This is a genomic window from Pseudomonas sp. 44 R 15 (genome assembly GCF_900004965.1).
GTDB classification, from domain to species: domain Bacteria; phylum Pseudomonadota; class Gammaproteobacteria; order Pseudomonadales; family Pseudomonadaceae; genus Aquipseudomonas; species Aquipseudomonas orientalis_A.
Map to the genome: position 1 here is coordinate 6,287 of NZ_CVTU01000097.1, position 42,465 is coordinate 48,751.

36 protein-coding genes are annotated in these 42,465 nt (G+C 61.6%); 9 read left to right on the forward strand and 27 right to left on the reverse strand.

The genetic code is table 11. The annotated features are described in order from the left end of the window. Positions 1–271 precede the first annotated feature (271 nt). The 23 genes from fliJ to BFP93_RS15600 form a co-directional block, all read right to left on the reverse strand. Entirely contained in the window at positions 272–721 is a 450-nt protein-coding gene (fliJ, locus tag BFP93_RS15490; protein ID WP_065884550.1) for a flagellar export protein FliJ, read from the reverse strand. A gap of 3 nt (positions 722–724) precedes the next feature. Further along, the gene (fliI, locus tag BFP93_RS15495; RefSeq protein ID WP_065884549.1) at positions 725–2,083 is read right to left on the reverse strand and encodes a flagellar protein export ATPase FliI; all 1,359 of its coding nucleotides are present in this window, start codon (positions 2,081–2,083) and stop codon (positions 725–727) included. Beyond that, positions 2,073–2,837: a flagellar assembly protein FliH gene (gene fliH / locus BFP93_RS15500; protein WP_065893764.1), complete on the reverse strand. Its 765-nt coding sequence runs from the start codon at positions 2,835–2,837 to the stop codon at positions 2,073–2,075. The genes fliI and fliH overlap by 11 nt, the downstream gene beginning before the upstream one ends. A 10-nt stretch (positions 2,838–2,847) precedes the next feature. Then, positions 2,848–3,864 carry a flagellar motor switch protein FliG gene (fliG, locus tag BFP93_RS15505; RefSeq protein WP_057721344.1) on the reverse strand — a complete coding sequence of 339 codons (1,017 nt, stop codon included), beginning with the start codon at positions 3,862–3,864 and terminating at the stop codon, positions 2,848–2,850. After that, positions 3,857–5,629 (reverse strand): flagellar basal-body MS-ring/collar protein FliF, encoded by a 1,773-nt coding sequence (gene fliF / locus BFP93_RS15510; RefSeq protein WP_065893765.1) that lies wholly within the window; start codon positions 5,627–5,629, stop codon positions 3,857–3,859. The genes fliG and fliF overlap by 8 nt, the downstream gene beginning before the upstream one ends. Before the next feature lie 16 nt (positions 5,630–5,645). Beyond that, positions 5,646–5,975: a flagellar hook-basal body complex protein FliE gene (gene fliE / locus BFP93_RS15515; protein ID WP_065884546.1), complete on the reverse strand. Its 330-nt coding sequence runs from the start codon at positions 5,973–5,975 to the stop codon at positions 5,646–5,648. Between the two features lie 275 nt (positions 5,976–6,250). Next, complete coding sequence (locus BFP93_RS15520) at positions 6,251–7,627, reverse strand: sigma-54-dependent transcriptional regulator (RefSeq protein WP_065893766.1); 1,377 nt, start codon at positions 7,625–7,627, stop codon at positions 6,251–6,253. Between the two features lie 7 nt (positions 7,628–7,634). Continuing rightward, entirely contained in the window at positions 7,635–8,846 is a 1,212-nt protein-coding gene (locus BFP93_RS15525) for a sensor histidine kinase (protein ID WP_065893767.1), read from the reverse strand. 110 nt (positions 8,847–8,956) lie between these two features. Then, the gene (locus tag BFP93_RS15530; RefSeq protein WP_065884543.1) at positions 8,957–10,432 is read right to left on the reverse strand and encodes a sigma-54 dependent transcriptional regulator; all 1,476 of its coding nucleotides are present in this window, start codon (positions 10,430–10,432) and stop codon (positions 8,957–8,959) included. Between the two features lie 170 nt (positions 10,433–10,602). Further along, positions 10,603–10,899, reverse strand: coding sequence for a flagellar protein FliT (locus tag BFP93_RS15535; protein ID WP_065884542.1), 297 nt, complete (start codon positions 10,897–10,899; stop codon positions 10,603–10,605). A 26-nt stretch (positions 10,900–10,925) separates the two neighbouring features. Further along, positions 10,926–11,330, reverse strand: a complete 405-nt coding sequence (gene fliS / locus BFP93_RS15540; RefSeq protein ID WP_065884541.1) for a flagellar export chaperone FliS — start codon at positions 11,328–11,330, stop codon at positions 10,926–10,928. 138 nt (positions 11,331–11,468) lie between these two features. Next, on the reverse strand, positions 11,469–12,863 hold the full coding sequence (gene fliD, locus BFP93_RS15545) for a flagellar filament capping protein FliD (protein ID WP_065893768.1): 1,395 nt from the start codon (positions 12,861–12,863) through the stop codon (positions 11,469–11,471). Between the two features lie 81 nt (positions 12,864–12,944). Beyond that, positions 12,945–13,304, reverse strand: a complete 360-nt coding sequence (locus BFP93_RS15550) for a flagellar protein FlaG (protein WP_065893769.1) — start codon at positions 13,302–13,304, stop codon at positions 12,945–12,947. A gap of 77 nt (positions 13,305–13,381) precedes the next feature. After that, a complete protein-coding gene (locus tag BFP93_RS15555) occupies positions 13,382–14,803 on the reverse strand; it encodes a flagellin N-terminal helical domain-containing protein (RefSeq protein WP_065893770.1) in 1,422 nt (473 codons plus the stop codon). A gap of 265 nt (positions 14,804–15,068) precedes the next feature. Further along, on the reverse strand, positions 15,069–15,998 hold the full coding sequence (locus tag BFP93_RS15560) for a ketoacyl-ACP synthase III (protein WP_065884537.1): 930 nt from the start codon (positions 15,996–15,998) through the stop codon (positions 15,069–15,071). Between the two features lie 276 nt (positions 15,999–16,274). Then, positions 16,275–17,879 carry a flagellar hook-associated protein 3 gene (locus BFP93_RS15565; RefSeq protein WP_065893771.1) on the reverse strand — a complete coding sequence of 535 codons (1,605 nt, stop codon included), beginning with the start codon at positions 17,877–17,879 and terminating at the stop codon, positions 16,275–16,277. Positions 17,880–17,893: 14 nt separating this feature from the next. Next, entirely contained in the window at positions 17,894–19,939 is a 2,046-nt protein-coding gene (gene flgK / locus BFP93_RS15570; protein WP_065893772.1) for a flagellar hook-associated protein FlgK, read from the reverse strand. A gap of 10 nt (positions 19,940–19,949) precedes the next feature. Then, positions 19,950–21,215: a flagellar assembly peptidoglycan hydrolase FlgJ gene (gene flgJ, locus BFP93_RS15575; protein ID WP_065884534.1), complete on the reverse strand. Its 1,266-nt coding sequence runs from the start codon at positions 21,213–21,215 to the stop codon at positions 19,950–19,952. A 4-nt stretch (positions 21,216–21,219) separates the two neighbouring features. Then, positions 21,220–22,308 (reverse strand): flagellar basal body P-ring protein FlgI, encoded by a 1,089-nt coding sequence (locus BFP93_RS15580; protein WP_163001578.1) that lies wholly within the window; start codon positions 22,306–22,308, stop codon positions 21,220–21,222. A 27-nt stretch (positions 22,309–22,335) separates the two neighbouring features. Continuing rightward, the gene (gene flgH / locus BFP93_RS15585) at positions 22,336–23,031 is read right to left on the reverse strand and encodes a flagellar basal body L-ring protein FlgH (RefSeq protein WP_065884533.1); all 696 of its coding nucleotides are present in this window, start codon (positions 23,029–23,031) and stop codon (positions 22,336–22,338) included. A gap of 51 nt (positions 23,032–23,082) precedes the next feature. After that, positions 23,083–23,868, reverse strand: a complete 786-nt coding sequence (gene flgG / locus BFP93_RS15590) for a flagellar basal-body rod protein FlgG (protein ID WP_065884532.1) — start codon at positions 23,866–23,868, stop codon at positions 23,083–23,085. Positions 23,869–23,938: 70 nt separating this feature from the next. Next, complete coding sequence (locus BFP93_RS15595) at positions 23,939–24,679, reverse strand: flagellar basal body rod protein FlgF (protein WP_065884531.1); 741 nt, start codon at positions 24,677–24,679, stop codon at positions 23,939–23,941. Positions 24,680–24,985: 306 nt separating this feature from the next. Continuing rightward, positions 24,986–26,548 (reverse strand): sigma-54-dependent transcriptional regulator, encoded by a 1,563-nt coding sequence (locus tag BFP93_RS15600; RefSeq protein ID WP_065893773.1) that lies wholly within the window; start codon positions 26,546–26,548, stop codon positions 24,986–24,988. Positions 26,549–26,805: 257 nt separating this feature from the next. Between BFP93_RS15600 and phhA the strand changes: the two genes are divergently transcribed. The 3 genes from phhA (at position 26,806) to BFP93_RS15615 (ending at position 29,244) form a co-directional block, all read left to right on the forward strand. After that, positions 26,806–27,597, forward strand: coding sequence for a phenylalanine 4-monooxygenase (gene phhA, locus BFP93_RS15605; RefSeq protein ID WP_065893774.1), 792 nt, complete (start codon positions 26,806–26,808; stop codon positions 27,595–27,597). 97 nt (positions 27,598–27,694) lie between these two features. Beyond that, positions 27,695–28,051, forward strand: a complete 357-nt coding sequence (locus tag BFP93_RS15610; RefSeq protein WP_065884528.1) for a 4a-hydroxytetrahydrobiopterin dehydratase — start codon at positions 27,695–27,697, stop codon at positions 28,049–28,051. Further along, complete coding sequence (locus BFP93_RS15615; RefSeq protein ID WP_065893775.1) at positions 28,051–29,244, forward strand: amino acid aminotransferase; 1,194 nt, start codon at positions 28,051–28,053, stop codon at positions 29,242–29,244. The genes BFP93_RS15610 and BFP93_RS15615 overlap by 1 nt, the downstream gene beginning before the upstream one ends. 185 nt (positions 29,245–29,429) lie before the next feature. On the opposite strand, the gene BFP93_RS15620 is transcribed toward BFP93_RS15615, so the two are convergent. Then, on the reverse strand, positions 29,430–30,239 hold the full coding sequence (locus BFP93_RS15620) for a UDP-2,3-diacylglucosamine diphosphatase (RefSeq protein WP_065884526.1): 810 nt from the start codon (positions 30,237–30,239) through the stop codon (positions 29,430–29,432). 137 nt (positions 30,240–30,376) lie between these two features. Between BFP93_RS15620 and BFP93_RS15625 the strand changes: the two genes are divergently transcribed. Together BFP93_RS15625 and BFP93_RS15630 are read left to right on the forward strand one after the other, a co-directional pair. Continuing rightward, positions 30,377–31,126 (forward strand): AraC family transcriptional regulator, encoded by a 750-nt coding sequence (locus tag BFP93_RS15625; protein WP_065893776.1) that lies wholly within the window; start codon positions 30,377–30,379, stop codon positions 31,124–31,126. Positions 31,127–31,220: 94 nt separating this feature from the next. After that, positions 31,221–32,102, forward strand: a complete 882-nt coding sequence (locus BFP93_RS15630) for a DMT family transporter (RefSeq protein WP_065893777.1) — start codon at positions 31,221–31,223, stop codon at positions 32,100–32,102. A gap of 2 nt (positions 32,103–32,104) precedes the next feature. On the opposite strand, the gene BFP93_RS15635 is transcribed toward BFP93_RS15630, so the two are convergent. Next, positions 32,105–32,392 carry a SelT/SelW/SelH family protein gene (locus BFP93_RS15635; protein WP_065893778.1) on the reverse strand — a complete coding sequence of 96 codons (288 nt, stop codon included), beginning with the start codon at positions 32,390–32,392 and terminating at the stop codon, positions 32,105–32,107. A gap of 83 nt (positions 32,393–32,475) precedes the next feature. On the opposite strand from BFP93_RS15635, the gene BFP93_RS15640 reads away from it, so the two are divergent. After that, the gene (locus tag BFP93_RS15640; protein WP_065893779.1) at positions 32,476–34,665 is read left to right on the forward strand and encodes a patatin-like phospholipase family protein; all 2,190 of its coding nucleotides are present in this window, start codon (positions 32,476–32,478) and stop codon (positions 34,663–34,665) included. A gap of 106 nt (positions 34,666–34,771) precedes the next feature. Here the strand turns inward: BFP93_RS15640 and BFP93_RS15645 are convergent, their stop codons facing one another. Together BFP93_RS15645 and recQ are read right to left on the reverse strand one after the other, a co-directional pair. Further along, on the reverse strand, positions 34,772–35,206 hold the full coding sequence (locus BFP93_RS15645; RefSeq protein WP_065884521.1) for a MarR family transcriptional regulator: 435 nt from the start codon (positions 35,204–35,206) through the stop codon (positions 34,772–34,774). Positions 35,207–35,327: 121 nt separating this feature from the next. Further along, positions 35,328–37,454, reverse strand: coding sequence for a DNA helicase RecQ (gene recQ, locus BFP93_RS15650; RefSeq protein WP_065893782.1), 2,127 nt, complete (start codon positions 37,452–37,454; stop codon positions 35,328–35,330). A gap of 277 nt (positions 37,455–37,731) precedes the next feature. On the opposite strand from recQ, the gene BFP93_RS15655 reads away from it, so the two are divergent. The 3 genes from BFP93_RS15655 (at position 37,732) to BFP93_RS15665 (ending at position 42,308) form a co-directional block, all read left to right on the forward strand. Beyond that, entirely contained in the window at positions 37,732–38,319 is a 588-nt protein-coding gene (locus BFP93_RS15655) for a UPF0149 family protein (RefSeq protein WP_057721316.1), read from the forward strand. Positions 38,320–38,339: 20 nt separating this feature from the next. Continuing rightward, the gene (locus BFP93_RS15660; protein WP_065893780.1) at positions 38,340–38,723 is read left to right on the forward strand and encodes a YbaN family protein; all 384 of its coding nucleotides are present in this window, start codon (positions 38,340–38,342) and stop codon (positions 38,721–38,723) included. Positions 38,724–38,837: 114 nt separating this feature from the next. Next, positions 38,838–42,308 (forward strand): hybrid sensor histidine kinase/response regulator, encoded by a 3,471-nt coding sequence (locus BFP93_RS15665; protein ID WP_065893781.1) that lies wholly within the window; start codon positions 38,838–38,840, stop codon positions 42,306–42,308. Positions 42,309–42,465: the final 157 nt, after the last annotated feature.

The following is a 42,465-nucleotide window of genomic DNA, read 5'->3' on the forward strand; positions in this document are numbered from 1 at the left end:
ATGGCCCAGTGCGGCTAACCCGGCGTCCTGCCGGGTTGCCCACGGATTCAAGCCTGCGTTCGGCCAGCGTGGTTTAACGGGGCGCCTAGGATCACAAGCAGATCAAAATCAAGATCAAGAGCGACTCGCTTCGCATCGTGGTTACGGTTGGGCGCTGCTGAGTTGTGTAGATACCTATGTCCCGATTGCCGAGTGTCAGTCACTGCATCTTTTGACTGACACACCACCATCGAGGGCAAGCCCCCTCCCACATTTTTTCCTGCTGCGTTGGTTAGAACGGTTCCTGGCGCGGAAGGCGCTGGGACAGTTCATCGAGCAACTTCTGCTCGCGCTTGTCTTCAATCGCCCGCGCTTCATCGATATAGCGCTGCACCAGCTTGCGCAACCCCTCGACGCGGGCAAACGCCTGTTGCCAGCTCTCGCGGGCCTTGTCGAGGTTGTTCTGGTGCCAGGCCAGGCTCTGGCGCTGTTGGCCGACGGCGGTTTCCAGCTGATTGAGAAAGCCCTGATACCCCATCAGCCACTGGCCCGACACGCCCTTGCTGCCGCGTTCGATCCACTGTTGCTGATATTCGAGGCGAAAGCGCTCCAGGTCGCCCAGTTTGCTCTCCGCCAGGCGCACCTGGCCCTGGAAATACCCCAGGCGCTGCACGGCGGTTTTTTCGGCCTTTTCGGCCATTTCCACCACCGGGGCCAGGCGCGCGGCGCGGCTGTTGGCCATGGGTTAGCCGCCCGGCGCGGGGGCGAAGATGGACTGCAGATGCGCTTCGCTTTCGCCCATGCTGATCTTGTCGTTAAGCCCCTGGCGCAGGTAAGTCACCAATTGCGGCTGCAGGGCAATGGCCAGGTCGGTCTCGCGATCGCCACCGGCCACGTAGGCGCCGACGCTGATCAGGTCGCGGCTCTGCTGGTAACGCGACCACAGTTGCTTGAAGTATTGTGCGCGGGCCATGTGTTCCGGCGTGACCACCGCCGGCATCACCCGGCTGATGGACGCTTCGATATCGATGGCCGGGTAGTGCCCCTCTTCCGCCAGGCGTCGCGACAGCACGATGTGCCCATCGAGCACGCCCCGCGCCGAGTCGGCAATCGGGTCCTGCTGGTCATCGCCTTCGGACAATACCGTGTAGAACGCGGTGATCGAGCCCCCGCCGGCCTCGGCATTACCGGCACGCTCCACCAGCTTGGGCAGTTTGGCGAACACCGACGGCGGATAGCCCTTGGTCGCGGGTGGCTCGCCGATGGCCAGGGCGATCTCGCGCTGGGCCTGGGCGAAACGGGTGAGCGAGTCCATCAGCAACAGGACATTCTTGCCCTTGTCGCGAAAATATTCGGCGATGCGCGTGCAGTACATGGCGGCGCGCAGGCGCATCAACGGTGCGTCATCCGCCGGAGAGGCGACGACGACGGAACGCTTGAGGCCTTCTTCACCCAGGCTGTGCTCGATGAATTCCTTGACCTCACGGCCACGCTCGCCGATCAGCCCGACCACGATGATGTCGGCCTCGGTAAAGCGCGTCATCATGCCCAGCAACACCGACTTACCCACACCGGTACCGGCGAACAGGCCCAGGCGCTGGCCGCGACCGACCGTCAATAAACCGTTGATGCTGCGAATGCCCACGTCCAGCGGCACGCTGATGGGGTTGCGGTTGAGCGGGTTGATGGTGGGGCCGTCCATCGGCACCCAGTCCTCGGCCTTCATGCCGCCCTTGCCATCCAGCGCACGCCCGGCGCCATCGAGTACACGGCCGAGCATGCTCATGCCCATCGGCAAGCGCCCGGTGTCGGCCAGGGGCACCACACGGGCACCCGGAGCGATACCGGCGAGGCTGCCCACCGGCATCAGGAAAATCTTGTTACCGGAAAAGCCCATCACTTCGGCTTCGACCTGCACCGGATGGTAACTGTCGTCGTTGATCACCATGCAGCGGCTGCCCATGGCGGCGCGCAAGCCCTCGGCCTCAAGCGTCAGGCCGACCATGCGCAACAGGCGCCCTTCGAGGACTGGCTGGCCGGGCAACTGCGTGGCCTCGGCGTAGCTGTCCAGGCGCTTGGCGAAGCTGGTGCGATCAAGGCGCATCGGTGGCGTCCAGGTCAACGCTCAGGTCAGGCTCGGCCGGGTGCAGCGCCTGTTCATGCAACTGGTCGAACAGCTTGGCCATGATCTGGCTGATGCGGGTTTCCACCGTGGCATCGATGCGGCTGTGCTCGGTCTCGACGCGGCAACCGCCAGGCAGCAGCGCGGCGTCCTCGACGATGCGCCAGGTTTCTTCATGGCGCTCGCGCAAGGCTTTGACCTGCTCGAAATCCTGCGGGTTGATGTACAGCCGCACATTGCCCACGCCCAGGGGCAGCAGCTTGAGGGCTTCGCGCATCACGCTTTCGATCTGGCTGGAATCGAGCACCAGTTCACGCTGGATCACCTGGCGGGTGATGTGCTGCAGCAGACCGACCATGGATTTTTCCAGCTGCGAGTCTTGTTCGGCGATGGGGTCGAACAGGTTGCCCATCAAGCGCTCCAGGCTGCCCAGCTTGACGCTGAGGGCGTCTTGAGCCTCCTGACGGACCTTGAGGGTGGTGCTGCGAAAACCATCTTTTTCACCCGCCGCGAAGCCTTCGTTGTAAGCCTCCTGGCGGATGGCTTCCAATTCTTCAAGGGTCAGCGGCTGGACTTCTTCCAGCGGCACTTCTTCCATCTGCGCCGGCGCTTCCTGCACCGGTTCAGGCTCTGGCTGCGGCACGTGGGGGTCGAAGCTGGGCAACGACCAGATGTCGAACCCGCCGACATCCCGCGCGCGAATCAGATCGCTGGGCGTCTCATCTTTGTTCGACATGCGGGGCGCCTTAGATCATTTCTTCGCCGCCCTTCCCGCCGAGAACGATTTCTCCGGCTTCGGCCATACGGCGGGCAATGGTGAGGATTTCTTTCTGCGCGGTTTCCACGTCGCTGACGCGTACCGGGCCCTTGGCTTCGAGGTCGTCGCGCAGCAGTTCGGAGGCACGCTTGGACATGTTCTTGAAGATCTTTTCCTTGACGCCCTCGTCCGAGCCCTTGAGCGCCAGCACCAGCACGTCGGACGACACTTCGCGCAGCAACGCCTGGATGCCACGGTCGTCGACATCGGCCAGGTTGTTGAACACGAACATCAGGTCTTCGATCTGGCCGGACAGGGTATCGTCGATCTCGCGGATCGAGTCCATCAGTTGGCCTTCGACCGAGCTGTCGAGGAAGTTCATGATGTCGGCCGCCCGCTTGATGCCACCCAGGGTGGTGCGCGAGGCATTCGAGTTGCCCGAGAACTGTTTCTCGAGAATCGTGTTGAGTTCCTTGAGCGCCGCCGGCTGCACGGTGTTCAGCGACGACACGCGCAGGATGATGTCCAGGCGCACTTTATGGTCGAAGTGGCCGAGCACTTCACCGGCCTGGTCCGGGTCCAGGTAGGCGACGACAATGGCCTGGATCTGCGGGTGCTCGTAGCGGATCACGTCGGCGACGGCGCGCGGCTCCATCCATTTGAGGCTGTCCAGACCGCTGGTGTTGCCGCCCAGCAGGATGCGGTCGATCAGGCCGTTGGCCTTGTCTTCGCCCAGGGCCGAGGTGAGCATTTTGCGGATGTAGCTGTCGGAGCCGACGCCCAGGCTGGTCTGGTCGCCGACGATCTCGACGAACTCGCTCATCACCTGCTCGACTTGCTCGCGGTGCACATTGCGCATCTGCGCCATGGCCACGCCCACGCGCTGGACCTCTTTGGGGCCCATGTGGCGCAGCACTTGGGCAGCGTCGGTTTCGCCCAGCGACAGCAGCAGCACGGCGGCTTTGTCGACCCGGGAAAGCTTGGCCACAGCGACTCGATCATTCATCAGCGTTAATCCACTCTTTCACGACCTGGGCCACACGGCCCGGGTCTTCTGCCACCAGACTCTTGATTGCGTTCAACTGAGCGTCATAGCCTTCGCTCGGGCTTGGCAACAGGATGCTTTGCGGGCCGCCCAGGCTGACGCGGTCGTTGGCCAACTCGCCGTCCAGGCCGCCCATGCCGCCCAACTCGACGTCGCCACCGGCCAGGGCGAGCTGTTTCTTGCTGCCACCGGTGATGTTGTTGAGCACCGGGCGCAGCACGCCGAACACCAGCACCAGGATGAACAACACCCCCAGCACTTGCTTGACGATGTCCCAGAACCACGGCTGGGTGTAGAACGCCGGGTCGGCGATCACTTCGCCGCGCTCGACGGAGAATGGCATGTTGATCACGCTGACGCTGTCGCCACGGCTGGCGTCGAAACCGACGGCGTCCTGCACCAGGCGGGTAAAGCGCGCCAATTCATCGGCGCTCCATGGCGCGCGGGTGATGGCACCGTCAGCGGCGTTGACCTTGACCTGGTCATCGACCACCACCGACACCGACAGGCGATTGATCTTGCCCTGCTGCTGCTTGGTGTGGCTGATGGAACGGTCGAGCTCGAAGTTCTTGGTGGACTGGTTACGCTTGTCCGCCGGGTAAGGCGCGAGCATCGGCTGGCCGGTGGCCGGGTCCATGATCTGCTGGCCGTTGGCGTCCAGCAGCGGTTGACCCGCCGCAATCGCGCCAGCGGTGGCAGCGGCGCCACCGGTGGTTTGCGGGGCCGACGCCGGGGACGGCGGCTGGTTGCTCAGGGCACCCGGCACGCCTTGCGGACCATTGCTGGCGGTGCGTTGTTCGCTGGTGGACTGCTCGCTGCGCAGGGCGGGCTGGTCCGGGTTGAATTGCTCGGATGTCGACTCTACGGCGCTGAAATCCACGTCGGCGGACACTTCAGCCTTGTAGCGGTCGTTGCCCAATACCGGTTGCAGGATGTTGTGCACGCGCTGGGTCAGCATGCTTTCCATGCGGCGGCTGTAATCGAACTGCTTGCCGGCCTGGGTCAGCGCGGAGTTTTCGGCCATGTCGGAGAGCAGGTTGCCCTTCTGGTCGACCACCGTGATCTGCGACTTGCTCAGTTCGGGAACGCTGGTGGCCACCAGGTTGATAATTGCCAGCACCTGGCCGGGCTCCAGGGAACGACCGGAAAACAGCTCGACCAGCACCGAAGCGCTGGGCTTGCGCTCGTCACGCACGAACACCGAGCTTTTCGGAATCGCCAGGTGCACACGGGCACCCTTGACGTTATTCAGGCTGGAGATGGTACGCGCCAGTTCGCCTTCCAGGCCGCGACGGTAGCGGGTGGCTTCCATGAACTGGCTGGTGCCCAGGCCCTGGTCCTTGTCGAGGATTTCAAAACCGATATTGCTGTCGGACGGCGTCACGCCGGCGGCGGCCAGTTTCATCCGCGCACGTGCCACGTCATCGGCCTTGACCAGCAGGGCGCCGGAGTTGGGCTCCACGGTGTAGGCGATGTCGGCGGCGGCGAGGGTTTCCATGATCTGCTTGGAATCCATGCCCGCCAGGCTGCCGTACAGCGGCCGGTAATCAGGTTGCTGCGACCACAACACCACGGCAAAACCAATCGCCACGCTGGCAGCCAGGCCGACCAACAGGCCCACCTGACGCAACATGGTCATTTCGGAGAGATTTTCCAGGAACGACAGGCCAAACAGCGGCGGTTTGCCGTCTGTCTTGGCGGGTACGTTGTCGATTGCTTCTGCCATGAGTTAAATCTCGCCCTTAAACCGGCATCTGCATGATGTCTTGATAAGCCTGGACCAGCTTGTTACGCACTTGGGTCAAGGCCTGGAAGGACACACTGGCCTTTTGCGAGGCGACCATCACATCGGTGAGGTCCACGCCGCTTTTACCGATCTCGAACGCCGTCGACAACTGGCTGGACGCCTGCTGGGTATCACTGACTTTATTGATTGCCTGACCGAGCATGTCGGCAAAACTGCTTTGGCCCAATTCCGGCGCTGGCGCGACGGATTTCGGTTGAGCCATGGCATCCATTTGCATGGAGCGCATATCCAACATCAACCGATTGAACTCAATACCCTGGCTCATGAACTTCTCTCTCCGACGACCCGCAATTTTTTGACACTACGCAGCGGTTATCAGGGGAGGTGCAACAAGGGTGCCAGCTTCGTTGCGACTCGTAAGAAAAGGCGACAAAGCTTGTCGACCTTGTTACTGCACGTTTTTTTTGTAGGAGCGAGGGGGACGCCTGGTTCTTGCTCGCGAAGCACTCATGGACGCCGCGTACATCCAGGAAGCACGCGTTATCGTTGACGTTTTTCGCGAGCAAGCTCGCTCCTACAAAAAACGGCATTGGCGCGAAGTCAGGTGGCGAACAGGTATGCTTCCACGTCCATCCCGGCGTCGCGCATCTGCGCCAGCTTGTAGCGCAGGGTGCGCGGGCTGATGCCGAGGCGCTCGGCGGCTTCCTTGCGGCGGCCGCGCTCGGCGCGCAGGGTGTCGATGATCATCTGGAATTCGCGGCGGCGCAGGTCATCGCCCAGGGCGCCGGCCGATTCGGTTTCGGCGACGAGCGGTGCCGGCGCAAGGCTCGGCAACGGCGCCACGCCACTGCCCATGGCCAGGCAGAAGTCCTGGGGCTGGATCAAGCCCCCCTGCTGGAGGATCAGCGCACGCTGGATCGCGTTGTCCAGCTCACGCACATTACCCGGCCATGGATAAGCAACCAGGCAAGCCTCAGCCTCAGCTGACAGCCGCGCCTGGGCGTGCTTCATTTTTTTGACGTGGTTGTTCAGCAGGCGCTCGGCCAGAGGAATGATATCGGCCGGGCGTTCGCGCAACGGCCGCCAGGCCAGCGGGAACACCGACAGACGGTAAAACAGGTCTTCGCGAAAGCGCCCCGCCGCCACTTCGCCCGCCAGGTCGCGGTTGGTGGTGGCGACCACGCGGATATCCAACTGGATCGGCTTGCGCGCGCCCACCCGCTCCACTTCGCGCTCCTGCAACACGCGCAGCAACTTGGCTTGCAGGCCCAGGGGCATTTCCGAGATTTCGTCGAGCAAAATGGTGCCGCCGTCGGCCTGTTCGAACTTGCCGGCCTGGGCCGCGATGGCGCCGGTGAACGAGCCCTTTTCGTGGCCGAACAGGGTGGCTTCGAGCATGTTGTCCGGAATCGCCGCACAGTTGATCGCAATGAAGGGCTGCCCGGCCCGACTGGATTGCTGGTGGATATAGCGCGCCAACACTTCCTTGCCGGTGCCGGACTCCCCCGAGATCAATACGGTGGACTCGCTGCGCGCCACCCGGGCCGCCAGTTCCAGCAACTGCGCGCTGGCCGGCTCGAAGGCAATCGGGCCATCGCCCTCCACCGTCGACATGACGCCAAGCGCATGCCGCGCCACCAGTTCGATCAACGCCTTGGGTTCGAACGGCTTGACCAGATAATCCGCCGCGCCCTGGCGCATGGCGTCCACGGCCCGCTCGACGGCGCCATGGGCGGTCATCAGCAGCACCGGCAATTGCGGCTGACGCGCGCGCAGCAGGCCGAGCAACTGATGGCCGTCCATGCCGGGCATGTTCACATCGCTGACCACCAGGCTGAAAGTTTCTCGCTCCACGGCCTCCAAGGCTTCCTCGGCAGAGCCGACCGCACGGTAGTCATGGCCCGCCAACAACAGCGTGTCAGCCAATGCTTCACGCAGGGCGCGATCGTCTTCAACCAGTAAAACCTTGATAGTCATGATCCTTTTACTCCGCGCTTGCCGCGCTGGAAAACAGCGGCAAGGTCATCAATGCACAGGTGCCGCGCCCCAACCGGGAACGCAGCTGCAATTCTCCCTGATGCGCACGTGCCACTGCCTTGACCACGGTCAGGCCCAGGCCGGTGCCGTTGGTCTTGGTGGTGAAAAAGGGCTCGCCCAGGCGCTGCAGCACGGCCGGCGCAATACCACTGCCGCTGTCGCTGATGCACAGGCGCAGGCTTTGCTCGCGGCGGTACAGGTGCACCTTGAGGCGCGCCCCCGGGCCGCTGGCCTGGGTGGCGTTTTCGATCAGGTTGAGCAGCGCGCCGACCAGGGTGTCGCGATTGCACAGCAACTCACCCTGGTGGCTGTCGCATTGCCAGCGCAGGCTGGCGCCCTCGGTATGCGTGGCGGCCGCCGCTTGCAGGGCTTGCATCAACGCGGCCGGGGTCAAGCGGTCGGTCAGCGGCAGTTCACCACGGGCAAACACCAGCATGTCGCGCACCTGATGCTCCAGCTCGTGCAGGCGCTCCTTGAGGCGTCCGGCAAAACGCTGGTGGGTGGCTGCGGGCAGTTGCTCATCAGTCAAATGACTGGCGTAGATCAATGCCGCCGACAGCGGCGTACGGATCTGATGCGCCAGGGAAGCGACCATCCGCCCCAACGACGACAAGCGCTCATGGCGCGCCAGTTGATCCTGCAGGTGACGGGTTTCCGTCAGGTCGTTGAGCAGCACCAATTGGCCCGGCTCGGCATCCAGTGAACGGGTGGCGATGGACAGGCGCCGCCCATCCTTGAGGGACACTTCGTGGCCGTCATCGTCACGTGGCGCAAAGCAACGGGTGATGACGTGGCGCCACAGCTCGCCCTCCAGCGGCAGGCCGAGCAGGTCGCAGGCGGCCGGATTGGCTTCGCGCACACGGCCCTGGTCGTCGATGACGATCACGCCACCGGGCAACAGCGAGAGCAGGTTCTGCAGGCGGTTGGCCAGGCGTTCTTTCTCGGCCAATTCCTGCATGCGCTGGGCACTGACCACCGCCAGTTCGCCTTTGAGCTCGGACACTCGGGCTTCAAGCAGACTGTAGGAATCGGTCAGCTGGCTCGACATCTGGTTGAACTGCGAGAACGCCTGCTCCAGACCCTGGCGGATCGGCGGTTCTACAGGCGAAACCAGCCCCGGAATGGCAGGGGCTGCAGATAGTTGGGCGGCGTGGGGCATGGTGCTCTCTCGCTTGGCTGACCGTCAGTTAAACGGAACGTTGCGAGGGCTGTAGCAATACCCGTGCCGAAAAAAAACTACTTATAAATCAAGACGCTGAAAAACACGCGTCAATCATCCGCCTGTTCATCACCTTCTTTGCGGCTCATACCGTACTTGCGCATCTTCTCCACCAGGGTGGTGCGGCGAATGCGCAGGCGCTCGGCGGCACGGGCGACGATGCCATTGGCGTCGTCCAGGGCCTGTTGGATCAGGCCTTGCTCCAGGTTGCCGAGGTAGTCTTTCAGGTCGAGGCCTTCGGGCGGCAGCATGGCCGTGGCACCGAAGTCCGGCGTATGGCCGTTGATCGCCACGCGCTCTTCCATGTCGCTGCGCAGGCTGTCGACCATCTGCTCGTCTTCATCGTCGACGTAGCGGAATTTCTTCGGCAACTCGACCACGCCGATCACACCGTAGGGGTGCATGATCGCCATGCGCTCCACCAGGTTGGCCAGCTCACGAACGTTGCCCGGCCAACCATGACGGCACAGCGACATGATGGCGGCGGAGTTGAAACGGATGGAGCCGCGTTTTTCGTGCTCCATGCGTGAAATCAATTCGTTCATCAGCAACGGGATGTCTTCCACGCGCTCACGCAGCGGCGCCATCTCGATCGGGAAGACGTTGAGGCGGTAGTACAGGTCTTCGCGGAAGCTGCCGACCTCGATCATGCTTTCGAGGTTCTTGTGGGTGGCGGCGATGATGCGCACGTCCACGCTCTGGGTCTTGTTGCTGCCCACGCGCTCGAAGGTGCGCTCCTGCAACACGCGCAGCAACTTGACTTGCATCGGCAGCGGCATGTCGCCGATCTCGTCGAGAAACAGCGTGCCGCCGTTGGCCAGCTCGAAACGCCCGGCACGGCTGGTGATCGCCCCGGTAAAGGCGCCCTTCTCGTGACCGAACAATTCGCTTTCCAGCAGCTCTGCCGGGATCGCCCCGCAGTTGACCGGCACGAACGGCCCGTCGCGGCGCTTGGAGTGATAGTGCAGGTTGCGCGCGACCACTTCCTTGCCGGTGCCCGACTCGCCGAGGATCAACACACTGGCGTCGGTGTCGGCCACTTGCTGCATCATCTGGCGTACGTGCTGGATCGCCCGGCTGGTGCCGACCAGGCTGCGGAACAGGTTGGGTTCACGGTGACGGCCGCGCTCGCGGGCCTGGTCATACATCTCGCGATAGACCTGGGCGCGGTGAAGGGAGTCGAGCAATTTGCTGTAGCTGGGCGGCATTTCCAGGGTGGAAAGCACGCGGCGGCGCTGGTCTTCCGGCAGGTCCACGGAAGAAATATCGCCCATCAGCAACACGGGAAGGAACTCATCCCAGGTTGACAGTGTCTTTAACAAGCCCAAAACAGCGCCAGGAGCGTTTACCGTCCCGATCAGCACACAAATGACTTCGCGGCTCGATGACAATGAGCTGACAGCCTGCTGCCAATCGTGGCTACCGCAGGGCAAATTTTCTTCACCAAGAAAATTCAAAATCACCGCCAAATCGCGGCGGCGGACGCTATCGTCATCGATCAGCAGAATTTTGGTTTCACGCCACATGCAATAGCAACTTCCCTAGTAAAACTTCCTGCCCCGGAATCAGGGCAATCAAGACGCCTGTAAGACTTATTACTTACTAGACGTCTGAAATCTGAAAACAACACTAGTTAAGTCAAAAATGCTGGCACAGTCAAATATATGACGCACCGTTCGGACCAACTGAGCTTCTATCAGCCGAACAGATGGTAAACCTTTGACGCATTTTTAGCTTGGTTGATCTGCGACATCTCTTCGAAAATCGCCTGGCGCTCGCCGGTCGTCACCTCAAGCAACTGCTGGTAAACCGCCAACAGGCTCTCCAGCTTTTCGCGCAGCGCATCCTCGTCCACCGGTGCCTGGCTGAGCACGTCATCAATCACGTTGCGACAGCCCAGGTCCAGTTCGCCGATGGCGTCCCAGTTGCGCGCAGCGAGGGCGTCAACCAGGGCTTCACGGGTTTCATCGATGCGTTGCAGTGCGTGGCTCATGACGTATTCCTCAAGGCCCAGTGGCCTTACTGTGCGGCGCCCTGGGGTGCGGCGATGGCATCCCAGCCTTCTTTGACGGTGATCAGCAGACGAGCGACTTCGTCGATCATGTCGGCATCGTTGTGCAGATTGGCCTCCATCAAACGGTTGGTCATGTAGGCGTACAGACTTTCCAATTGCTGGACGTAAGCCGGATCTTCACTCTTCTGCGCATCCAGACCATCACGCAGGCCGATGATGATGTCGATGGCCTTACCGAGCATCAGGCCTTTTTGAGCGATGTCCCCACGAGCCAATGCGCCCTTGGCCTGTGCCATGCGGTCGAGGCCGCCCTCCATGAGCATCTGCACCAGACGATGCGGGCTGGCTTCGGAGATCTGGGCATGGGAATTGACCTTCTGGTATTGGCGAAGGGCTCTCATGGGATTCATGGTTCTACCTCGTAACAGGCGACAGCGAAAAGGATTTCAGTAACCAATATGTCGACGGGATCGCAGAAAACTTTAACCCCGATGGTCCCCAAAAAAACGAAGCCCGGCAGGCAGCCCGGGCTTTTTCATGCATCAACATCAATTATTTTTCTGGTTGTTCAGCGCGTTGAGCGTGCCCATGATGTTGTTACTTTGCTGGCGTAACTGGGCGACCAGCGAATCCATCGCCGCGTATTTACGTATCAGGCTGGCCTGCAGATCCGCCACATGCGCGTCAAGTTCCGCCTGGTCCTTGCTCAAGGTCTTGAGGTTATCGGAGAGCGCGGTCGTGCGCGTCGCGAAGATACCGGTGGTCGCCTTGGCATAACCTTCAGTGGCATTGGTCATGCGTGCCAGCAACCCGGTCTTGCCGCTGAACATACTGCTGATATCTGCGGAGTTGGTGAGCGCTACCTTGTCGAAGGTTTTGTCGTCCATGGTCAACAGACCGGTACCGGAGTCGGTACCGATACCAAATTGTGCCAGGGACTTGATGGTGCCGGTCCCGGACAACGCGTTGAACTCGGCGCGCAAGGCGCTTTGCAGCGAGCGCATGTTGGCGTCACCGGTCAAGGTCGCCGATACCGAGTTACCCGCCGCGTCCTTGGTCACCTTGGTTTCGGCATTCATCGCCTTGAGCAACGCGTTATAGCTGTCGACAAAGCCTTTGACCCCGGACTTGAGGGCGGCGGTGCTGGTAGTCACCGAAATCGTCGTGGTGACCTTCGGCCCGTTCGGGTCCTTGGTATCCACGGGCGGTGAAACCGACAGCAGCTTGATGCTGACCCCACTCACCGCGTCCGAGATGTTGTTGGTCTTGGACGTATACGCCACGTTATCGATGGTGTACTCGGCGTTCTGCGGCGTATCGATCACGTTGTAGCCGGTATCGATACCCGAGTTGCCCGACAATGTCAGGTCCGAGCCGACGCCGCCCGTGGTGGATGTCAACACCATGCGCGAACCGGTGGAGTCGGTGACGATGTTGGCACTGAGCCCGACGGTGCCGAACTGGGTGTTGATCGAGTCACGTACCTGTTGCAGGGTTGCGCCCGGCGGCACGCTCAGGTCGAACTTCTTGCCCGACTGGGAGATGGTCAGGGTGGTGGCGGCAGTGCCCTTGTTGACCACTGTCGAAGCGCCGCCGGCCAGGGTGGCCGTGGACAGTTTGGAAGGCTGGGCGAGTTTATTGACCACCAGGTTGAAACTGCCGTTGGCAGCGCCCTGAGCGGTGGTCATGGTCGCGACCTTTTCATTTGACGAAGTGCCGGTCAGACCACTGAAGCTATTGTCGTCGGTCATGCTCTTGATGGCGCCACGGAAGGCGCTCAATGCCGACTGGATCTTGCCGATCGACGACAACTGGGTAGTCGCTTTCTGTGACTGGGTGTTGATCTGGGTCTGCTTCGGCGCCCGATCGGCGTCGACCAGGGCTTTGACGATGCCCTGGATGTCGATACCCGAACCCACACCGTTTACCGTTGTACTCGCCATCGTCTTTCTCCTAATACGGCTGTTGGCGTTTTCTTGACGAACCGCACTTCAAGAAAGCAACGCAACAAGTTTCATGCCAGTTCAGACCTTTTCATCGAACAGCACATGACTGGCGGTAGCCAGGCTCTGTGCAAGCTTCAAGGCCGTTTCCGACGGAATCTGGCGGATCACCTCGCCACTTTCAGTGGCGATGACCTTGACCACGACCCGATGGGTGGAATCATCAATGGAAAAATCCAGTTTGCGCTGGGCCGCTTGTACGAATTCTCGAATATCGGTGACTGCCTTTTCCAGGTCAGCCCGTTTCGGCTCACCGGCGACCGGCGCGGCCGGCGCGATTGCCTCGACCTTGGCGTTGTCTTTGTCCGCAACCACCGCAGGGGCCGAGCCTTGAGGGGCTACCGGTGGATAAGACGAGGCCAGCTTTACACTCATGTCCATGTCCAATCTCCTCTACAAACCGAAAAAGACGAAAGGGCACGTAAACGCGCCCTTCCGTCAATTACCAAGCGACGCTATTACTGAAGCAGCTTCAGTACAGCGGATGGCAGTTGGTTGGCCTGCGACAGAATCGCGGTAGCAGCCGACTGCAGGGTTTGTTGCTTGGTCAACTGAGCTGTTTCAGCAGCGAAGTCGGTGTCTTGAACGGTAGAACGTGCAGCGGTGGAGTTTTTCTGAATGTTGGTCAGGTTGTCCACAGTAGTCGTCAGACGGTTCTGAACAGCACCCAGGCCCGAACGTGTGCTGTCGATGCCGCCGATAGCCTTGTCCAGTACCGCGATGGCCGCTTGTGCGTTGAAAGCGCTGCTGACGTCGGTCTGTGCAACCGTGGTCTTGGTGGAAGCTGCGGCAGTACCTGTTGCGGCGAACAGACCGGTTACACCGGCACCGTTCATCGCGTAGCCTTTGGACGAGTCCAGGTTCACTGCACCGGTAGCGATCAGGCCGTCGGCCAGCGCGACGGCGGTACCGTAGGCACCAGCACCGTCTTTGGTGGCAACAGTGATCGAACCGGCGGCAGTGGAGGCACTGAAGTTCAGGTTCTCACCGGAATCGGACTTGACCGACAGGGTGCCCTTGGATTGGTCGTAGTTGACGCTGATGCCCAGCTTGGCGGAGTTGGATTTCAGTTGGTCAGCCAGGCTGGCGGTATCGGTTACACCGGTGAAGGTGGTGGCTTGGCCGCCAACAGTCATGGTGAAGGTAGCAGGCGTGGTCTTGGCGGCAGCACCGACGGTGAATTGAGCTTCAGTGCTGGCCGTAGCGCTCAGGCCACCTACAGCGCCGTTCAGTTGGCTGGCGATGGTTTTGGCCGATGCGCCTTGAAGAACAGTGACACTGGCGGTCTGGCCATTACCGGTCAGGCCGATCACGCCACCGGCAACACCTGAGGTGCTAGGTGCAACGCCGACGCTCTTGATCTGCTGCGAACCGATGTTGTTGGCAGCAACGTTGTCCAGGGACAGGTTGATGGTTTCGTTGGCGTTGGCGCCTACCTGGATGGCTTTGGTGCCGTACGAACCGTCGAGCAGCTTCTGGCCACCGAAAGTGGTGGTTTCCGAGATACGGGTCAGTTCCGAAGTCAGCGCCTGGTATTCTTCCTGGTTGGAAGTACGGTCAGCGTCGCTCAGGGAGCCGGTAGCCGAGGACAGCGCCAGGGTACGCATTTTTTGCAGAATGTCGGTCGAAGCCTGCATTGCGCCTTCAGCGGTCTGCGCGATGGAGATACCATCGTTGGCGTTCTTTACAGCTTGGCCCAGGCCGTTGATTTGGCTGGTCAGGCGGTTGGAAATCTGCAGGCCCGAGGCGTTGTCTTTAGCGCTGTTGATGCTCAGGCCAGTGGACAGACGCTGCATGGAGGTTTGCAGCGAGCTGGCAGCTTTAGCAAGGCCGTTCTGGGTAGTGATGGAAGCAATGTTGGTGTTTACTGTTAAAGCCATGACGAAATCCTCGATGGATGGATACTGCGGCTTCCGGCCCTGGCAACCGCCTGGTGTGGCCTGAGAACCTACGTAATAGTTATCGTCGTGGTAGCCGGTTGCTTGAGGTTTTTTTTGATTTTTTTTACTAGCCCTGTGCCAGCCCTTGCAATTCAAGCAGTTACTGCTATTGAAAACCCCGGTTTTGTTGGCTTTTCTGGCGCCAAATAAAAAACGCCGATGATCTTTCGATCATCGACGTTTTTTTTACGCGCCCCTCACAGGGTCATGGGCGATACAGAATCGCCGAGCCCCAGGACAGGCCTACACCAAAACCGCTGATTGCCACACGCTGCCAGGCGGCATTCATCACATGTTTTTCCAGCAGCAAGGGAATGCTCGACGATACGGTATTGCCGGTCTCGACCATGTCCTTGATGAACTTGTCCACCGGCGCATCTTCAAAACGGCGCGCCACCGCGTCAACAATGGCGGCACTGCCCTGGTGAATGCAGAACGCATCGATGTCATCGGCCTTGAGGTCTGACTCATCGAGCAACTCGTGCAAATGCGCCGGCACCTTGAGCAAGGCGAAGTTGAACACCTGGCGGCCATTCATGAAGAACACGCCGTCACTGACCTTCAGGTGCGGCGCGCCGGAACCGTCGGTGCCGAACTTGGATTTGCCGAGCAACCACTGCGGGTCTTCGCCCATCCAGGTGGCGGTGGCGGCGTCGCCGAACAGCATGGTGGTGTTGCGGTCCTCCGGGTCGACGATTTTCGAATACGGGTCGGCAGTGATCAGCAGGCCGTTTTTCAGGCCGGTGGCTTCCATGAAGCCCTTCATCGCATAGATGCCGTAGACATAGCCGGAGCAGCCCAGGGAGATATCGAACGCGGCCACGTGGGTCGGCAGGCCCAGTTTGTCCTGGACGATGGCTGCGGTGTGGGGCAGCCCTTCTTCATCGCCGTTCTGGGTGACGACAATCACCGCGTCGATGGACTCGCGCTTCAAGTCCGGGTTGCCGGCAAACAACGCGTTGACCGCTTCGACACACAGATCGGAGGTTTCCTGCGCGGCATCCTTGCGCGGCAGGAACGCCGAGCCGATCTTGCCAATGATGAATTCCTCATCCTTGGCGAATTTGGCACCCTGGGCGTAGTTATCGATACCGTCCGCCGGCACGTAACTGGCGATGCTTTTAATGCCAATCATTGTGGCTTCCCAATACAAAATAGCTGGAGAACACCCCAGGGCCTGCGCCCGAAGTGCTGACAATAAAAGGGGATAACCCCAAAAAAATTCGCTGAAAGCCGCCTCGCAAGGACCCTGTGACGACTTATCCTTTTCACACGATACAGTGAAGATGCGCTTTATGACTCACAGGTCACTCAATTTTGTGCGCTTTGTGCAAAACTTCCAAACAATTAAGCCCCAAAAACGACAACGGCCCGCCCTGTTTCCAGAGCGGGCCGCTTGACGCAGCGCCACTTACATCTTGCTGAAGAGACTCAACTGCGAGATTTTCACGAAAGCCAGCTGGGAGGCTTGCAGCATGGTTTGCTGCAAGGTCAGGTTGATTGCGGCTTGAGCCGTATCGATATTGCCCAGATCACTCATGGTGCTGGTGTTAGCCAGGCCGATGCTGGTGTTCTCGCTGGTCTGAATGTCCAGTGCGTTCTGCCGCGCACCAATCGATCCGCGTACGTTATCGACCTGTGTACGGGTATTGCCAAAGTTGGCGATGGAAGCGTCCAGTACATCCTTGAGCTTGACCGTCGCCGCTGGATTACCGTCGGCCGGTTGCTCCAGGGCATGGCGCAGCTGGCTGAGGCTATCCAACGCATTCTGAGTCTTCTGTGTCGTTGCAGCGACTGCGAACTGATCTCCGCTTTGGGGCGTACCGCTGACACCAAAGGTCACCCCGGCAGCCGTGACCGTGGTGCCGCCGCCCGTGTCACCTGTGGCAATGGCTTTACTGTCAACCGTGTAGGGCTGGGCATACACCTCGTACGCGGTACCGGAGGTGAATTTGACCACCGCACCGCTGTTCGCCGGGAATGTGCTGGCATACGCCGCCTGATTGGACACCGAGGCATTGGTCAACTGCGCAGTGGACGGGTTGCTTGGGGTACGGGACACACTGAAGGTGTCCGGCTTGGCGGCCAGACTGAAAGAACGATCCTTGACCAGAGCATCCGCGTTCGGGCCCGGCGCGATATCCTTGAGGTCCAGGGTGATATCGAACTTCACGCCGCGCAGGTTCACGCTGGAACCGCCTTCCTTGGTGGAGTCGAAAGTACCGTTACCCGGAATTTGCGACGTGATGTCGTTACCGCTCTTGTCGGAGATCTTGTATTGGGTGCTGCTGGTAAAGGTCAACGTGTAAGGCTGGCCGTCGGCAAATTGCTTGGTGTAGTCAGTGCCCGATGTCACCAGGCCTGCCGACAACGCGACTTTATTGTCGTTCGGCACCGGCGCCGTCGCAGGCGGAACGATCGCAGGTGCTATCCAGGTAGACTGGGTGCGTCCCGAATTCGCCGCTCCCCCCATGATGCTCTTGCCGGTATCGCCCGCCTGGATCTTCAGCGTGTCCGACACCTGCAGGCTGAGCGGGGTCTCGTCGCCCTGGTAACTATAGGAACCATCGCTGTTGCGGCTATACGGTGGGGTCGCCGTCTTGGACCCGGAAAACAGATAGCTGCCCGCTGCGTCCTTGCTGTTGAGCAAGCCCAGCACCTGATCCTCTATCGCGCCGATTTCCCCGGCAATCGACTTGCGATCGGCATCGCTCAGCGAGCCGCCCGCACGCAACGCCAGCTCACTGGCTTTCTGCAGCGCGTCGGTGATCGAGCCCAGCACGCTTTCTTCGTTGGTCAGCGAGTTCTTCAAGCTGGTGATGTTGCCGTTGAACTGGCCCAACATGTCTTTCTGCTGCTGCAGCATCAGCAAACGCGCCGCAGCGACCGGGTCATCGGAAGCGGTCTGCACGCGCACGCCGGTGGACGCCTGATCCTGAGCCTTCACCACACTGGAATAATTATCCGAATACTTGGCCGAGCTGGTTTCGAAATATTGAGCAGTGGAAATACGCATCGTCCCAGACTCCCTTAAAGACTATTGATCAGCGTGCTGAAGGTTTCTTGCGCAGCCTTGATGATCTGCGACGACGCGGTGTAGTACTGCTGGAACTTGATCATATCGCCCGCCTCTTCATCCAGGTTGACCTGGGACACCGAGTTGCGCGCATCCTGGTTGGCCTTGAGCAAGGCACCGGTGGCGGTGGTGTCAGTGATGGCGGAGGCGGCCTTGGCGCCGACACTGGAGACCAGGCGGCTGTTGGCCGCCACCAGGCTCACGCCGCCGCCACTGCCATCGGACAAGCCGAGCGTCGGCTTGGTTTGCAGGTCGAGCAGCGCCTGGGCGTTGCGGTTATCGGACTTGCCCGAGGCGTTGAAGGAAAACGTGGTGCTGTCGCCGGCGGCGGGCAAACCGCCAACGGTGGTATCGAACTTGAAGCTCTTGGCCGGCACCAGCAGTGCACCGTTGGCATCGCGCATCGGTACGTCGACGGTGATCTTGTTGCTTTGGCCGGGCACGATGGTGCCAGTGCCGATCGGATTGCCCTGGGCATTGCTGAGCGTGTAGCTCTGAGTGCCGTCCGCCGCAGGCTTGCCGAACACCATCTTCACCGGCATCGAATGTTCGATGCCGGTACGCAGTTGCGCCGTGTCGGCGCCACCGTGAATATCGATCGGCAGGGTCAGGGTCGGCGGAGTAAAGCTGCCGGTGCCTTGATTGGTCTTGCTGCCCTCGCCCAGCAACGGCCCGGCGAACGCGATTTTGTTGGCGTCGGTCAGCGCGGTGCCGATGTTTGCCGCGCCACTGGCGGTGGGGCTGACCTTGAAACTGTCCCCCGCCGCTATCGGCCCCTTGCCATCCAGGGCCAGCGTGAAACCGTCGATCACCGGAGGCGGCGCGGTGTTGGTGTCGAACGCGCCCATGGCCTTGCCGTCGGAACGCACGACGTTGTAGTTGTTGCCGCTGGTAAAGGTCACTTTGTAGTCGTAGGTCGACAGCTTGCTGGTGTCGCTGATGCTCACGTTCAAGTTGCCGGAGCCGCTGCTGTTGCCCATCGCGCCCTGACTGCGCTGGGCGACGGCGGCCGCGCTGTTGATGTCCTTGAACAGCGACGAACCGAAGTCGCCGTTCAGGTCCAGGCCCTGGCCCAGCTGGCTGTTGACGGTATCGGCAGTCGCCAGGGCGATGCGCCCCAGGTCATTGATGGCCGGCATCAATGCGTCGGTGCGATAGCGCAGCAGGCCGCCGATGCTGCCGCCGCTGAGCACGTTGCCCAGGTCGATCGCCGTGCCGCCGCCGGCATTGAGCGCGATGGTGTACTGGCTTGGATCGCTGCTGCCGGGTACCGCCGAAATCGTATTGGCCTGATCGCCCAGCACCAGGGATTGGCCGGTGCCGGTGCTGACGCTGAACACGCCATTTTTTTCACTGGTGGTCACGCCCACCAGTTCATTGAGCGAACGTACCGCTTCGTTGCGTGCATCGAGCAGGTTGGCCGGGGCGCTGCTGCTGGAGCCCTGGGCCAGGGTGATCTGCTTGTTCAGCGAAGCAATCGAGGAGGTCAACTGGTTGACCTGGCCGCTCAGCGTGCCCAACTGGCCGTTGATCGACTGTTTCTGCTCGTTCAACTGGCTGGAAATCGAATTGAAACGGTTGCTCAGGGTCTGGGCGCTGCTCAACAGCACTTGCCGGGCGGACACATCGCTGGGGGTGGCCGCCGACGTCTGCACAGCGGCGAAGAACGCACTGAGTACCGAGGACATGCCGGTGGTCTTGTCCGACAAGGTCTTATCGATGGCGCTGGCCTGGCCGGCATACGCCTTGGCGTCGTTGCTCAGCGCCGTGCTGTTCTGGTAGGCCGCATCGAGGAACTCGTTATACACCCGGCGCACATCCGACAGGGTGGTGCCGCTGCCGATGTACACACCGCCGTAGGGGTTATTGGCATTGGCATTCTGCGTGGTCTGCTGACGCGAATAACCCGAGGTATTGGCGTTGGCGATGTTATTACTCAAGACCGACAGCGATCCTTGAGCGGCATTGAGCCCTGACATCCCGATACTGAGCAAACTCATGGTTCAGACCTTATAAATGTGTGGTTGCGCCAGCGGCAGCGTAGTTCTGGTAACTGTTCATGTTTTTGGCGATCTGCGAAATCTTGCTGGCGTAGGCCGGATCGGTTGCATAACCGGCTTTTTGCAACTCGCGTACAAACTGTTCCGGGTTGTCGGCTGATTTCACAACTTCTTTATACCGATCATTGCTTTGCAGCAGCGTCACGAGGTCATGGAAGCTGTCCTGATAGGAGCTGTAGGAGCGGAACTGCGCCGTCTCCTTAACCATCGCGCCGTCGCGAAACTCGCTGGTGATCGCCCGGGCCTGGCCGCCCTGCCAGCTCTGGCCGGCCTTGATGCCGAACAGGTTGTGACTGCTGCTGCCGTCTTCGGCGCGCATCACCGATTTACCCCAACCGGTTTCCAGGGCGGCCTGGGCCACCAGGTACTTCGGATCGATACCGATACGCGCGGCGGCGGCCTTGGCCATCGGCAGCATGGTGGCGACGAATTCATCCTGCGAGCTGAAGGCCTTCTTCGCCGGTGCCAGCGGTGGCTGGGCAATGGCGCGGCCGTAGACCTGCATCTTCCCGCTTGGTACGGCAACGCTGCGCGCGCTGCTGTTGATCACGTTGTCATCGGCGGCACTGTTGCGCAGTGGCGCGACCTTGGCCTCGACCTGGGTACTCGGCACGATGCCCGCCAGCAGGCGGTCGGTCAGTTTGCTTGGCAAGGCGATACGGCGCTGGTTCATCAGTTCCATGTCGTTGCTGTGGGACGCAACGGCACCGGCCTTGGGCTCGGCGACGCGGTAAGCCCACAACGGACGCTGTCCATTGGAGCGACCCAACGGCCCCTCAGCCTGGGTGCCGGCGGCAATTTCAGTCGGAACATCGACCTTCTTCACTGTTTCAGCCGTGGCGGGGCCCTGCAAGGTGGCCGCCTGGGCGTCCACCGGCTTGTTCTTCTGCATCTGGCGCATCAGTACGTCCGCCAGGCCAATACCTCCGCCTTCGCGGGACATCGACACCGCCAATTGCTGGTCATACATTTCCTGGTACTGCTTGGCCGCCGACGTGTTCAGCGGGTTGTCCTCGCCCACGGCGTCGGTGGCCGAACGCATGGATTTGAGCATTTCGTTCAAAAACAGCGACTCGAACTCCTGCGCAACCTTGCGCATGTTGCCTTCGCTGTTTTTGCCGTCGCCGACCTTGAGCTGGTTCAGCCGGTTCAGGTCGGAGTAAGCCCCCGAGTCTGCCGAACTGATAAGACCGCTCTTACGCATATCCATGACCATGGCCTCAGATCACAATCAGGTCGGCTTGCAGGGCGCCGGCCTGTTTCAGGGCTTCGAGGATCGCCATCAAGTCGCCGGGGGCGGCGCCGACCTGGTTCACCGCGCGGACAATCTCATCCAGGGTGGTACCGGGGCCGAACTTGAACATTGGCTTGGCTTCCTGCTGTGCATTGACCCGCGAACGCGGGACCACGGCGGTCTGGCCGTTGGACAAGGGCCCAGGCTGGCTGACGATCGGGTCTTCGGTAATGGTCACGGTCAGGCTGCCGTGGGTCACTGCCGCCGGCGAGACCTTGACGTTCTGCCCGATCACGATGGTGCCGGTGCGCGAGTTGATGATGACTTTGGCGATGGCCTGGCCTGGATCGACCTCAAGGTTTTCCAGGATCGACAAGTAGTCGACGCGCTGGCTTGGGTCCAGCGGCGCAGTGACGCGGATCGAGCCGCCGTCGATGGCCTGGGCCACGCCAGGGCCAAGCATGTCGTTGATCTTGTCGACCACACGCTTGGCGGTGGTGAAGTCGGAACGGTTGAGGTTCAGGGTCAGGCTGTTGCCCTGATTGAAGCCGCTCGGCACGGTGCGTTCAACACTGGCACCCCCGGGAATGCGACCGGCCGACGGCACGTTGACGGTGATCTTCGAACCGTCGCGGCCTTCGGCGTCGAACCCGCCCACCACCAGGTTGCCCTGGGCAATGGCGTAGACGTTGCCGTCGATCCCTTTGAGCGGGGTCATCAGCAAGGTGCCGCCCCGCAGGCTTTTGGAGTTACCGATGGACGCAACGGTGATGTCCACCACCTGGCCCGGCTTGGCGAACGCCGGCAAATCGGCACTGATCGACACCGCCGCGACGTTTTTCAGCTGCACGTTGCCCGAACCCGCAGGCACCTTGATACCGAACTGCGACAGCATGTTGTTGAAGGTTTGCAGGGTGAACGGGGTCTGGGTGGTCTGGTCACCCGTGCCGCTGAGGCCGACCACCAACCCGTAGCCGATCAACTGGTTGGAGCGCACGCCGGAAATGCTGGCGATGTCTTTCAGGCGTTCGGCCTGGGCGACGGCGCTCAGGGACAGCAACACTACCGCCGCCATCAGTTGCTTGACGTTCAAAATGGCCACCTAGAAAGGGAACAACGGGCTAAGGAAGAAACGGTCGAACCAGCCCGGCTGGCTTGCATCGGCAAACGAACCCGTACCCGAGTAGGTAATGCGCGCATCGGCAATCCGCGTCGACGGCACGGTGTTGTCGGTGGCAATGTCATCGGCGCGGACCATGCCGGCAATGCGCACCAGTTCGTCGCCGGTGTTGAGGGTCATCCATTTTTCACCGCGTATGGCAATGATGCCGTTGGGCAGCACGTCGGCCACGGTCACGGTGATCGAACCGGTCAGGGTGTTGCCCTGGGCCGCCGCACTCTTGCCGTTGGTAGCACGGTCGCCGCTGTAACCGGCGTCGAGGCTCAGGTCGCCACTGCCCAACGGGTTATTGGTGTTGGGCACGCCGCCGAACAACGATGTCAGGCCCAGCTTGGCTTTGCTGGTCTTGCCTATCTGCGAGTTGGCATTCTTGCTGGCCTGGGTGCGCTCGTTCAGGGTGATAGTGATGATGTCCCCGACCCGGAACGCCTTGCGGTCGCTGTACAGGTTCTGCTCGAAACCGGCCTGGTAGATCGAGCCATTGTTGGCCGCCGCCGGCAACGGCGTGCGCGGCAACACCGGCGCGTAGTACGGGTCATTGGGTTTCGGCGACGGGGCGACACAGCCCGCAAGCACGGCGATCCCACTCAATGCCAGAACAGAAACAAAGCGATTCATGACCCTAACCTCACGGTGTTACAGGCGCTTTAAGGGCGCCCCATAGACTGATTACAAATTCTGCGTGACGAACGAAAGCATCTTGTCGGCGGTGGAGATCACCTTGGAGTTCATCTCGTAGGCACGCTGGGTGGTGATCATGTTGACCATTTCCTCAACCGTGCTGACGTTGGACGTTTCCAGGGTGCTCTGCAGCGTGGTGCCGAAACCGTTCAGGCCCGGGGTGCCGATTTGCGGCGCGCCGCTGGAGGCGGTTTCCAGGAACAGGTTGTTGCCCATGGCCTGCAGGCCGGCCGGGTTGATGAAGTCGGCGGTTTGCAGGTTGCCGATCACTTGCGACGCGGGGTTACCGGCCACGGTGATGGACACGGTGCCGTCGTTGCCGACGGTGAAGGTCTTGGCGTCCGCCGGAACCACAACGGCAGGCTGTAGGGCGAAACCGTTGGATGTCACGATCTGGCCGTTGGAGTCCAGGTGGAAGGTGCCGTCACGGGTGTAGGACGTGGTCCCATCCGGTTGCAGGATCTGGAAGAAACCACGGCCGTTGATCGCCATGTCCAGCGGCTGGCCAGTCTGCTGCAGGTTACCGGCGCTGAAATTCTTCTGGGTGCCGACGATCTGCACACCGGTACCCAGTTGCAGGCCCGATGGCAGTTGGCTGTCCTGGGTCGACTGGGCGCCTGGCTGTTTCTTGATCTGATAGAGCAAGTCCTGGAACTCGGCACGGTCGCGTTTGAAGCCCGTGGTCGACACGTTGGCCAAGTTGTTGGAAATGGTGGTCAGGTTGGTGTCCTGGGCGGACAGACCTGTTTTGGCAACCCATAGAGCCGGAAGCATGCTGTTCTCCTCTGTGCGCCTGTTTGTTGGCGCGGTGCTGCGTTGTTTGTTTAAAAGCCGACCAGGGCGCTTAGCTCATCTGCATGACGCGCGTCATGGCCTGGTCGCCTTCTTTAGCGCTGTTCATCATCTTGATGTGCAGCTCGAATTGCTTGGAGAGCGCCAGCACCGCGGTCATTTCCTCAACGGCATTGACGTTGCTCGCCTGGAGGAAGCCCGAGGTCAGCTTGACGTTCGCATCAGCCTGGGCCGGCCTGCCATCCATGGTGTGGATGGTGCCGTCCAAGCCCTTGGTCATGTTCTTGAGGTCGGGCTGGACCATCTTGATGCGGTCCACCTCCGCCATTACCCGTGGGCCTTCGCCCATGGAGCGGATGCTGATGGTGCCGTCCGAACCCACTTCGATTTTCTGCTGGGGCGGCACGGCAATCGGGCCGCCGTTGCCCATGATCGGCATGCCGTTGCCGGCGCGCAGTACGCCCAGCGCATCCACGTTCATGCTGGCGCTGCGCACGTAGGCTTCGCCGCCATCGGGCGTTTGCACGGCCATCCAGCCGTCGCCGTTGACGGCCACATCCAGGTCACGCCCGGTTTCGATCATCGCGCCGGGGGTGAAGTCCGTGGCCGGCCGCTCGGTCAGGGCAAAGGCCCGCGCCGGAAAGCTGTCACCGAACACCGGCATCGACCGCGCCTGCTCCAGGTCGCGCTGAAAACCATTGGTGGAAATGTTCGCCAGATTGTTGGCATGGGCCTTCTGCGCCAGAGCATTCTGGCTGGCGCCGGTCATTGCCACATAAAGGTACTTGTCCACGCTCTATCCTCTTTCTGACGGACGCTTGCCGCCCACCGATGTACTGAGGAGACTTAAGCAATTTGCGAACCAACTTTTGAAAACAGGTCGGAGCCCAGCAACGGCGGGGGTTTGCGCGAAGGTGTCTGAAAATAGCGAGGGAGGGATAGTCGAAAAAACGGCGGACTACTGCCGCTTTCGGCAACGGCATAGATTAAATGTGGGAGGGGGCTTGCCCCCGATAGCGGTGTGTCAGCCAATAGCAATCTGACTGACAAACTGCCATCGGGGGCAAGTCGAATCGTCGCACCGCCCCTCCCACATTGGTTATTTATCGGTCTTGAGGATTTCATAGTCGCGCAGTTTGTTGGCGACTGTGGTGTGGGAAACCCCCAGGCGCTTGCCCAGTTGCCGGCTGCTCGGATGCTCGGCATACAGCGCTTCGAGCACGGCCTTTTCAAACCGCCCGACGATGTCTTCCAACCCGCCCTCCAGCGAAAAATCGCCAAGCGGCTGGCGCACGCCATAATCGGGCAGGCGAATATGCTCAACCTTGACCGTCCCGCCTTCGCACAACGAAACGGCCTGGAACAGCACGTTTTCCAACTGGCGCACATTGCCTGGCCAGTGGTAGTGGCTGAGCTTGTCCATCGCGGCAGGCGCCAATTTGGGCAGCGGGCAACCGATCTGCCGGCTGGCCTGGTCAAGAAAGTGCTCGACCAATGGCGCCAGCCCATCAAGGCATTCGCGCAACGGCGGGATATGCAGCGAAAGCACGTTCAAGCGGTGATAAAGGTCCTGGCGGAATTCGCCACGGGCGCACAGTTCGGACAAATCGACCTGGGTCGCACAGATCACCCGAACGTCGAGGTACACCTCTTCATCGCTGCCCACGCGACGAAAGCAACCGTCCTGCAAAAAGCGCAGCAGCTTCACCTGCAGGCGTGCGCTCATTTCTCCCACGCCGTCGAGAAACAACGTACCGCCCGCCGTCAGCTCCAGCAGCCCAAGCTTGCCTTCGGCCCGCGCGCCTTCGAACGCGCCGGGGCCGTAGCCAAACAGCTCGGTCTCGGCCATCGACTCCGGCAAGCCCGCGCAGTTGAGCGCCATCAAAGGCGATTGCCCACGCGGGCTCGCCAGGTGGCAGGCCCGCGCCAGCAACTCTTTGCCGGTGCCGGTTTCGCCTTCTATTAATAGAGGCGCATCCAACGGCGCCATGCGCCGCGCCTCACGCACCACCGCCGCCATGACTTTGGAGCTTTGAAAAATGCTGTCGAAGCCGCGCAGTTCCTGCTTGCGTACATTGTAGATACGCTCGCCTACGCGGTCGGCGCGGTGCAGGGTCAATACCGCGCCGGCCATGGCTTCGCTGTCGTCGTGTTCAGAGGATTGCAGCGGTGCGATATCGGCCAGGAACACATCGCCCTTGACCTTGACCCGCAGGCCATTGATGCGCGATTTGCTCGCGCGCACCAGCTCCGGCAAGTCGAAGTCTTCGGCGTAGCGCGACAGCGGAATGCCCGGCACTTCGTCCACACGAACCCCCAGCAACTGCGCCGCCGCACGGTTAGCGGCGACGATCGAGCCGCCCATGTCGATGGACAGCACCGGAAACTCGAGGGCCCCCAGCAGCGCATTGAGCTCCATATGCCGACGCTCGCTGGGCATCAGCCCTACCCTTTTAACGCCGAACACCCCGGCTATCGCCTCGAACTGCGGGCGCAACGCCTGGAACTGCATGTTCACCAGGTTCGGGCAGAACAGGTAGATGGCGTTGCCATGCTCGCCGCCGACCTCACCCTTGGCCACGTTGACGCCGTACTCCACCAGCAGGTTGAGGATGTCCCGCAGGATGCCGATGCGGTTCTGGCAATGCACTTTGATACGCATGAAAAGGCCCGAAAGTGAGTAAGGCGCCGCGCCTTTTTGTCGCTGGGCGCAGAAAGTCGTCAAGATTATGTGACAGTACGCAGGTTTTTCCCAGCCCATGGCTGCGGCGAGCCCTTGATACGTAACGAATAGTTTACGAAATGCGGTAACTTTTCCTACGCAAAGGCTTTTAAACCCGGTGGAAACCCGTCGCGCCCGGGTTATCAATAGAGACACAGCAGGACATAACAAGAACGAATGCCTAGCAGGAGAGCCGTATGAAGCAGACGCACTACGTGGCCCGCGAGCCCGATGCGCAAGGTTTTATCCACTACCCGCCGGAAGAACACGCGGTGTGGAATACCCTGATCACGCGCCAGCTGAAAGTGATTGAGGGCCGTGCCTGCCAGGAATACCTGGACGGCATCGACAAACTCGGCCTGCCCCTGGATCGCATCCCGCAACTGGGCGAAATAAACAAAGTGTTGGCCGACACTACCGGCTGGCAAGTCGCCCGCGTGCCGGCGCTGATCCCCTTCCAGACCTTCTTCGAATTGCTCGCCAGCAAGCAGTTTCCGGTGGCGACCTTTATTCGTACCCGCGAAGAACTGGACTACCTGCAAGAGCCGGATATTTTCCACGAGATCTTCGGCCACTGCCCGCTGCTGACCAACCCCTGGTTCGCCGAATTCACCCACACCTACGGCAAGCTCGGCCTGGCAGCCACCAAGGAGCAACGGGTGTACCTGGCGCGCCTGTACTGGATGACCATCGAGTTCGGCCTGGTGAACACACCCGACGGCCTGCGCATCTACGGTGGCGGCATTCTGTCTTCGCCCAAGGAAAGTGTGTATTGCCTGTCGGATGAGCCTGAGCGCCAGGCGTTCGATCCGCTGGAAGCGATGCGCACGCCCTATCGCATCGACATTCTGCAACCGCTGTACTTCGTATTGCCCGAGCTCAAGCGCCTGTTCGACGTGGCGCAGGAAGACATCATGGGCATGGTCGAGCGTGGTATGCAGTTGGGCCTGCACGCACCGAAATTTCCGCCAAAGCCCAAGGCTGCTTGAGCCGTGCCTTTTTAGGCCAAGTGAGTCTGTTCCCCGGCCCCGCGTTGCTTTAGGGTAGCGCCACTGACCTTCAATCATTCGAATTCAGGACACCTTCATGACCACCTTGAACCAAGCCCATTGCGAAGCCTGCCGCGCCGACGCCCCGCAAGTCAGCGATGAAGAACTGCCGGTGCTGATCAAGCAGATCCCCGACTGGAACATCGAAGTGCGCGACGGCGTGATGCAATTGGAAAAGGTTTTCCTGTTCAAGAACTTCAAGTTCGCCCTGGCCTTCACCAATGCCGTGGGTGACATCGCCGAAGCCGAAGGCCATCATCCGGGCCTGCTCACCGAATGGGGCAAAGTCACCGTGACCTGGTGGAGCCACTCCATCAAGGGCCTGCACCGCAACGACTTCATCATGGCCGCGCGCACCGATGAAGTGGCCAAGAGCGCCGAGGGCCGCAAGTAATGCACTTCGATGCGATTGGCCGCGTGCCCGGCGACCCTATTCTCGGACTGATGGACCTGTTCGCCCAGGACACCAACCCGGACAAATTCGACCTGGGCGTGGGCGTCTACAAGGACGACCAGGGCCTGACGCCGATCCCGGACTCGGTAAAACGTGCCGAGCAGCGCCTGGTCGATACCCAGGCCACCAAGACTTACATTGGCGGGCACGGCAATGCCGCCTTCGGCGCACTGATCAGCGAACTGGTGCTGGGCGCCGATTCGGCGTTGATCGCCGAACGCCGTGCCGGCGCCACCCAGACGCCAGGGGGCACCGGCGCCCTGCGCCTGAGCGCCGACTTTATCGCCCAGAGCCTGCCTGGCCGTGGCGTGTGGCTGAGCAATCCGACCTGGCCGATCCACGAATCCATTTTCGCCAAGGCCGGGCTCAAGGTCAGCCATTACCCGTACGTGGGCAGCGACAATCGCCTGGACGTAGCGGCGATGCTGGCCACCCTGAACACTGTGCCCAAGGGCGATGTGGTGCTGCTGCACGCCTGCTGCCACAACCCGACCGGGTTCGACCTGTCCCGGGATGACTGGCGCCAGGTGCTGCAGATTGTGCGCGAGCGCCAATTGCTGCCGCTGATCGACTTTGCCTACCAAGGCTTTGGCGACGGCCTGGAGCAGGACGCCTGGGCGGTGCGCCTGTTTGCCGCCGAGCTGCCGGAAGTATTGATCACCAGTTCGTGCTCGAAGAACTTCGGTTTGTATTGCGACCGCGTGGGTGCATTGATCGTGTGTGCGGCGGATGCCGAGAAGCTCACGGACGTGCGCAGCCAGCTCGCCAATACGGCGCGCAACCTGTGGTCGACGCCGCCGGATCATGGTGCAGCTGTGGTTGCGACCATCCTTGGCGACGCCGAGCTCAAGCAGCAGTGGAGCGACGAAGTCGAAGCCATGCGTTCACGCATCGCGCAACTGCGCGCCGGACTGGTGGAAGCGCTGGCGCCCCACGGCCTGGCCGAGCAGTTTGCCCATATCGGCACCCAGCGCGGGATGTTCTCCTACACCGGCTTGAGTGCCGAGCAGGTCAGGCAACTGCGGGAGAAGCACAGTGTGTACATGGTCAGTTCGGGCCGGGCCAATGTGGCCGGGGTTGATGCCACACGGCTAACGCTACTGGCCCTAGCCATCGCCGACGTCTCCAGCTGACGAAACCGAGGCCAAATGTGGGAGGGCCTTGCCCTAACATGTGTAGGAGCGAGCTTGCTCGCGAAAAACTCACAGGCAACGCGTTCATTCAGGAAGCACGCGTTATCGTTGACGCTTTTCGCGAGCAAGCTCGCTCCTACAGGCGTCAGGGCTTGCCCCCTCCCACATTTGACCCAGTCAAGACTTCAGGTTGTGACCATCTCAGCCTTGAGCAGCGCCTCTTTGGCCTGCGCATCCGCCAACCGATACAACTCGATGTGCCCATCCCAGTGCTCGATCAACGCCGTGCACGATTCCACCCAATCCCCGCAGTTCAGGTAATCCACCTCGCCCACCTTGCGGATCTCGGCATGATGGATATGCCCGCACACCACCCCATGCAACTCACGCTTGGTTACCTCGTGGGCGATGGCCTCTTCGAAATCGCTGATAAAACTCACCGCGGTTTTCACCTTGTGCTTCAAGTACGCCGACAGCGACCAATAACCGTAGCCATAGCGCGCCCGCCAATGATTGAGCCAGCGGTTCAGGGTCAGGGTGAATTCGTAGGCCGAGTCCCCCAGGAAGGCGAGCCAGCGGTGGTAACGGGTGATCACGTCAAACTGATCGCCGTGAATCACCAGCAGATGACGACCGTCCGCCGTGACATGCACCGCCTCGTCCACCAGTTGGATATTGCCCAGGATCAGCTTGGAATAGCGCCTGAGAAATTCGTCATGGTTACCGGTGACATAGATCACCTCGGTGCCGCGCTTGGCCATGGTCAGCAGGCGGCGGATCACGTTGGTGTGAGCCTGGGGCCAATACATGCCGCCACGCATTTTCCAACCATCGATAATGTCGCCCACCAGGTACACCTTGTCGGCGTGGTAACCCTTGAGAAACTGCGATAGATGCTCGGCCTGGCAGTCCCGAGTGCCCAGATGCACGTCGGAAATCCACAGGGTTCGCACCCGTTGCTTGCGGCTGGGTTTGGCGAATTCGGCACGGGTCATGGGGGTCCCTCGACGCTGTTTTCGCGAGCTTGCGCCCTGGCGGTTAATAGCCCATGACAACTGCGCGTCAGTCTGATGACAACGCTTGGCCGCCCCTAAGCGATGTAGACTGGGGACTTGCCGCCCAGGAGAGCGCAATGAGCCCCAGTCTTACGCTTCGCCAGTACACCGATGCCCCCATCGCCCACAGCCATGACCATGCACAATTGGTGTTTGGCCTGTCCGGGCGCCTGGATTTCGAAGTGGATGGCTGCGCTGATCAGGTGCAGGAAAGCAGCGTGATGATCCTGCCGTTTGCCGCTCACCACGCCTGCGGCAGCCGCGACGGTAGCCGCTGCCTGGTGCTGGATGTGCCAACCGAGCATTGGCTGCTGCAGACACTGGGTGACCACGCCGATGCCAGTCGCCGCCTGCTCGACCGGCCGGCCCGGCTGGCGCTGGATTCGCGCCAGCACCAGTTGGTGCAATGGCTGGCCGGCAGCCCGATACAGGATCCATTGATCGCCCGGCAAGGCGCGCTGCTGCTGCTCGCCAGCCTCAATCATCCGCAGGCGATGCCACCGCCGGGGCGGCGCCTGCCTTATGCCGCGTTCAACGCGCATATCGAACGCCACGCCGCTCACCCCCTGCATGTCGCGGACCTGGCACGGATTGCCTGCCTGTCGGTGGCGCGCCTGCACGCGCGCTTCATGCTCGAATGCGGGCAGACCCCCATGGATTACGTGCGCCACCAGCGCCTGCAAATGGCATTGACGCTGCTGCGCGAGACGCCGCTGCCCGTGGGTGAGATCGCCGCACGCGTGGGCTACCGCTCGCAAAGTGCCTTCGCTGCCGCCATGTTGCGCGAGTTTGGCGCCTCGCCGGGCACAATGCGGCGAACGTCATAGGAAGAGTTTCGCGCTAAAAATCGCGAGCCGCACGACAGACATCCCTTTCACCCAACCTCTAGACTGGTGGTCACTTTCGTTGGTAGGCATCGTAATGACTCCCCGCTCAGCCCTCGGCGCCCTGCATATCGGCGCATTGATGTTCGGCCTTACCGGCGTGTTCGGCAAACTGGCGGCCGCCTCACCGTCCATCATCGTATTCGGGCGTGCCGCGTTCGCGGTGATTGCCCTGGCGGTGTTCGCGCGCTTTGCCAGCAATGCGCCGTGGAAACACCTGCAGATGCGCGACTGGCGCCGCCTGCTGGTCAGCGGCGTGCTGCTTGCCGCGCACTGGGTGACCTTCTTCATCGCCGTCAAGGTCGCCGGGGTGGCCGTGGCAACCCTGGGGTTCGCCGCCTTCCCGGCCTTTACGGTGATCCTTGAAGGGCTGATCTTCCGCGAGCGGATTCGCGCCAATGAAATGGTGCTGGTAGCGCTGGTCAGCATCGGCCTGGTGCTGGTGACCCCGGACTTCAACCTGGCCAGCGACGCCACGGGCGGCTTGCTCTGGGGCATCGCATCGGGGCTGCTGTTCGCCTTGTTGTCATTGAACAACCGCGCCAGCTCCGGACGCATTCCGGCGGTACAGGCCGCGCTGTGCCAGAACGTGGTGGTCGCGGTCTGCCTGTTGCCCGTGGCGGCGCCGGGGCTGGCGGATGTGCGCGCACTGGACTGGCTGTGGATCGGCCTGCTCGGGGTGTTCTGTACCGGCCTGGCCCACAGCCTGTTCGTCGCCAGCCTGGCCGTGATCAAGGCGCGCACCGCCTCGGTGGTGTTTGCCATGGAACCGGTCTACGGCATCACCGTGGCCTGGCTGCTGTTTGCCGAAACGCCTACCCTGCGCATGCTGCTGGGTGGCGCGTTGATCATTGTCGCCATCGTGCTGTCCGGCCTGATGGGCAGCGCGAGCCAGGCCAAACAGCCGGTGGCGACCTGACGTCACTGCGTGCGGTCGTTATGCCCCAGGTCGCGCTGCGGGTCGATCTGATCGCGCACACGCTGCTTGAGCACCTTGGCTTCCGGAAAACCGCCATCGGCCTTGCGCTCCCAGATCTGTACAGCGTCGCAGGTGATACGAAACGCGCCGCCGGTTGACGGTTCCAGCGACACCCTGCCCAGGTCCTCGGCAAACGTACTCAACAATTCCTGGGCCAGCCACGCGGCACGCAACAGCCACTGGCACTGGGTGCAATAGGTGATCACGATCTCGGGTTTGCTGGCGGACATAACGTGAAAGGCTCCTGGGTGACGGCGTCAGTGGATCGAGTGGCTATAATACCGGCCTTTATCGCCCAGCCTCGAGATTCATGATGCGCCGCTTGTTGTCCTGCCTGTTCCTGTGCCTGCTTCCCCTTCTCGCCGACGCCGTTGAAAGCCCGCGCCCGAAAATCGGCCTGGTGCTGTCCGGCGGCGCCGCCCGTGGCCTGGCGCATATCGGCGTGCTCAAGGCGCTGGAAGAACAAGGTATCCAGGTCGACGCGATTGCCGGCACCAGCATGGGCGCGGTGATTGGCGGGCTGTACGCCTCGGGCTACAAGATCGACGAGCTGGAAAAACTCGCCCTCAGTATCGACTGGCAACAGGCCCTGTCCGACGCACCGCCCCGGGAAGACGTGCCGTTCAGGCGCAAGCAGGATGACCGCGATTTCCTGGTCAAGCAGAAACTCAGCTTCCGCGACGACGGCAGCCTCGGCCTGCCGCTGGGGGTGATCCAGGGCCAGAACCTGGCGCTGCTGCTGGAAAGCATGTTCGCCCACAGCAGCAACACGCGTAACTTCGACAAGCTGCCGATTCCGTTCCGCGCCGTGGCCACCGACATCACCACCGGCGAAAAAGTCGTGTTCAGCAAGGGCCACCTGCCCCAGGTGATACGCGCCAGCATGTCGATCCCCGCGGTGTTCGCGCCGGTGGAGCTGGATGGGCGGCTGCTGGTCGACGGCGGCATGACCGACAACATTCCCCTGGATGTGGCACGGGACATGGGCGTGGACATCGCCATCGTGGTGGACATCGGCACACCGCTGCGCTCACGCAAGCAATTGGCGACCGTGGTCGATGTGCTCAATCAGTCCATCACCCTGATGACCCGGCGCAATTCCGAGGAACAACTCAAGGCCTTGCACCCCAGGGACGTCTTGATCCAACCGCCCCTGGCAGCCTACGGCGTGACGGATTTCGGACGCGCCAGGGACATGATCGACGCCGGCTACCGCGCCACCCGCGCCCTCGACCTGCGCCTGGCACACCTGCGCCCCGCCGAGCCGGTCGACCCGCAACTGACCGCCGCCCGCACACCGGGCGAACGCACGCCGATCATCACCGCGATCGACGTGGAAAACGACTCCAAGGTCAGCGACGACGTGATCCGCTACTACATCCGCCAGACGTTGGGCGAACCGCTCAACCTGGGCCGCCTGCAATCGGACATGGGCACGCTGTACGGCCTGGACTACTTCGAGCAGGTGCAATACCGCGTGGTGAAAAAGGGCAAGGACAATACCCTGGTCATCAGCGCGCGCGGCAAGCGCAGCGGCACCGACTACCTGCGCCTGGGGCTGAACCTGTCGGATGACATGCGCGGCGACAGCGCCTTCAACCTTGGCGCCAGCTACCGGGTGAACGGGATCAACCGCCTCGGCGCCGAATGGCTCACGCGGGTGCAGATCGGTGATCGCCAGGAGTTGTACAGCGAGTTCTATCAACCGATGGACACCGGTTCGCGCTATTTTGTCGCGCCCTATATCAAGGCTCAGGCGCAGAACGTCGAGCTGACCCTGGACAACGACCCCGTTTCTGAATACCGGCTGGAGCGCTACGGTTTCGGCCTGAACGTCGGACGGCAGATCGGCAACAGCGGTGAAATCCGCTTCGGCGTGGGAGAAGCCTGGGGCAAGGCGGACGTGCGCATTGGCGATCGCAACCTGCCGAGCATGAGCTTCAGCGAGGGTTTCTATGAGTTGAAATACTCGTTCGACTCTTTCGATAACGTCTACTTCCCGCACACCGGCGAAGACATCGGACTGGCCTTCCGTGAGTTCACGCCCGGGCTGGGTTCGGACCAGCGCTACCGCCAATGGGAGTTCAAGCTGGACAAAGCCATGAGCCACGGCCCGGACACGCTGATCCTTGGTGGCCGCTACGGACGCACCCTGGATGATTCGGATGTGGTGGTGTCCAGCTTCCTGCTGGGCGGCGCGCGACAATTGTCAGGCTTTCGCGAGGATGCGATCTCGGCCCAGAACATCAGCCTGATGCGCGCGGTGTACTACCGCCGCCTGACGCCGCGCTCGTACCTGCCGCTGGATTTTCCGCTGTACCTCGGGGCCTCGGTGGAACGGGGCCGGGCGTGGAACAACGACAATGCGTTCGACAGCGGCTACATCAACGCGGCAAGCATATTCCTCGGCTTTGATACGCCGCTGGGGCCGTTGAATTTCAGCTATGGGTTCAATGATGACAACCAGAAGGCGGTGTACCTGAACCTCGGCCAGACCTTCTAGAACGCTGCGCAAATCAAATGTGGGAGGGGGCTTGCCCCCGATGGCGGTGTATCAGTCAAAAATGCTCCAACTGCCCCCCCTCACACATTCTTGATCTTCACTGGAATCAGGACTTTTCCAGATTCGCCAGGATGTGCCCATGGACGCGCATGCATACGCGCAGATCCTCTTCGTCCACCCCCACGAACAGTTCATGGCGCAACGCCGTGGCGATGGTCTCGATCTGGTCGATCAGCGGGCGCGCCGTGTCACACAGCAGGATACGTTTGGCGCGGCGGTCTTCCACGACGGCCTGGCGTTGCACCAGGCCCTGACCTTCCAGGCTGTCGAGCAAACGCGCCAGGGTTGGCCCTTCCACGCCGACACTTTGTGCCAGTTCACGCTGGGTGGGTGCTTCGGTAAAACGCGCCAGGTGCAGCAGCACCAGCCATCGCGCCTGGGACAAGCCCAGCCCCGCCAAGCGGCGGTCCAGCTCGGCGCGCCAACCTCGGGACATTTGCGCCAACTGCATGCCAAAACGGTGTTGATCGGTTAACGGCATAAAAAACTCATGATTTAGACTGAAAATAAAGTGTGGCTAATTATTAGTCAGCTAAGCATGAGCCATGCCAGGAGGCAAGGCCCGGTATGTACTGATTCGTTACATTGTCGTAATCGCCACACTAAATTTCGAATTCCGACTGCAAAGCGGCACGTACGCAGTACAAAACACCCTCGGGAACCCGTCCGGCAAACAGCGGCGCGATCTCCGCGACAGGTGGCAATTCGCCCTCCCCGTCGAGAAAGGCATCCTGGATTTCGCCAAGCAAATCCTCCGGCAAATCAAGGGCCTGCTCCAGGGACAATTGCTGCTTGCCGATGGCTTCGGCCAGCAACGTATACACATTCTTTTCCGAGCATTGCAGTTGGCCGGCGATCTGGATCGGGGTCATACCGGCGCGGGCCAGGCTGATCAGTTCGTGGCGGATATCGGCGATTTCCTTCGGTGCTTCGGCCTGGCCGCCGAGCACCTCGAGGAAGGCCTGGCCATAACGCTCCAGCTTGCGTGCGCCCACGCCGCTGACCCTGGCCATTTCGGCCATGCTGGTGGGCTGCTCGCGCAGCATCTCGAGCAAGGTCGAGTCGGGGAAGATGACGTAGGGCGGCACGCTGTGCTCCTGCGCCAGCTTGCGCCGCAGGGTCCGCAAGGCTTCCCACTGTTCGCGCTCCTCGCCACGCACCAGCTGGCTGGCCTGGCTGGTGCTGCTCTTGGCGGTGGTCTGCGGCTTGAGGTCGCGGCGCAGTTCCAGGCTGACTTCGCCCTTGAGCAAGGGCCGGCAGCTGTCGTTAAGGCGCAGGCCACCGTAGCCCTCGATATCGATGTCGACCAGCCCGCGCGCGACCATCTGGCGGAACAGCGAACGCCATTCGCCTTCGGCGCGGGCCTTGCCGACGCCGTAGACCGAGAGTTTCTCATGGCCGAAGCTGCGGACCTTTTCGTTGTCCTTGCCCAGCAATACATCCACCAGGTGACCGACGCCATAGCGCTGGCCGGTGCGGTAGATCGTCGACAACGCCTGGCGCGCCGGCTCGGTAGCGTCCCAGGTCTGCACGCCATCGATGCAGTTATCGCAGTGGCCGCACGGTTGCGGCATGTCTTCATCGAAATACGCCAGCAGCGTCTGGCGGCGGCAGCGGGTCTCTTCACACAGCGAGAGCATCGCGTCGAGCTTGTGCTGCTCCAGGCGCTTGTGGCGCTCATCGCCTTCGGAGTTCTGCAGCATCTGCTTGAGCATCACCACGTCCTGCAGGCCGTAGACCATCCAGGCATCCGCCGGCAGGCCGTCACGGCCGGCGCGGCCGGTTTCCTGGTAATAGGCCTCAAGAGACTTGGGCAGGTCCATGTGCGCCACGAAACGCACGTTGGATTTGTCGATACCCATGCCGAAGGCGATGGTCGCCACCATGATCAGGCCTTCCTCGTTGAGGAAGCGCTTCTGGTGCGCCGAGCGTGTTTCGTTGGGCAAGCCGGCGTGATAGGGCAACGCCGGGTAACCCTGTTCACAGAGGAACGCGGCGACTTCATCGACCTTCTTGCGTGACAGGCAATAAACGATGCCCGCATCGCTGCGCCGCTCGGAGAGAAACGCGAGCAACTGCTTGCGCGGCTGCTCCTTGGGCACGATGCGGTAGAAAATATTCGGGCGGTCAAAGCTCGACAGGAAGCGCTCGGCGTTCTGCAAATGCAGGCGCTCGACGATTTCTTCGCGGGTACGCTTGTCGGCGGTGGCGGTCAGGGCAATACGCGGCACATCGGGGAACAGCTCCGCCAGTTGGCCGAGCTGCAGGTATTCGCGGCGGAAATCGTGGCCCCATTGCGACACACAGTGGGCTTCGTCGATGGCGAACAGGGCGATTTCCAGGCTCTGCAGGAACGCCAGCATGCGCGGCTGCACCAGCCGCTCCGGCGCCAGGTAGAGCATCTTCACTTCGCCGCGCTTGATTCGCGCGGCCAAGTCGCGCTGCTGCTCGGCGCTGAGGGTGGAGTTCAAGGCAGCGGCGGCGACACCCAGTTCTTCCAGGGTGGCGACCTGATCATCCATCAATGCGATCAGCGGCGACACCACCACGGCCAGGCCATTGCGCAACAGCGCCGGCACCTGGAAGCACAACGACTTGCCGCCGCCGGTAGGCATCAGGACCAGGGCATCGCCGCCACTGGCCACGCGCTCAATGATCGCACCCTGGCGGCCACGAAAACTGTCGTAGCCGAAGATGTCCTTGAGGACGCGTTGAGCCTGCTCGAGCATGTAAAACTCCAAAATGGTGCGCAAATCCCTCTGTACAGGCTGGCCGAAAAAACCCGCTTTCATGGAAAATAATCCGTAAGCGAAGTTTTCCCGGATTGCCGCATGGCCTGCAGGGGCATCACAAAACGCGGCAGTATACCCGAGCGTTCGCCGGCAAAGGGCGTGACTGACGAATAGACCACCGCTGTTTAAAACCAGGCAAATATGCCGTGCGGCTGGCCTGGGCGCTCAAGAACGCCTAGAATTCAGCATCGTTTATTCCCAAGGTAACTCTTCAATGTCCTTCGCTGAGCAACTAACCCGCCTGCAAGCCTTCCTCGACGCCGATGAGCTGCATGACGAGGCGCTGGACTATGTGGCCGCCCACGGCTACCTGACCGCGCTGTCGATCTGCTCCGAAGTCGTCCCCGACCGTGAGTGGATCGACGCGCTGTTCGCCGAAGAACCCCATTACGCCGACGACGCCCAGCGCGAAGAAATCGAAGCCACCCTGCTGGCGCTCAAGGCCCACATCAGTCGCCAGCTGGCTTCCGATGAAGAGTTCGAGCTGCCGTGCGAACTGGACCTGGGCGACGATCCGGACGACTCCGACCTGCGCGGCTGGTGCATCGGCTTCATGGAAGGCGTGTTCCTGCGCGAAGCCGCCTGGTTCGAAACCGCCGAGGAAGAAGTCAGCGAAATGCTCCTGCCGATCATGGTCGGTTCGGGGCTTTTTGAAGAAGAAGCCGAGTTTTCCGATATCGCCGCCGACGCCAACCTGATGGACGACATGATCGTGCAGATCCCGGAAGCCCTCACCGCGCTGTACCTGCTGTGCAACGCGCCTGACGAAAAACCGGCGATCCTCAAACCACGTCACCACTGAGTCGCTAGCCCGTGGACCCCATGGGCAAGCGCTCGCCGCTCCTGCGTTACGCGCTGCTGGCTATCGGCTGGCTGAGCGTAGCGCTCGGGGTGATCGGCATTTTCCTACCGGTATTGCCGACGACCCCCTTTCTCCTGCTGGCTGCCGCCTGCTTCGCTCGAAGCTCCCCGCGCTTCTACCACTGGCTGGTGGAACACCCGCGCCTGGGGCCCTGGATCCGTGATTACCTGGACGGCAATGGCATCCCGCTCAAGGGCAAGGTCTACGCCATCGGCTTGATGTGGCTGAGTATCACCGTGTCCTGCTACCTGGTGCCGTTGCCGTGGGCACGCGGGTTCATGCTGACCAGCGCGGTGCTGGTGACAATTTATATCCTGCGCCAGAAAACCCTGCCCCCTCGCTGAGCCGCGACATCACGTCGCGCTCAGACCTTGGTCGACACTGACTAACCCCAAGCATCATGCGAGACTGTCCGACCGGGCCCGCACCGCCCGGGTGTCCCTATGCTCGGAGTTACCATGACGCTGTCCAGCGGGCTGATCGCCGCCGTTGCCCTGGCCTATATGGCCATTATGTTTGCCATCGCCTTTTACGGTGACCGCCGCCATGCGCCGCTGCCGCCGCGTGTGCGTGCGTGGGTGTATAGCTTGTCGCTGGCGGTGTATTGCACCAGCTGGACGTTCTTCGGCGCGGTGGGCCAGGCTGCCGAACAGCTGTGGGCATTCTTGCCGATCTACCTGGGCCCGGTGCTGTTGCTGGTGCTGGCGCCCTGGGTGCTGCAGAAGATGATTCTGATCAGCAAGCAGGAAAACATCACCTCCATCGCCGACTTTATCGCCGCACGCTACGGCAAATCCCAGTCACTGGCGGTGGTGGTCGCGTTGATCTGCCTGGTCGGCGTATTGCCTTATATCGCCCTGCAGCTCAAAGGCATCGTGCTCGGCGTGAACCTGTTGATCGGCTCCGGGCCCGACACCACGGGCACGCGGGCCCAGGACACCGCCTTGGTGGTGTCGCTGGTGCTGGCGCTGTTCACCATCGTATTCGGTACCCGCAACCTCGACGCCACCGAACACCACCGGGGCATGGTGCTGGCGATTGCCTTTGAATCGCTGGTCAAGCTGTTCGCGTTTCTGGCGGTCGGCGCGTTTGTAACCTACGGGCTGTACGACGGTTTCGGCGATCTGTTCAGCCAGGCAATGCTCGCACCGCGCCTGGAGGAATACTGGAAGGAGACCATCAACTGGCCGTCGATGGTGGTGCAGACCGGCGTCGCGATGATGGCGATCATCTGCCTGCCTCGGCAATTTCATGTGACGGTGGTGGAGAATATCGACCCGCAGGACTTGCGCCTGGCCAAGTGGGTGTTCCCGGCTTATTTGATCCTTGCCGCGCTGTTCGTGATCCCCATTGCCCTCGGCGGCAAGATGCTGTTGCCAGGCTCGGTGCTGCCCGACTCCTACGTGATCAGCCTGCCGATGGCCGAAGCCCACCCGGCCCTTGCCGTACTGGCCTTTATCGGCGGCGCCTCGGCGGCCACCGGCATGGTGATCGTGGCCAGCATTGCCTTGTCGACCATGGTCTCCAACGACATGCTGCTGCCCTGGCTGTTGCGCCGCTCCAGCGCCGAACGGCCCTTTGAAGTGTTCCGCCACTGGATGCTGTCGGTGCGCCGGGTCAGCATCGTGATCATCCTGCTGCTGGCCTATGTGAGCTACCGACTGCTGGGTTCCACCGCGAGCCTGGCGACCATTGGCCAGATCGCGTTTGCCGCCGTGACCCAGCTGGCACCGGCGATGCTCGGTGCGCTGTACTGGAAACAGGCCAACCGGCGCGGGGTATTTGCAGGGTTGGCGGCGGGTACGTTCCTGTGGTTCTACACCCTGGTCCTACCGGTTACCGCGAAAAGTCTGGGCTGGTCGCTGAGCCTTTTCCCCGGCCTGACCTGGATGCACTCGCATCCCTTCGGCTTTTCCGTGACCTCGCTGACCTTGGGCACCGTGTTTTCCCTCGCGGGTAATTTCACGTTGTTTGTATGGGTGTCGATGCTGTCGCGCACGCGGGTCTCCGAGCATTGGCAGGCGGGGCGCTTTATCGGTCAGGAAATCAGCCAGCGCGCCAGCGCCCGTTCCATGTTGTCGGTACAGATCAGCGACCTGCTCAGCCTGTCGGCGCGCTTTGTCGGTGAAGAACGGGCCCAGCAGAGCTTTATCCGGTTTGCCTATCGCCAGGGCAAAGGCTTCAACCCCAACCAGAATGCCGACAACGACTGGATCGCCCATACCGAGCGTTTGCTGGCCGGCGTACTCGGCGCGTCGTCCACGCGCGCCGTGGTCAAAGCCGCCATTGAAGGGCGGGACATGCAGCTGGAGGACGTGGTACGCATCGCCGACGAAGCGTCCGAGGTGCTGCAATTCAACCGCGCCCTGCTGCAGGGTGCGATCGAAAACATCACCCAGGGCATCAGCGTGGTGGATCAGTCACTCAAGCTGGTGGCCTGGAACCGGCGCTACCTGGAGCTGTTCAACTATCCCGACGGCTTGATCAGTGTCGGTCGGCCGATTGCCGACATCATCCGCTACAACGCCGAGCGCGGCCTGTGCGGCCCCGGTGAGGCACAAGTGCATGTGGCGCGACGCCTGCACTGGATGCGCCAGGGCCGTGCGCACACGTCAGAGCGGCTGTTTCCCAACGGACGGGTAATCGAATTGATCGGCAACCCGATGCCAGGCGGCGGGTTTGTCATGAGTTTCACCGACATTACCGCGTTCCGCGAAGCCGAACAGGCGCTGACCGAGGCCAACGAAGGCCTGGAGCAACGGGTGACCGAGCGCACCCATGAACTGTCGCAGCTCAACGTCGCGTTGACAGAGGCCAAGGGCGTGGCCGAATCCGCCAGCCAGTCGAAGACCCGCTTTCTGGCCGCCGTCAGCCACGACTTGATGCAACCGCTGAACGCCGCACGCCTGTTCTCCGCCGCCCTGTCCCATCAGCATGAAGGCCTTTCCAGCGAAGCCCGGCAGCTGGTGCAGCACTTGGACAGTTCGTTGCGCTCGGCCGAGGATCTGATCAGCGACTTGCTGGATATCTCGCGCCTGGAAAACGGCAAGATCAATCCACAACGCCAGCCGTTCGTCCTCAACGAGTTATTCGACACCCTGGGCGCCGAATTCAAGGCATTGGCCCAGGAGCAAGGCTTGCGCTTTCGTTTGCGCGGCAGTCGCCTGCGGGTGGACAGCGACATCAAGTTGCTGCGACGGATCCTGCAGAATTTCCTGACCAACGCCTTTCGTTATGCCGACGGGCCGGTACTGCTGGGCGTACGTCGCCGCCAGGGCCAGTTGTGCCTGGAAGTCTGGGACCGCGGCCCCGGCATCCCGCTGGATAAACAGAAAGTGATTTTCGAAGAATTCAAGCGCCTGGACAGTCACCAAACCCGCGCCGAAAAGGGCCTGGGCCTGGGCCTGGCGATTGCCGACGGCCTGTGCCGCGTGCTGGGCCATCGCCTGAGCGTACGCTCGTGGCCGGGCAAGGGCAGCGTGTTCAGCGTGCGTGTGCCGTTGGCGCGTAACCAGACCGCGGCACCGGTCAAGGCCGCGCAGGAAAATGGCCTGCCACTCAGCGGCGCGCACATACTGTGCGTGGATAACGAAGAAAGCATCCTGATCGGCATGCGCAGCTTGCTGACGCGCTGGGGTTGCGAGGTGTGGACCGCCACTGACCAGGCGCAATGCGCGGCCCTGTTGGCTGAAGGCATGCGCCCGCAACTCGCGTTGGTGGATTACCACCTGGACCACGGCGAGACCGGTACTGAATTGATGGGTTGGCTGCGCGCCGAATTGGCCGAGCCGATTCCCGGCGTGGTCATCAGTGCCGATGGGCGTGCGGAGATGGTGGCCAAGGTGCATGCGGCGGGGCTGGATTACCTGGCCAAGCCGGTGAAACCGGCGGCTTTGCGGGCGCTGTTGAGTCGGCATTTGCCCCTCTAACAGGGTTGTACTGAGTCAAATGTGGGAGGGGGCTTGCCCCCGATGGGGGCCTCTGGGCCGACTAGGATGTTGGATCAGATCGAGTACATATCCATTATTTAGGTAACGGCCACTTAGGGTTCCGCCCTGACGGCGGCTCACTTTTGAAAAGCGCAAA

Excerpts from the sequence above, each read along its gene's own strand:
- fliJ (WP_065884550.1), bottom strand. The coding sequence starts at position 721 with ATGGCCAACAGCCGCGCCGCGCGCCTGGCCCCGGTGGTGGAAATGGCC.
- fliI (WP_065884549.1), bottom strand. The coding sequence starts at position 2,083 with ATGCGCCTTGATCGCACCAGCTTCGCCAAGCGCCTGGACAGCTACGCC.
- fliH (WP_065893764.1), bottom strand. The coding sequence starts at position 2,837 with ATGTCGAACAAAGATGAGACGCCCAGCGATCTGATTCGCGCGCGGGAT.
- fliG (WP_057721344.1), bottom strand. The coding sequence starts at position 3,864 with ATGAATGATCGAGTCGCTGTGGCCAAGCTTTCCCGGGTCGACAAAGCC.
- fliF (WP_065893765.1), bottom strand. The coding sequence starts at position 5,629 with ATGGCAGAAGCAATCGACAACGTACCCGCCAAGACAGACGGCAAACCG.
- fliE (WP_065884546.1), bottom strand. The coding sequence starts at position 5,975 with ATGAGCCAGGGTATTGAGTTCAATCGGTTGATGTTGGATATGCGCTCC.
- BFP93_RS15520 (WP_065893766.1), bottom strand. The coding sequence starts at position 7,627 with ATGACTATCAAGGTTTTACTGGTTGAAGACGATCGCGCCCTGCGTGAA.
- BFP93_RS15525 (WP_065893767.1), bottom strand. The coding sequence starts at position 8,846 with ATGCCCCACGCCGCCCAACTATCTGCAGCCCCTGCCATTCCGGGGCTG.
- BFP93_RS15530 (WP_065884543.1), bottom strand. The coding sequence starts at position 10,432 with ATGTGGCGTGAAACCAAAATTCTGCTGATCGATGACGATAGCGTCCGC.
- BFP93_RS15535 (WP_065884542.1), bottom strand. The coding sequence starts at position 10,899 with ATGAGCCACGCACTGCAACGCATCGATGAAACCCGTGAAGCCCTGGTT.
- fliS (WP_065884541.1), bottom strand. The coding sequence starts at position 11,330 with ATGAATCCCATGAGAGCCCTTCGCCAATACCAGAAGGTCAATTCCCAT.
- fliD (WP_065893768.1), bottom strand. The coding sequence starts at position 12,863 with ATGGCGAGTACAACGGTAAACGGTGTGGGTTCGGGTATCGACATCCAG.
- BFP93_RS15550 (WP_065893769.1), bottom strand. The coding sequence starts at position 13,304 with ATGGACATGAGTGTAAAGCTGGCCTCGTCTTATCCACCGGTAGCCCCT.
- BFP93_RS15555 (WP_065893770.1), bottom strand. The coding sequence starts at position 14,803 with ATGGCTTTAACAGTAAACACCAACATTGCTTCCATCACTACCCAGAAC.
- BFP93_RS15560 (WP_065884537.1), bottom strand. The coding sequence starts at position 15,998 with ATGATTGGCATTAAAAGCATCGCCAGTTACGTGCCGGCGGACGGTATC.
- BFP93_RS15565 (WP_065893771.1), bottom strand. The coding sequence starts at position 17,879 with ATGCGTATTTCCACTGCTCAATATTTCGAAACCAGCTCGGCCAAGTAT.
- flgK (WP_065893772.1), bottom strand. The coding sequence starts at position 19,939 with ATGAGTTTGCTCAGTATCGGGATGTCAGGGCTCAATGCCGCTCAAGGA.
- flgJ (WP_065884534.1), bottom strand. The coding sequence starts at position 21,215 with ATGGTCATGGATATGCGTAAGAGCGGTCTTATCAGTTCGGCAGACTCG.
- BFP93_RS15580 (WP_163001578.1), bottom strand. The coding sequence starts at position 22,308 with ATGGCGGCGGTAGTGTTGCTGTCCCTGAGCGCCGTCGCCCAGGCCGAA.
- flgH (WP_065884533.1), bottom strand. The coding sequence starts at position 23,031 with ATGAATCGCTTTGTTTCTGTTCTGGCATTGAGTGGGATCGCCGTGCTT.
- flgG (WP_065884532.1), bottom strand. The coding sequence starts at position 23,868 with ATGCTTCCGGCTCTATGGGTTGCCAAAACAGGTCTGTCCGCCCAGGAC.
- BFP93_RS15600 (WP_065893773.1), bottom strand. The coding sequence starts at position 26,548 with ATGCGTATCAAAGTGCATTGCCAGAACCGCATCGGCATCCTGCGGGAC.
- phhA (WP_065893774.1), top strand. The coding sequence starts at position 26,806 with ATGAAGCAGACGCACTACGTGGCCCGCGAGCCCGATGCGCAAGGTTTT.
- BFP93_RS15610 (WP_065884528.1), top strand. The coding sequence starts at position 27,695 with ATGACCACCTTGAACCAAGCCCATTGCGAAGCCTGCCGCGCCGACGCC.
- BFP93_RS15615 (WP_065893775.1), top strand. The coding sequence starts at position 28,051 with ATGCACTTCGATGCGATTGGCCGCGTGCCCGGCGACCCTATTCTCGGA.
- BFP93_RS15620 (WP_065884526.1), bottom strand. The coding sequence starts at position 30,239 with ATGACCCGTGCCGAATTCGCCAAACCCAGCCGCAAGCAACGGGTGCGA.
- BFP93_RS15625 (WP_065893776.1), top strand. The coding sequence starts at position 30,377 with ATGAGCCCCAGTCTTACGCTTCGCCAGTACACCGATGCCCCCATCGCC.
- BFP93_RS15630 (WP_065893777.1), top strand. The coding sequence starts at position 31,221 with ATGACTCCCCGCTCAGCCCTCGGCGCCCTGCATATCGGCGCATTGATG.
- BFP93_RS15635 (WP_065893778.1), bottom strand. The coding sequence starts at position 32,392 with ATGTCCGCCAGCAAACCCGAGATCGTGATCACCTATTGCACCCAGTGC.
- BFP93_RS15640 (WP_065893779.1), top strand. The coding sequence starts at position 32,476 with ATGCGCCGCTTGTTGTCCTGCCTGTTCCTGTGCCTGCTTCCCCTTCTC.
- BFP93_RS15645 (WP_065884521.1), bottom strand. The coding sequence starts at position 35,206 with ATGCCGTTAACCGATCAACACCGTTTTGGCATGCAGTTGGCGCAAATG.
- recQ (WP_065893782.1), bottom strand. The coding sequence starts at position 37,454 with ATGCTCGAGCAGGCTCAACGCGTCCTCAAGGACATCTTCGGCTACGAC.
- BFP93_RS15655 (WP_057721316.1), top strand. The coding sequence starts at position 37,732 with ATGTCCTTCGCTGAGCAACTAACCCGCCTGCAAGCCTTCCTCGACGCC.
- BFP93_RS15660 (WP_065893780.1), top strand. The coding sequence starts at position 38,340 with ATGGGCAAGCGCTCGCCGCTCCTGCGTTACGCGCTGCTGGCTATCGGC.
- BFP93_RS15665 (WP_065893781.1), top strand. The coding sequence starts at position 38,838 with ATGACGCTGTCCAGCGGGCTGATCGCCGCCGTTGCCCTGGCCTATATG.